Origin of the sequence: Acidovorax sp. FJL06 (assembly GCF_003852545.1) — a bacterium.
In the GTDB taxonomy this organism is placed as follows: domain Bacteria; phylum Pseudomonadota; class Gammaproteobacteria; order Burkholderiales; family Burkholderiaceae_C; genus Acidovorax.
In genome coordinates this window covers 113,041-167,495 of the sequence record NZ_QAJR01000005.1, presented here as the reverse complement: position 1 = coordinate 167,495, position 54,455 = coordinate 113,041, and the positions used below count along the sequence as shown (strand labels likewise).

General features: G+C 65.9%; 60 protein-coding genes (2 of these 60 only partly in view). 39 read left to right on the top strand and 21 right to left on the bottom strand.

The window, feature by feature from the left end:
* The 35 genes from DBV10_RS04060 to ybaL all read left to right on the top strand — a co-directional run.
* On the top strand, positions 1 to 98 hold the final stretch of the coding sequence (locus DBV10_RS04060; protein WP_124510879.1) for a DUF968 domain-containing protein. 358 nt of this gene lie to the left of the window's left edge; 98 of the gene's 456 nt are visible here — the last part of the coding sequence; its start codon lies beyond the left edge, outside the window; its stop codon occupies positions 96 to 98.
* The gene (locus DBV10_RS04055) at positions 95 to 349 is read left to right on the top strand and encodes a hypothetical protein (RefSeq protein WP_124510877.1); all 255 of its coding nucleotides are present in this window, start codon (positions 95 to 97) and stop codon (positions 347 to 349) included. Before DBV10_RS04060 ends, DBV10_RS04055 begins: the two co-directional genes overlap by 4 nt.
* 10 nt (positions 350 to 359) lie before the next feature.
* Positions 360 to 758, top strand: a complete 399-nt coding sequence (locus tag DBV10_RS04050) for a hypothetical protein (RefSeq protein WP_124510875.1) — start codon at positions 360 to 362, stop codon at positions 756 to 758.
* 595 nt (positions 759 to 1,353) lie between these two features.
* Positions 1,354 to 1,608: a hypothetical protein gene (locus DBV10_RS04045; RefSeq protein ID WP_124510873.1), complete on the top strand. Its 255-nt coding sequence runs from the start codon at positions 1,354 to 1,356 to the stop codon at positions 1,606 to 1,608.
* 2 nt (positions 1,609 to 1,610) lie between these two features.
* Positions 1,611 to 1,952: a hypothetical protein gene (locus DBV10_RS04040; protein WP_124510871.1), complete on the top strand. Its 342-nt coding sequence runs from the start codon at positions 1,611 to 1,613 to the stop codon at positions 1,950 to 1,952.
* A 30-nt stretch (positions 1,953 to 1,982) separates the two neighbouring features.
* Positions 1,983 to 2,531: a helix-turn-helix domain-containing protein gene (locus DBV10_RS04035; RefSeq protein WP_124510869.1), complete on the top strand. Its 549-nt coding sequence runs from the start codon at positions 1,983 to 1,985 to the stop codon at positions 2,529 to 2,531.
* Positions 2,524 to 3,798, top strand: a complete 1,275-nt coding sequence (locus DBV10_RS04030) for a terminase large subunit domain-containing protein (RefSeq protein WP_124510867.1) — start codon at positions 2,524 to 2,526, stop codon at positions 3,796 to 3,798. The genes DBV10_RS04035 and DBV10_RS04030 overlap by 8 nt, the downstream gene beginning before the upstream one ends.
* 8 nt (positions 3,799 to 3,806) lie before the next feature.
* The gene (locus DBV10_RS04025; RefSeq protein ID WP_124510865.1) at positions 3,807 to 5,201 is read left to right on the top strand and encodes a DUF4055 domain-containing protein; all 1,395 of its coding nucleotides are present in this window, start codon (positions 3,807 to 3,809) and stop codon (positions 5,199 to 5,201) included.
* A complete protein-coding gene (locus tag DBV10_RS04020; RefSeq protein WP_124510863.1) occupies positions 5,201 to 6,307 on the top strand; it encodes a phage minor head protein in 1,107 nt (368 codons plus the stop codon). Before DBV10_RS04025 ends, DBV10_RS04020 begins: the two co-directional genes overlap by 1 nt.
* Positions 6,308 to 6,314: 7 nt before the next feature.
* Entirely contained in the window at positions 6,315 to 6,623 is a 309-nt protein-coding gene (locus DBV10_RS04015) for a hypothetical protein (RefSeq protein ID WP_124510861.1), read from the top strand.
* A gap of 292 nt (positions 6,624 to 6,915) precedes the next feature.
* A complete protein-coding gene (locus DBV10_RS04010; protein ID WP_124510859.1) occupies positions 6,916 to 7,698 on the top strand; it encodes a DUF6651 domain-containing protein in 783 nt (260 codons plus the stop codon).
* Between the two features lie 130 nt (positions 7,699 to 7,828).
* On the top strand, positions 7,829 to 9,148 hold the full coding sequence (locus DBV10_RS04005) for a P22 phage major capsid protein family protein (protein ID WP_124510857.1): 1,320 nt from the start codon (positions 7,829 to 7,831) through the stop codon (positions 9,146 to 9,148).
* 54 nt (positions 9,149 to 9,202) lie between these two features.
* Positions 9,203 to 9,523 carry a HeH/LEM domain-containing protein gene (locus DBV10_RS04000; RefSeq protein ID WP_124510855.1) on the top strand — a complete coding sequence of 107 codons (321 nt, stop codon included), beginning with the start codon at positions 9,203 to 9,205 and terminating at the stop codon, positions 9,521 to 9,523.
* Between the two features lie 3 nt (positions 9,524 to 9,526).
* Positions 9,527 to 10,012 carry a DnaT-like ssDNA-binding protein gene (locus DBV10_RS03995; RefSeq protein WP_124510853.1) on the top strand — a complete coding sequence of 162 codons (486 nt, stop codon included), beginning with the start codon at positions 9,527 to 9,529 and terminating at the stop codon, positions 10,010 to 10,012.
* Complete coding sequence (locus tag DBV10_RS03990; RefSeq protein ID WP_124510851.1) at positions 10,009 to 10,251, top strand: hypothetical protein; 243 nt, start codon at positions 10,009 to 10,011, stop codon at positions 10,249 to 10,251. Before DBV10_RS03995 ends, DBV10_RS03990 begins: the two co-directional genes overlap by 4 nt.
* The gene (locus DBV10_RS03985) at positions 10,248 to 10,628 is read left to right on the top strand and encodes a hypothetical protein (protein WP_124510849.1); all 381 of its coding nucleotides are present in this window, start codon (positions 10,248 to 10,250) and stop codon (positions 10,626 to 10,628) included. Before DBV10_RS03990 ends, DBV10_RS03985 begins: the two co-directional genes overlap by 4 nt.
* The gene (locus DBV10_RS03980) at positions 10,625 to 10,984 is read left to right on the top strand and encodes a hypothetical protein (protein ID WP_124510847.1); all 360 of its coding nucleotides are present in this window, start codon (positions 10,625 to 10,627) and stop codon (positions 10,982 to 10,984) included. Before DBV10_RS03985 ends, DBV10_RS03980 begins: the two co-directional genes overlap by 4 nt.
* A gap of 2 nt (positions 10,985 to 10,986) precedes the next feature.
* Complete coding sequence (locus DBV10_RS03975) at positions 10,987 to 11,196, top strand: hypothetical protein (protein ID WP_124510845.1); 210 nt, start codon at positions 10,987 to 10,989, stop codon at positions 11,194 to 11,196.
* Positions 11,197 to 11,592, top strand: a complete 396-nt coding sequence (locus DBV10_RS03970) for an HK97 gp10 family phage protein (protein ID WP_124510843.1) — start codon at positions 11,197 to 11,199, stop codon at positions 11,590 to 11,592.
* Entirely contained in the window at positions 11,589 to 11,990 is a 402-nt protein-coding gene (locus DBV10_RS03965; protein WP_124510841.1) for a phage tail terminator-like protein, read from the top strand. Before DBV10_RS03970 ends, DBV10_RS03965 begins: the two co-directional genes overlap by 4 nt.
* A gap of 135 nt (positions 11,991 to 12,125) precedes the next feature.
* Complete coding sequence (locus DBV10_RS03960) at positions 12,126 to 12,767, top strand: phage tail protein (protein WP_124510839.1); 642 nt, start codon at positions 12,126 to 12,128, stop codon at positions 12,765 to 12,767.
* 119 nt (positions 12,768 to 12,886) lie between these two features.
* Entirely contained in the window at positions 12,887 to 13,381 is a 495-nt protein-coding gene (locus DBV10_RS03955) for a phage tail assembly chaperone (RefSeq protein WP_124510837.1), read from the top strand.
* Positions 13,300 to 13,701, top strand: coding sequence for a DUF1799 domain-containing protein (locus DBV10_RS03950; RefSeq protein ID WP_124510835.1), 402 nt, complete (start codon positions 13,300 to 13,302; stop codon positions 13,699 to 13,701). Before DBV10_RS03955 ends, DBV10_RS03950 begins: the two co-directional genes overlap by 82 nt.
* Positions 13,702 to 14,137: 436 nt before the next feature.
* Complete coding sequence (locus DBV10_RS03945; protein ID WP_124510833.1) at positions 14,138 to 20,143, top strand: tape measure protein; 6,006 nt, start codon at positions 14,138 to 14,140, stop codon at positions 20,141 to 20,143.
* A complete protein-coding gene (locus DBV10_RS03940; RefSeq protein WP_124510831.1) occupies positions 20,140 to 21,093 on the top strand; it encodes a hypothetical protein in 954 nt (317 codons plus the stop codon). The genes DBV10_RS03945 and DBV10_RS03940 overlap by 4 nt, the downstream gene beginning before the upstream one ends.
* Positions 21,090 to 21,764 carry a hypothetical protein gene (locus DBV10_RS03935; protein ID WP_124510829.1) on the top strand — a complete coding sequence of 225 codons (675 nt, stop codon included), beginning with the start codon at positions 21,090 to 21,092 and terminating at the stop codon, positions 21,762 to 21,764. Before DBV10_RS03940 ends, DBV10_RS03935 begins: the two co-directional genes overlap by 4 nt.
* Complete coding sequence (locus tag DBV10_RS03930; protein WP_124510827.1) at positions 21,761 to 22,900, top strand: hypothetical protein; 1,140 nt, start codon at positions 21,761 to 21,763, stop codon at positions 22,898 to 22,900. The genes DBV10_RS03935 and DBV10_RS03930 overlap by 4 nt, the downstream gene beginning before the upstream one ends.
* Positions 22,901 to 22,902: 2 nt before the next feature.
* A complete protein-coding gene (locus tag DBV10_RS03925; protein WP_124510825.1) occupies positions 22,903 to 23,391 on the top strand; it encodes a hypothetical protein in 489 nt (162 codons plus the stop codon).
* 2 nt (positions 23,392 to 23,393) lie between these two features.
* Positions 23,394 to 24,011 (top strand): hypothetical protein, encoded by a 618-nt coding sequence (locus DBV10_RS03920; RefSeq protein ID WP_124510824.1) that lies wholly within the window; start codon positions 23,394 to 23,396, stop codon positions 24,009 to 24,011.
* Positions 24,012 to 24,186: 175 nt separating this feature from the next.
* Positions 24,187 to 24,420 carry a hypothetical protein gene (locus DBV10_RS03915; RefSeq protein ID WP_233589797.1) on the top strand — a complete coding sequence of 78 codons (234 nt, stop codon included), beginning with the start codon at positions 24,187 to 24,189 and terminating at the stop codon, positions 24,418 to 24,420.
* Positions 24,417 to 24,701: a hypothetical protein gene (locus tag DBV10_RS03910; protein ID WP_124510822.1), complete on the top strand. Its 285-nt coding sequence runs from the start codon at positions 24,417 to 24,419 to the stop codon at positions 24,699 to 24,701. The genes DBV10_RS03915 and DBV10_RS03910 overlap by 4 nt, the downstream gene beginning before the upstream one ends.
* The gene (locus DBV10_RS03905; RefSeq protein ID WP_124510820.1) at positions 24,695 to 25,243 is read left to right on the top strand and encodes a glycoside hydrolase family 19 protein; all 549 of its coding nucleotides are present in this window, start codon (positions 24,695 to 24,697) and stop codon (positions 25,241 to 25,243) included. The genes DBV10_RS03910 and DBV10_RS03905 overlap by 7 nt, the downstream gene beginning before the upstream one ends.
* Positions 25,240 to 25,623 (top strand): hypothetical protein, encoded by a 384-nt coding sequence (locus DBV10_RS03900; RefSeq protein ID WP_124510818.1) that lies wholly within the window; start codon positions 25,240 to 25,242, stop codon positions 25,621 to 25,623. The genes DBV10_RS03905 and DBV10_RS03900 overlap by 4 nt, the downstream gene beginning before the upstream one ends.
* Positions 25,620 to 25,904 (top strand): hypothetical protein, encoded by a 285-nt coding sequence (locus DBV10_RS03895; RefSeq protein WP_124510816.1) that lies wholly within the window; start codon positions 25,620 to 25,622, stop codon positions 25,902 to 25,904. The genes DBV10_RS03900 and DBV10_RS03895 overlap by 4 nt, the downstream gene beginning before the upstream one ends.
* A gap of 363 nt (positions 25,905 to 26,267) precedes the next feature.
* Positions 26,268 to 28,007, top strand: coding sequence for a YbaL family putative K(+) efflux transporter (ybaL, locus tag DBV10_RS03890; protein WP_124510815.1), 1,740 nt, complete (start codon positions 26,268 to 26,270; stop codon positions 28,005 to 28,007).
* Positions 28,008 to 28,291: 284 nt separating this feature from the next.
* Here ybaL and DBV10_RS03885 read toward each other — a convergent pair whose 3' ends face one another.
* The 5 genes from DBV10_RS03885 to DBV10_RS03865 form a co-directional block, all read right to left on the bottom strand.
* Entirely contained in the window at positions 28,292 to 28,669 is a 378-nt protein-coding gene (locus DBV10_RS03885; RefSeq protein ID WP_124510813.1) for a hypothetical protein, read from the bottom strand.
* Between the two features lie 198 nt (positions 28,670 to 28,867).
* A complete protein-coding gene (locus tag DBV10_RS03880) occupies positions 28,868 to 30,742 on the bottom strand; it encodes a M14 family metallopeptidase (protein ID WP_370451095.1) in 1,875 nt (624 codons plus the stop codon).
* A gap of 231 nt (positions 30,743 to 30,973) precedes the next feature.
* Positions 30,974 to 32,035 carry an endonuclease/exonuclease/phosphatase family protein gene (locus DBV10_RS03875; protein WP_124510811.1) on the bottom strand — a complete coding sequence of 354 codons (1,062 nt, stop codon included), beginning with the start codon at positions 32,033 to 32,035 and terminating at the stop codon, positions 30,974 to 30,976.
* 29 nt (positions 32,036 to 32,064) lie between these two features.
* Complete coding sequence (locus tag DBV10_RS03870) at positions 32,065 to 32,571, bottom strand: nucleoside-diphosphate sugar epimerase (protein ID WP_233589796.1); 507 nt, start codon at positions 32,569 to 32,571, stop codon at positions 32,065 to 32,067.
* A 115-nt stretch (positions 32,572 to 32,686) separates the two neighbouring features.
* Positions 32,687 to 34,513, bottom strand: coding sequence for a DEAD/DEAH box helicase (locus DBV10_RS03865; RefSeq protein WP_124510807.1), 1,827 nt, complete (start codon positions 34,511 to 34,513; stop codon positions 32,687 to 32,689).
* 243 nt (positions 34,514 to 34,756) lie between these two features.
* Here DBV10_RS03865 and ettA point away from each other — a divergent pair, with 243 nt between their 5' ends.
* Together ettA and DBV10_RS03855 are read left to right on the top strand one after the other, a co-directional pair.
* Entirely contained in the window at positions 34,757 to 36,418 is a 1,662-nt protein-coding gene (gene ettA, locus DBV10_RS03860) for an energy-dependent translational throttle protein EttA (RefSeq protein WP_124510805.1), read from the top strand.
* 89 nt (positions 36,419 to 36,507) lie between these two features.
* Positions 36,508 to 39,012 (top strand): DUF1631 family protein, encoded by a 2,505-nt coding sequence (locus DBV10_RS03855; protein ID WP_124510803.1) that lies wholly within the window; start codon positions 36,508 to 36,510, stop codon positions 39,010 to 39,012.
* A gap of 75 nt (positions 39,013 to 39,087) precedes the next feature.
* Here DBV10_RS03855 and DBV10_RS03850 read toward each other — a convergent pair whose 3' ends face one another.
* The 5 genes from DBV10_RS03850 to DBV10_RS03830 all read right to left on the bottom strand — a co-directional run bounded on the left by DBV10_RS03850 (position 39,088) and on the right by DBV10_RS03830 (position 44,842).
* Positions 39,088 to 40,464 carry a TAXI family TRAP transporter solute-binding subunit gene (locus DBV10_RS03850; protein ID WP_124510801.1) on the bottom strand — a complete coding sequence of 459 codons (1,377 nt, stop codon included), beginning with the start codon at positions 40,462 to 40,464 and terminating at the stop codon, positions 39,088 to 39,090.
* A 193-nt stretch (positions 40,465 to 40,657) separates the two neighbouring features.
* Complete coding sequence (locus tag DBV10_RS03845) at positions 40,658 to 41,104, bottom strand: hypothetical protein (protein ID WP_233589795.1); 447 nt, start codon at positions 41,102 to 41,104, stop codon at positions 40,658 to 40,660.
* 75 nt (positions 41,105 to 41,179) lie between these two features.
* Positions 41,180 to 41,977 (bottom strand): lectin, encoded by a 798-nt coding sequence (locus tag DBV10_RS03840; protein WP_124510797.1) that lies wholly within the window; start codon positions 41,975 to 41,977, stop codon positions 41,180 to 41,182.
* A 188-nt stretch (positions 41,978 to 42,165) separates the two neighbouring features.
* On the bottom strand, positions 42,166 to 43,755 hold the full coding sequence (locus tag DBV10_RS03835) for a methyl-accepting chemotaxis protein (RefSeq protein WP_199740031.1): 1,590 nt from the start codon (positions 43,753 to 43,755) through the stop codon (positions 42,166 to 42,168).
* 193 nt (positions 43,756 to 43,948) lie between these two features.
* Positions 43,949 to 44,842 (bottom strand): LysR family transcriptional regulator, encoded by an 894-nt coding sequence (locus tag DBV10_RS03830; RefSeq protein ID WP_124510795.1) that lies wholly within the window; start codon positions 44,840 to 44,842, stop codon positions 43,949 to 43,951.
* A gap of 84 nt (positions 44,843 to 44,926) precedes the next feature.
* On the opposite strand from DBV10_RS03830, the gene DBV10_RS03825 reads away from it, so the two are divergent.
* Positions 44,927 to 45,307: a tautomerase family protein gene (locus DBV10_RS03825; RefSeq protein ID WP_124510793.1), complete on the top strand. Its 381-nt coding sequence runs from the start codon at positions 44,927 to 44,929 to the stop codon at positions 45,305 to 45,307.
* A gap of 32 nt (positions 45,308 to 45,339) precedes the next feature.
* On the opposite strand, the gene DBV10_RS03820 is transcribed toward DBV10_RS03825, so the two are convergent.
* The 11 genes from DBV10_RS03820 to DBV10_RS03770 form a co-directional block, all read right to left on the bottom strand.
* The gene (locus DBV10_RS03820) at positions 45,340 to 46,344 is read right to left on the bottom strand and encodes a P1 family peptidase (protein ID WP_124510791.1); all 1,005 of its coding nucleotides are present in this window, start codon (positions 46,342 to 46,344) and stop codon (positions 45,340 to 45,342) included.
* 67 nt (positions 46,345 to 46,411) lie between these two features.
* Positions 46,412 to 46,777, bottom strand: a complete 366-nt coding sequence (locus DBV10_RS03815) for a copper-binding protein (protein WP_124510789.1) — start codon at positions 46,775 to 46,777, stop codon at positions 46,412 to 46,414.
* Complete coding sequence (locus DBV10_RS03810; protein ID WP_124510787.1) at positions 46,774 to 47,295, bottom strand: DUF411 domain-containing protein; 522 nt, start codon at positions 47,293 to 47,295, stop codon at positions 46,774 to 46,776. Before DBV10_RS03810 ends, DBV10_RS03815 begins: the two co-directional genes overlap by 4 nt.
* 29 nt (positions 47,296 to 47,324) lie before the next feature.
* Positions 47,325 to 47,822, bottom strand: coding sequence for a plastocyanin/azurin family copper-binding protein (locus tag DBV10_RS03805; RefSeq protein ID WP_124510785.1), 498 nt, complete (start codon positions 47,820 to 47,822; stop codon positions 47,325 to 47,327).
* 14 nt (positions 47,823 to 47,836) lie between these two features.
* Entirely contained in the window at positions 47,837 to 49,219 is a 1,383-nt protein-coding gene (locus DBV10_RS03800; protein WP_124510783.1) for a multicopper oxidase family protein, read from the bottom strand.
* Between the two features lie 3 nt (positions 49,220 to 49,222).
* A complete protein-coding gene (locus DBV10_RS03795; protein WP_124510782.1) occupies positions 49,223 to 50,647 on the bottom strand; it encodes a TolC family protein in 1,425 nt (474 codons plus the stop codon).
* Positions 50,644 to 51,090: a hypothetical protein gene (locus DBV10_RS03790; protein WP_124510780.1), complete on the bottom strand. Its 447-nt coding sequence runs from the start codon at positions 51,088 to 51,090 to the stop codon at positions 50,644 to 50,646. Before DBV10_RS03790 ends, DBV10_RS03795 begins: the two co-directional genes overlap by 4 nt.
* A 99-nt stretch (positions 51,091 to 51,189) precedes the next feature.
* Complete coding sequence (locus DBV10_RS03785) at positions 51,190 to 51,663, bottom strand: hypothetical protein (RefSeq protein ID WP_124510778.1); 474 nt, start codon at positions 51,661 to 51,663, stop codon at positions 51,190 to 51,192.
* Positions 51,664 to 51,713: 50 nt separating this feature from the next.
* Positions 51,714 to 52,352, bottom strand: a complete 639-nt coding sequence (locus tag DBV10_RS03780) for a YitT family protein (protein ID WP_124510776.1) — start codon at positions 52,350 to 52,352, stop codon at positions 51,714 to 51,716.
* 134 nt (positions 52,353 to 52,486) lie between these two features.
* On the bottom strand, positions 52,487 to 53,398 hold the full coding sequence (locus DBV10_RS23015; protein ID WP_233589794.1) for a DUF3703 domain-containing protein: 912 nt from the start codon (positions 53,396 to 53,398) through the stop codon (positions 52,487 to 52,489).
* Positions 53,399 to 53,401: 3 nt separating this feature from the next.
* Complete coding sequence (locus DBV10_RS03770; RefSeq protein WP_199740030.1) at positions 53,402 to 54,073, bottom strand: cation transporter; 672 nt, start codon at positions 54,071 to 54,073, stop codon at positions 53,402 to 53,404.
* A gap of 74 nt (positions 54,074 to 54,147) precedes the next feature.
* Here DBV10_RS03770 and DBV10_RS03765 point away from each other — a divergent pair, with 74 nt between their 5' ends.
* Positions 54,148 to 54,455, top strand: partial view of a Cd(II)/Pb(II)-responsive transcriptional regulator gene (locus DBV10_RS03765; RefSeq protein WP_124510774.1) — the 5' portion only. 157 nt of this gene lie beyond the right edge of the window; only the first 308 of its 465 coding nucleotides appear in the window; its start codon is at positions 54,148 to 54,150; its stop codon lies beyond the right edge, outside the window.

Below are 54,455 nucleotides of genomic sequence, written 5' to 3'. Positions count from 1 at the left end.
AGGCCCGCCGCCTGATCGAGCCCGCATGGGTTGCCGACACCCAGCGCCGGATTCAGGCCATGGGCGTCTGGCCCAAGGCGGCAGGAGCGGCCGAATGACCTACCAGCCGCCACCCTGCGAAATCTGCGGCGCCTGGACCGAAGTCCTGGAAACCCGCCGCCGCCATACGGGTGCCGTAGCCCGCCGCATCGAGTGCGCGAACCTTCACAGATTCACGGTCTATGAAGGGCTGCCAGTCAAGGACGAGCAGCAGCCCATGGTCACGCCCGTTGAGGCGGCGCCCATTGAAACAACCGTGGCCCGGGCGATCCGCCTGCGGCCAGCGCTGCACACGATTTGGATGAACTGAAAGGGAGAACATGCTGATGCGCGTACAAGAGATAGTCGATTACAACCACGTCCCGGACCACCACAAAGCAATCCACGAGCGTATGGAGAACTGGCGCCGCTGGGTGATCGTGCGGCCGCATGGCTGGCAGACCGCCCCAATGTTCCGCATGTACCAGAGCAAGGCCCGTCAATGGGAGGCCCCGGCGATCCAGAACCCGGTGGACACCCTCGACGCCGTGCTGGTAGAGAAGGCCGTGGCCGCGCTGCCAGAGAAGCAGCGAGACGCCATCCGCTGGAACTATGTGCACGCCGGCAACCCCGTGGCAATGGCCCGCAATCTGGGGGTGAGCAAGCAAGGGCTGGCTGATCTTGTGGATGCGGGCAGGACGATGCTGAAAAATAAACTGCACACCAGTTGCACAACCTGAAAATATATGGCATAGTCGCCGCCATTAGTCAGCATTGGCGTTAGGACTACCCTGCTTGCGCAGGGTGCGGTGCCAGCGCAGATGACACCAAGGATCACATGCTTGAGATAGAAACGGCGGGTGGATGGGAGCGAATCTCATTGCAGGCAGAGGCTGACGACTACTTCAGTGGATCGCCGGTTCATGTCGCTGAAGAACCCACACTGATTGGATTCCAAGCGCTCCGCAGGGTTGGTAGCGCACCAGTTGCATTCAGGTCTGGTGGTTCTGTAGTGCGGTGCACTGCAACGTTTGACGACACGCCGATCTTCGAGCCGGAAAAGATTCCGTACTGCGTATTGCGATTGCAGCGATCCGCATAGATTGACCACCCTTACTAAGCCCGCATAGGTTCACGCCATGCGGGCTTTTTCGTTCGTGGGCCGCAGCGTCACCATCTATGGCTTTTGTCCACTGGCTGCGCGCCCACAACCTACAACTCCCCCGGAAGCTGAACGGGTCTCCTGCGGCTGCCCAGCCGTTATCAGCAGAGTGGCGACGGCAGCAGCCAGCCCGCAAGGGTAGTCCGATGGCGGGCAGAACATGAGGATGGACCATGGAACTGGAATACACCCGCGCCGAGTCTTTCGAAGTGAAGGGCATCCGTTTCACCTGCGTTTCCAAGTGGAACGGCATGGAGGAATGGAAGGACGACCAGGGCCGCAAGATGATCGTTGCACGGCGGTCGGAAGGCGGGCCATTCGCTGAGGCGTTTGCGCACATGTTTGGCGAATCGACTGCGAACAACCTGCCTGGGAAGTTGATCGTGATCTCCGCCGCGCCCGATTTGGTGGCGCTGCTGAAGGCCTGACCGTGGAAATCCTCTCCGTTCGATTCATTGGAAGCGACCGCACCACGCACATCATCACCGAGTGCAAAGAATCGGACACCTGCCCGGGGTGTGGTGCTGGCTATCGCGCCGGATTTGTTGAGTGTGAGTATTGCCGCCGTCCGGTGGCGCTGGAAGGTCGGGGGTTGCCGTGGGGCGTCGAGCACGGAAGTGAATTTGTTATGCCCGCATCTGTGGCGGCATCCCTCGGTGATTACTACCCACGGCTGTACGAAGAGGAATTCGAATCCTCCCTGCAGCGCCTGGCCAAGACGGCCCGCATGGTGCCCCGCGATGACGGCACGACAGGCTTTGAGTTCGGGTAGCCGCGCAACAGATAGTTGAAAGGGTCTTCCATGGGCCGAAAGTCAAAGCTCACGGAACGACAGTGGGAGCAGATCGGAAAACGGCTGCTGGCTGGGGAATCAGGAAGGGCCCTTGCAAAGGAATTCGGGGTGTCCGAGGCCACCATTCGTGGCCGCTTTTCTGCGCAAGTTGCAGAAATAAAAACCGTTGCAAATCAAATAGTTGCGACGGAGCAGGCTTTGAAGGCCCTGCCTATTTCCGCGCAGATTGCTGCGCATAACCTCGCAGACGAACTGATCGCCATCAGCACGCATCTGGCAGGGGCGGGGAAGTTCGGCGCTGCCACGGCGCACAGGCTTTCAGGTATCGCCCACGCCAAGGTGCAGGAGATCGATGACGCTGCGCCGCTGGACGAGGAAAGCATGGAGGCGCTGAAAGGCGTTGCAGTGCTCACCCGCATGGCGAACGAATCCAGCCAGATCGGCATGAACTTGCTGCAGGCCAACAAGGACAGCATCAAGGAGATGAATCAAAAGATGAAGCCGCCGCCGAAGCGTGTGGTGGTGGAAGTCGTGGACGCGAGCGCGCCGGATGCCTAGGCTCAATCAGCCGCAGGCGCAGTTCCTGGGGCTGGACAAGAAGTTCAAAGCCCTGGTCGCCGGGTTCGGCTCTGGAAAGACATGGACCGGATGCGCCGACCTGTGCAAGTTCGCTTGGGAGTGGCCTGGCGTGAACGCAGGCTACTTCGCGCCGACCTACCCGATGATCCGGGACATCTTCTATCCGACCATGGAAGAGGTGGCCGACGACTGGGGCCTCGAAGTGGACATCCACGAGAGCAACAAGGAAGTCCACGTTTACAGCGGCGGCGAGTACCGCAGCACCATCATCTGCCGCTCCATGGAGAAGCCCGGCAGCATCGTGGGTTTCAAGATCGGCAAGGCGCTGATTGACGAGCTGGACGTGATGCCGATCCTCAAGGCCGAGCAGGCATGGCGCAAGATCATTGCCCGCATGCGCTACAACGTGGACGGGCTGCGCAACGATGTGAGTGTGACGACGACGCCCGAGGGTTTCAAGTTCGTCTATCAGCAGTTTGTGAAGCAGCTGCGTGACAAGCCCGCACTGCAGGAGATGTACGGCCTGGTGCAGGCCAGCACCTACCAGAACGCGAAGAACCTGCCAGCCGACTACATCCCGTCACTGCTGGCGAGCTACCCCCCGCAGCTGATCAGTGCCTACATTCGCGGCCAGTTCGTGAACTTGGCCAGCGGGAACGTGTACCCCAACTTCGACCGGAAGCTGAACCACACGCCGGAGAAGATCAAGGACAAAGAGGCGCTGCACATCGGCCTGGACTTCAACGTGCTCAACATGACGGCGGTGGTCAGCGTGATCCGCGCCGACCTGCCGCTGACGCTGGAAGAACTGACCAAGGTGCGGGACACGCCGACCATGGCCCGCATGCTCAAAGAGCGGTATGTGGACAAGGGCCACCCTGTGGTGGTCTACCCGGACGCCAGCGGCGGCAACACCAGCAGCAAGAACGCCAGCGAGTCGGATCTGACCATCCTCAAGCAGGCAGGTCTGCAGATCAGCGTGAACGCGACGAACCCAGCCGTGAAGGACCGCGTGAACGCCGTTGACGCCATGACCCTGAACGCCGACGGCGTGCGGCGCTGGAAGATCAACACGGACGCCTGCCCGGCGCTCACTGAGGCGCTGGAGCAGCAGGCATGGGGCACGAACGGCGAGCCCGACAAGACAACGGGGCATGACCACCCGAACGACGCGGTTGGCTACTTCCTGGTGAAGCGCTGGCCGATTGTGAAGCGGACGGTTTCGGTGGCGCCCCTGCGCGTGTGAAAGAAGACATGGCCCAAAAAGTACAGAACCAATCCAGCGAAGTGCAGGCACTGGCCCAAAACTGGCCCATTGCCGAAGCCCTGCTGGGCGGAACTGCGGCCATGCGCAAGGCGGGAACCACATTCCTGCCCAAGTGGCCCGGTGAGGAAAAGGAGAGCTACGAAGCCCGCCTGGCCACGGCGACCCTGTTCCCCGCCTTTGGCCGCACTCTGGGCGTGATGTCCGGTAAGCCATTCAGCAAGCAGATCACGCTGGGTGAAGACACCCAGGACAAGATCAAGGCCTGGTGCGAAGACGTTGACCTGCAGGGCAACAGCCTGCACACCTTCGCCGCGATGATGATGGACGAGGCCCTGGGCTTCGGCCTGGCTGGCATCCTGGTGGACTACCCTCGCGTGTCGGGTGCCCGCACGCTGGCCGATGAGCGCGCAATTGGCGCCCGCCCTTACATGGTGGCGATCCGTCACAGCCAGATCCTGGGCTGGAAGGCTCAGCGCAGCAACGGTGCCACGGTGCTGACCCAGCTGCGGCTGGCCGAGACCAAGGAAGAAGACGACGGCGAATTCGGCATCAAGCATGAGCCGCGTGTGCGCGTGCTCACGCCGGGCGCCTGGGCGGTGTACATGCCCGGGGCGAAGGCTGAGGATGACTGGGTGCTGGAAGAGCAGGGCGCCACAACGCTGCAGGCCATCCCGTTCGCTCCGGTTTACGGCCGCAAGCGCGGGTTCATGGATGGCGTGTCTCCGCTGCTGGATCTGGCCTACCTGAACGTCAAGCACTGGCAGAGCCAGAGCGACCAGGACACCATTCTGCACGTCGCCAGGGTGCCCATTCTGGCGCTGATCGGTGGCGAAGACCCTGGTATGGACGGCACTGGAGGAACCCAACTCACGGTCGGAGCATCCGCTGCGGTGCGGCTGCCGAAGGATGGTGACCTCAAGTTCGTGGAGCACACGGGCGCAGCCATTGAGGCCGGCGCCAAGTCGCTGGAAGCGCTGGAAGACCAGATGATCCAGACCGGCGCCGAGTTGCTGGTGCAGAAGCCCGGCCAGCGTAGCGCCACGGAGGCGAGCAACGACGCCGAGGCCAACAAGTCGGAGCTGCAGCGCATCACCGAGGGGTTCGAGGACTCGCTCGACCAGGCCCTGCAGTTCATGGCGGCCTGGGTGAATGAGAAGCAAGGCGGTCATGCCAGCCTGTTCAAGGACTTCGGCGCGGCCACGCTGACCGAGGCCGGCGCTCAGTTGGTGATCTCCATGCAGCAGGCTGGGTACATCACGAAGGCCACGGCCATCAAGGAACTGCAGCGGCGCGGCATGCTGGCTGCTGACATCGAAGCCGTGATGGAGCTTGAAGCCGTGCAGGAGGAAGGCCCGGCCCTGGGCACTGTCGGGGCGGTCTGATGGATTCGGTCAACGACCTGCTGCAGTCCGAAGCGATCCGCCACCAAGTGGCGCTGCAGGGGCTGAGCAACAACGTGGTGGCGCGGATCATTGCCGTGCTCAACAGCAGCGACAAGCGCATCTTTGCGGAACTGGCAGACCGGCTGGAGCGCATGGACGCCACCAGCTTTTCCATTGAGCGGTTGGAATCCATGCTCACCAGCGTGCGCAGCATGAACACCCAGGCATTCGCCGAAGTGGAGCGCGAGCTGACGCAGACGTTGCGGGAATTCGTTGCCTATGAGGCGGCGTACCAGAATCAGGTGCTGGTGGCCCATGTGCCCGTCGTGGTGCAGGTGGCCAGCGTGGCGCCCGAGGCTGTGTACGCGGCGGCTATGGCCCGTCCGTTCCAGGGCGTGATGCTGCGCGAGGTGTGGAAGGAGCTGGACGCCAAGAAGATGCGCCAGGTGCGCCAGGCCATCGCCAGCGGGTTTGTTGAAGGCAAGACCACCGACCAGATCATCCGGGAGCTGCGCGGCACCAGGGCCAAGGGGTTTGCAGACGGCCTGATCGAGGTGACGCGCAGGGATGCCGAAGCGGTGACCCGCACGGCGCTGGGACACATGGCGCGGTTCGCCCAGGACATGACGGTAGAGGCGAACACCGACCTGATCAAGGCGCTGGTGTGGTCATCGACCATCGACCTGCGGACCTCGCCACCGTGCCGGGCCCGTGACGGCAAGCAGTACACGACGGCGCACAAGCCCATTGGGCACGCGCTGCCATGGCTGGGCGGCCCAGGTGCGTTGCATTGGCGATGCCGCAGCCATGCGACCTACGTGCTGAAAAGCCACCGCGAGCTGGGCATTGATGTGCCGGAGGTTGTGGTGGTGGGCAAGACCCGGGCGAGCATGGATGGGCAGGTGCCGGCGGAGACGACTTACGCCGAGTGGCTGAAAAAGCAATCTTCGGCGCGGCAGATTGAGGTGCTTGGGCCAACACGGGCGCGGCTGATGAGCGAAGGCAACTTGCCGCTGGAGCGGATGTATTCTCAGAACGGGCGGTATCTGACGCTGGACCAGCTCAGGGAGAAGGACGCGGAGGCGTTCAAGCGGGCAGGAATATGATGCGCGGGTGCCAGAACTCCGCATAGTCCCACCCACTGAACCCGACGCCAAGCAGGCCGCCATCGAGCGCGTCAAGGCCATGAGGCGGGCGCCGGGCATGCTGCAGTGCTCGAAGTGCGGAGGCCGCGACACGATGACGGTGGTCACTGGCTCCTACATCGGCCAGGACGGCAAGATCAAGCGCGGGACGGTGACGGCGGATAAGGTTTGCTACCACTGCGACAAAAAGGGAATCCTCAGCTTCATGGTGCAAGACCCGCCGAAGCTGGTGCAGGAGCCGAAGCCCAGGCGGACGAAGCCAAGGAGTGTGAAGTGAAGTTCCGAGAAATGAAGCCTCTTCTGCGGAGAGGTCGAAACGGGTGGTCCTGTTTTGGCCTCGGCATCGAAGGCAACGGCGCAACTCCTCGCGGCGCTTACATGGACTGGTTGAGCGAAGCTTGCTTGCCGCCATACATTTGAATTCAGGTCGCAAGACCACCCCAACAACCCGCCCAGGCGCAAGTCTCGGCGGGTTTTTCATTGCCCGAAACGCGGATGCGAAGTAGGGCGCACCGGGCCGGATGGCTCATTCGCACGTAGGTGGAAGCCTGCGAGAAAGCAACCAAACCATGCCATTCAAGTACGACGCCGAGGGCAACCTCGTCACCCAGGAAGTAAACGGCAAGAAGCTCCCCGTGTTCATCAATGCGGAATCGCGCGAATCGCCGTTCGACGCAGACGGCACCGTGGCCACGATCAGCCGTCTGAACGGTGAGGCAAAGAGCCACCGTGAGCGCGCAGAGGCCGCTGAGACCGCTTTGAAGCCATTCAAGGACGCCGGGATCGAAGACCCAGCAGCGGCCGTCAAGGCTTTGAACACGGTCAAGAACCTGAACGACAAGAACCTGATCGACGCTGGTGAAGTTGACAAGATCAAGCAGGCAGCCATTGATTCGGTGAAGAAGGAATACGAGCCGTTCGTTGCCAAGTCCAAAGACCTGGAGACGCAGCTCTACAGCGAAAAGATCGGCGGCGCATTTGCACGCTCGAAGTTCATCACCGACAAGGTGGCCATTCCCGCAGACATGGTGCAGGCCGCTTTCGGCAGCCGGTTCAAGATTGTGGACGGCAAGACCGTGGCCCTCGATGCCAACGGCCAACAGATTTTCAGCCGCGTGAAGCATGGCGAGCCCGCTGATTTTGAGGAAGCCCTCGAAATCATGATCGACCAATACCCCAACCGGGATTCCATCCTGAAGGGCACTGGCGCATCGGGCAGCGGTGCGCAAGGCGGTGGTGGCAGTGGCGGTAAACGCACTGTCACTCGCACCCAGTTCGACGCGATGCCGCCAGATCAGCAGCGCGCCGTTTCACTCGAAGCAGGCAAGGGCACGGCAGTCATTGTTGACTGACCACCACTGCAGCTTTGAGTTTTCAGCCGATACCCGGATGGGGATCGGAGTACGGGCCGGATAGCCCATTCGTTCGTTTCCTCCCCAACCGGGCCGCCTTGAGCGGCCTTTTTCATTTGAAAGACCAACCATGAAAACCATCCTCTCCAAGGCCCGCTTCGGCGTCCTCGCTCTGGTGGCGTTGATCGCTGCCATTCTCCCCATGGCGACTGTTGCCGCTGCTGCGGCGCGTGTGTTCGAGTTCACGCATGGCTGGGTCACCCAGGCGCGCCAGAACTTTGCCCTGGGTGCGAACACGCTCACCAGCCTGATCCCGACCATCTACGAGGCGCTCGACGTGGTGTCTCGCGAAATGGTCGGCTTCATTCCAGCCGTAACGCGCAACTCCAGCGCCGAACGCGCTGCCCAGAACCAGTCCATCCTGGTGCCAATCACTCCGACCACGACCCTGGCCGACAACACGCCCGCTGTCACGGCGCCCAACACCGGCGACCAGACCATCGGCAATGTGTCCATGACGATCAGCAAGTCGAAGCACGCTCCCATTCGCTGGAATGGTGAAGAGCAGCGCGGCCTGCTCAACGCTGGGTCGTATGCCGGCATTCTGCGCGGTCAGTTCGAGCAGGCGTTCCGAGCCATCACCAACGAAATCGAGTCCGACCTGTGGCTGGCCGCGTACAAGAACGCGTCCCGCGCCTACGGCACCGCTGGCACCGCCCCATTCGGCACTGCTGGCGACCTGAGCGACTTCGCTGGTGTGCTGCGCATCCTGGAAGACAACGGCGCGCCCAAGAGCGACCTGCAACTGGTGCTCGGCTCGGCCGCCATGTCCAACCTGCGCGGCAAGCAGAGCGTGCTGTTCAAGGTCAACGAGGCTGGATCGAGCGACATGCTGCGCAACGGCATGACCGACCGCGTGCAGAGCTTCGCGCTGCGCAATTCGTCCGCTATCGGCGTGCACACCAAGGGCACGGGCGCCAGCTACGTGACTTCGGGCAGCACCGCTGTCGGCGCGAAGGACATCGCGCTGATCACCGGCTCCGGCACCGTCCTGGCTGGTGATGTGGTGACCTTCGCCGCTGACTCTGCCAACAAGTACGTGGTCGGCACGGGTGTGGCTGCTCCCGGCACGATCAGCCTGAACGATAACGGCGCCCGCGTGGTGATCCCAACGTCCAACGCGCTTACCGTGGGCAATAACTACACCCCGAACGTGGCGTTCGCCCGCTCGGCAATGCAGCTGATTACTCGCGCGCCTGCGCTGCCTGTCGGCCCCGATGGCCGCGCCATGGACATGGCCGACGACGTGATGATGGTGACCGACCCGGTTTCCGGCATCACCTTCGAGATCGCCGTCTACCGCCAGTTCATGCAACTGACGTACCACGTTCGCCTGGCCTGGGGCACTGCCGCAGTCAAGGACGAACACATCGCCACGCTGATCGGCTAAGGCGCCGCTGGGGGCTTCGGCCCCCGGCTCCTTTCCTGCGAACCGGAGAAACACATGTCCGATATCGAACTGATCCCTGTCGCCAAGGGCGGCGAGTACCTCGAAGTCCACCCTTCCACGCTGGCCGACCACCAGCGCCTGGGCTGGGCGCCGTGCGCGCGCCAAGAGCCTGCCGACGAGCCCGACGGCGCCAAGAAGGCCCCCACGGTGCCCGAGATCAAGGCCACCCTTGACGCCGCTGGCGTCACGGTGCCCGACGGCGCCAAGAAGGCCGACTTGGTTGCCTTGCTGGCCGCCTTTGAGCGTTCCGGCCTGTCCGGCACCGAGTGGAACAACCTGGCGGAAGAAGACCGCGCAAACCGCGTCTCCTACTGATCCATGTCCCTGATCGTCGCCCCCACCGCTGGCGCGGAGTCCTATATCTCCGTCGCCAACGCCGACGCCTACCACGCAGCCCGTGGCAATTCCGCCTGGGCGCTCCTGACACCCGATGCCAAGGAGCAAGCCCTGCGCAAGGCCACCGACTACATGGGCCGGTACTCTGGCCGCTGGAAGGGTGAGCGCTTGAACGCTGGGCAGGTGCTTGACTGGCCCCGCGCTGGCGTGGTGGTGGACGGCTACGAGATCAACTGGGAGACGGTCCCGGCGGCCATCGCCAACGCCTGCGCACTGCTGGCGCTGAAGGCATCGGCTGGCGATATTGCCCCCGACCTGGGGCCGCAGAAGCAGAGCGTGAAGGTTGGGCCCATTGAAACCACCTACGCGGCCGGCACGCGGCAGGCTACGCGGTATCAGTCTGCCGAAACCCTGCTGGCGCCGTATCTGCTGGGCAGTGCCGGGCAGGTGAGGGTGGTGCGGGCATGAACAAAACACAGCACCCTTCGAACAACGCAGTCCTGGGCGCGCCCAAGGGCTGGGACCAGAACGAGTTGCCCTGCGGTGCCTTGCCCATCACGCGCACTGTGTGCGACGGCGTGGCGGCTGTAGTGAGCTACTGGACGCCAACGGCCGAGGAACTGGCCGCCCTGAACGCTGGCCGACCCGTCGCCCTGTGGGTGGTGGGCAGCACGATGCCGCCTGTGGCGCTGACGGTGGACGCATGAAGACCAAATGGCTTAATCGCCGTGTAGCCGCCCCCGGGCCGTTCCTCTGCCTGGTGCTGAGCCAGGAAGAGTGCGACGCCGCCATGAAGGCCTGCAAGCTGCCAGCGACACCTTACCTTGCATCACCGCGCGCAGACGCCACGACGCACCTGCTGACCAACAGCAAGGGCGAGTCGGTCGCCATCGTGGCTCTGGGCGAAACACTGGGCCGCTCCAGCATCGAAATCGCGGGCCTTCTGGTTCATGAGGCTGTGCACGTCTGGCAAGAGCACTGCGCGAACATCGGCGAGCGACGCTGCGGCTCGGAGCAGGAGGCCTACGGCATTCAGGGCATCGCCCAGACGTTGCTGGAAGAGTACGCCCGGAGGATCGCATGACCTTCTACGCCGAAATGGCCCAGTTGGCCGACGAGATCCTGCGCGAGTTCGGCGCCGCTGGCACGGTCAGCTACAAGACCCGCAGCGGTGAGTACGACCCGGACCTGGGCGATTACCCAGAAGTCGAGGTGACGCAGGCTTGCACCGCCGCCGTGTTCCCAGTTGACCAGAAGCTGGTGGATGGCACAACGGTGCTGGTCACCGACGAGCAGGCGTACCTGTCCGCCGTCGGCCTGAGCATCCCGGAGCCCACCCACGTCCTGACGCTGGGCGGCGTGGCGTTCACCGTCATCCGCGCGAAGAACCTGGCCCCGGCCGGCACGTCTGTGCTGGTGGAACTGATCGTTCGGAGGTAGTCGTGAGCCTCGAAAAAGCCATTCAACGCGGCAAGGAGCACCGCAAGGGCTACGCCGAGCGCGGCAAGCCCGGGCGCTTCGATGCCACCTGCCGGCCGCATGGCGGCGGAAGGCCAGCGATGGCCTGCACCTACTGCGAGCGCAACCGCCTGTTTCGCCATCTGCGCCGTGTGGATGCGCTGGCTGCAACTCAGGAAGGCTGGGACGACTGAATGGGATTCGCTGCCAACCTGAACAAGCTCTGCGAGCGCGCTGGCGACAAGGCCGCCCTGGTGGTGCGCCGCGCCGCGCTGGAGCTGCAGAGCGGAATGATCGAGCGCAGCCCAGTGGACACAGGCCGGTTCAAGGGGAACTGGCAGTGCGGTATCGGCAGCCTGAACGCCGCCACCAACAGCGCCGCAGATTCGAGCGGGCAGGGCGCCCTGGGCCGCACAGCAACCACGCTGCAGGGCTGGACGCCGGGCCAGACCATCGTGCTGAGCAATTCGCTGCCCTACGCCAAGCGCCTGGAAAACGGCTGGTCGCAGCAAGCTCCGAGCGGAATGGTGCGTCTTACCGTGCAGGCCTACAGCGACGCCGTTAAGAAGGCCGTGGAGAGCATCAAGTGACCCTCGCCGAAATCGAAGCCGCGCTGGAAGAGCGCCTGCTGGCAATCACGCCAGGAATCGCCACTGCGTTCGAGAACAAGACTTTTACGCCCGTGGCCGGCACGGAGTACCAGCGCATCAACCACCTGACGAACGCCCCAGTCGATCACGCCGTCACGCTGGACGTGACCGAGGACCGGGGAATCCTGCAGGTGTCGCTGTTCTACCCACTGGACAAGGGTCGGGTTCCTGCGAAGTCGCGGGCCCAGTTGATCCGCGACCAGTTCAAACCTCCCCTGACGCTCACCAAGGGAACAGGGAAGGTCGAGATCCTGAAGACGCCAAGCATCGGCAGCGGGTTCCCCGACGGGGACCGCTACATGGTGCCGGTGTCCATCTACTGGCGCGCCTTCAGTTAGGCCGCCAGCCCAGCAACAGAGCCCGCCGCGTGCGGGCTTTTTTGTGCCCGCAAGGGCTTCACAGCACCCCGCACGGCGAAGGCCCTGCGGGTTTTTTTATGCCCCTTGCGGGCGTTGAAACACGAAAGGCCCACCATGTCGGCATTCCTCCCTGACGGCGCAACCGTCGCCCTCGCAACCGCTTACGGCTCTGCCAAGACGGTTTCTGCCATCACCAACGCTAACCCCGGTGTGATCACTGCCGCCGCCCATGGCATGGCCAACGGCGCGTTCTACGAACTGACCTCTGGCTGGCAGAAGGTCAATGGCCGCGTGTTCAAGGCTGCCAACGTGGCCACGAACGCTGTGGACCTGACCGGCATTGACACGACCGACACAACCCGGTTCCCCGCTGGCTCCGGCACCGGCAGCCTGCGTGAGATCACGGCGTTCACCCAGATCGCGCAGATCCTGGAATTCACCACCAACGGCGGCGACCAGCAGTTCTCTAACTTCTCCTTCCTGGAAGAAGACTTCGAGCGTCAGCTGCCCACCGTGACCAGCGCTCAGTCGATCCAGATTGGCATTGCGGACGACCCGACGCTGGCTGGGTACATCGCCCTGAAGTCTGCCGGGGAAGCCCGCGCCATCCGTGCGCTGAAGGTCACTCTGCCGAATGGCTCCGTGCTGCTCTACAACGGCTACGTGTCGTTCAACGAGACGCCAACCCTGACCAAGGGCAGCGTGATGCAAGTCCGCGCAACGATCTCGCTCCAAGGTCGCCCCACCCGCTACTAAGCGGCATCCATCCACGGCCATACGGCCAACCCAGCACCGACGCATCCCGGTTCGTTCCTTCGCAGGGACGGCCGGGGTGCGCACGGGCTCATACCACCCTGCGAAGAAAGTAATTCACCATGGCTACCAAACTCGTCATCGGCAAGTCTGCCCCCAAGTCGTTCCCCATGAATGTCGAAGTGCCGACGCCTCACGGTCCCCGTGAGATCAACTTCGAAGCCAAGTACATGCTCTCTACGGAATGGGCGAAGCTGCGCGAGGACCATGCTGAAGGCATCAGCAAGGTCACCAAGGAAATGTTCGATGCTGCCAAGGTCGAAGCAACGCGCGCCTACACCATCGCCTCGCAGAATGCCCCCAAGGTAGCCACCACTGAGGCAGAGCGCGAAAAGGAAATCCTGGCGCTGATGAAGCCCATCAAAGACAGCGAATTTGAGTCGATGAGGGCGAAGTTCGCTGGTGAACTGATCTTCAAGATCATGACAGGCTGGGACCTTGACGCCCCCCTCTCAGTGGCCAGCCTCACCGAGATGTGCGATCAGTACCCCGGTTCTGCCGAATCGGTGTTCAAGGCGTACAACGAGGCACGCGAGGGCACCCGCGCAAAAAACTGAGTGACATCGGGCGGGCCATCTACGAAAAACCGCCCGATGCCAAGAAGCTGGCGGTCTGGGGGCTGAAGCCCTCGGACTACCCAGACAAGATCGTAGAAATCTGGCCTGAGCACGTTGATGCCTACCGGTCTTTCGTGGCCGTGTCCACGCAATGGCGGGTAGGTGGCATGGGTGGTGCGCCAGGATTGGACTACCAGGCCGTCTTCTCCACGCTGGCCAGCATGCATCGCGGCAAGTCGGATGCAGAGCGTGACGCCATCTTTGCAGACTTGCAGCTGATCGAGCGCGCAGCGCTGGATGAGATGAACCGGAAGGACTGATTCGCTACCATGTGGGCTTCTACATGGAGGGGATATGGTCAGGTACTGGGTTGTGGCCGCTGCGTTTGTCGCATTGGTGGCAGGGTTTTTGTTGCTGGCCAACGGACGGATTCAGGAGCGAGACGCAGCGCGCGCAGATGTTGCTCGCGATGAGCCTGTTCGACTCACGCAGGATCAGCAAGACCAGTTCATCGAGATCATCCGATCCCGAGGACTCTTTTGCGCCAAGGTGATTGAGGCTAGGAAGCGACAAGCTCAGACTTACTACGTTGAATGCGAGACGCATCCAGACAAACTTGAGCGCAAGGCATACACCTTAGACCTTGCCACCAACCGAGCCAGATAGGGCTCGCACCCACATCAAGCCACCTTCGGGTGGCTTCTTCATTTCAAGGCTCACGCTTCGCAGCGTGGGCCTTTTTCTTTGGGCGCATGCATGAGCAATGAGATCGAAAGCATCGGCCTTGGGATGGACACATCCGGGGTTGAGAGGGGAATTAAGGCCCTCGATGTGCTCGCCGGGAAGGGTGCGCCTGTTGAAAAAGCGATGGCCGGCATCGAAGGCGCCGCTGATCGCACTGGAAAAAGCCTCAAATCTCTTGGTGATGGGGCCGCCAAGGGAATCGATGATTTGGCGAAGCGCGCGCCGTCGGCGGCGTCAGGCCTGAAGAAAGTTGATGAGAGCGCGGACTCTGCAGCCAAGAGTGTGAAGAGCCTCGGTGGCGCAGGCTCCTCCGGTTTGGATGCGTTGAGCAAAGCCGCATCTGTGGCCGCTACAGGAATGCGCAGCATCAGCACTGCTTCAATGGCTGCCGACAAGGGCATTCGCAGTCTCTCTGCCGCCGCCAATGAGGTGACTGCTGCCATCCGGGCAGAAGCTGCGGCACTCACAGGCTTGCAGTCTGGGGTAGCGGCGTTGAGCGCCGCCAATGCAGCGGCCGCGAAAAGCGCCCAAGAGTTGGCAATCTCGCTTCAGGCTGCTTCGGAGCAAGGCGCAAAGGTCAAGAAGGCGACAGGGGCTAGCGCGGAAGCATTTGTTGGTCTGGGTGGGGCCGCGAAGTACGCAGGTGCAGCACTTGCGGCCATTGGCATCGGCACGACGGTAGGCGACCTGGTCAAGATGGCCGACGCGAGTACAAACGTCGCCTCCAGGCTGTCTCTGGTCACCACGTCAGCAGCAGAGCTCGCGCAGGTGCAGCGCCGATTGTTCGACATCGCGCAATCCTCCCGCGTGTCGTTTGTTGACCTGGCTGGGACTTACGCACAGATTGCACGGTCAACCAAGGAGTTGGGTGTCTCCCAGTCCTCTCTATTGGGCATCATCAAGACAGTCAGCCAGGCTGTAACCATCAGTGGAGGATCCGCGCAGTCTGCACAGGCGGCGCTGGTGCAGTTGTCTCAAGGCTTCGCAGCAGGGGCTTTGCGTGGCGAAGAGCTGAACTCTGTCATGGAGCAAACGCCAAGGCTGGCTCAGGCTATCGCAGATGGCCTCGGAGTAGGCATTGGGAAGCTCCGCGAAATGGGGCAAGCGGGCGAACTGACGGCAGAAAAGGTACTCGGCGCTCTGGAGAAATCAGCCGCCAAGGTGGAAGCTGAATTCGGCAAGATGGCTGTCACCGTTGAGCAGGCCTCTACTCAAGCCGCGAACAGCGTGTTGCGTTTGGTAGGCGCGTTCGACAAGCTGTCGGGAGCGACCTCGTTCATTTCTGGGTTCATCACCAAGCTGTCCCAGGGCATCGACTTCCTGTCGAAAGACGTCGAAAAGCTCGGCAGCCAAGGGCCGCTGCGCGATGCCGCCCGCGAGGTGATCAACTTGGATGCCGCTGCGCACCGGCTGCGCACTGGTATGCAAAGCGGGGTGCTTGGCCCAAATGCTCAGGCTGAGCTCGACAGGATCAATGTCAGGCTGGAGGAAGCGAAGCGGCGATTCAACGAGTTGAACGCGGCTACGGGTGGCACCAATCCCCGTGACCAGACTGGATTCCCAACGCGCACACAGTCCTATGCCGCTGAAGCAAATCGGCTTGCTGCCGTCCAGGCGGCAATGGGCAAGGTCGTAAACGGCCTCTCTGGCGTCAAGGACGATTTCTACAAGGACTTGAACTCCCTGTACGCCGGGTACAAAAACGGCCTGATCGGGCTGACCGACTACCAGAAACAGGTCGCCAAGCTGATCAAAGACAGCGGCACCGCCAAGCCAGACGCGGGAGCAAACGCGGCCCTGAACGACTCTCTGGCCGCCCAGCTCCAGGCCTACAAGAACACCGACAAAGCCATCCTGGACAGCCGCAAGGCCTTCTTCGACGCGCAGGCCCTGCTGGTGAAGCTGGGCGGCAAGTCGGAGTTGGACGCCATCGACGAGAGCCTAGCCAAGGAGGAAGAGGTATGGGCCAAGCGCAAGGCCAACTTCGAAGCCGAACTGGCCCAGGCTGCCAAAAAGAAGACTTCGCAAGCTGAAGTTGCGCGCATCACCGGCCAGCTGCAGGACGCCGAGCGCGACTACGAGCAGAACGTGGCGAAGCTGCGCGCCGAATCTGCGCTCGCTGACGCCAAGGCGCTGGATGCGCTGGAAGCCAAGGTGGCTGGCCAGGAGAAGGCCGCCCGCGCTGCCGTGGAGCAGGTGCGCCTGGCTGGTGTTGAGGGGCAGGCCATCGGCCTCACGGGAGACGCCCTGCGGGCGTTCAACAAGGAACAGCTGGAAAACAGCATCCCCCTGGCGCTGAAGATGCAAGCCGCATGGGCAGACCAGGCCGGAGCGCTGGGTGACTTGGGGCGCGCCGCGCGCGATCAGATCCAGGCCATGCGCGACCTTGCTAAGGCGCAGGGTGAAAACCGTGCTGCCCAGATGGTGTACGAATACACCAAGGGAATCGACGAAGCCAATCGCCTGCTGCAGGCAGAAATTGGTTTCATGGGCATGTCTGAGCAGGCGCGCACGACCGCGCTGGAGCAACTGCGCATTCAGTTGGATCTGGAAGAGCGCATTCGGCAGGTCAAGGCCAACGTGTCTGATGTTGACAAGCAGGCGGCTGACATCGCAAAGCTGCAGGCTGGAGCGTCCATCGCAAAGGCCAACGCCGCGAACAAAGCTTTCCTGGACGAGTGGAAGTCCTCTGTCGGCAAATACGACGACATCTTCCGCCAGGGCTTCGCCGACATGCTCAACAACGGCAAAGACGGCTGGAAGTCCTTCACCAAGAGCCTCGCCACCACGTTCAAGACCACGGTCGCGGACCAGATTTACAAGATGTTCGCCCAGCCATTCGTGGTGAACATTGTTGGCAACATGCTCGGCCTGTTGGGTGGTGGCGCTACCGCAGCCGTCGGCGGCGCTGCTGCGGCCGCCTCCGGTGGCTCTGCCTTGAGCACGGTGGGCGGCATCGGATCTGCCATCTCCGCAGGCACCAGCGCCTTCGGCATCGGTGCCAGCTACGGCTTTCAGAGTCTGTTTGCCAATGGCCTCACGGGCACGCTTGCGGCTGGCGGCCAGATGATCGGCGCGGGCTCCATCGCAAGCGGGCTGGGCACCATTGCGGGCGCACTCGGCCCCATCGCCCTGGGTGTGGGCGCACTGATGGCGATTGCCAAAGCTACCAAGGGCGAAACCCGCACTGGCGGCCAGTTCGGTGTGGCCTTCGACGGCTCGGTGACCAACCAGCGCCGAGGCCAGACCTACACCATCGAGGGCCAGCAGTTCGACCGCGACTTCACGAACGGGCTGCAGACTGCGCTGAAGGATGGCATTGCCTACCGCCTGGAAGGCGACCCCGTAGCGCAAGAGTCGGCCATCCGCGAGGCGGTGGCGGGCACGGCCAGCGGCATCAATGGGTTCCTCAAGGCCCTGGGCAGCACCGCAACGCTCACCGGCTTCTCTGCTGGCCTGGAAACCTCGGGCAAGGGCCGTGGCGGCGTGTTCGCTGGCGGCCTGCTGTCCACCGGCCAAGGGTTCGGCGAATCCGGCAAGGGCGACAACTACGCCGGGACTCTCTACGAGGCCTTCAGCACCAACTCGCCAGACTTTAAGACCGCGCTGGAGAATTTCACGTTGGACCTGAAGCAGGCCACCATTCAGGCGCTGCAGACGGTTTCCGACATCCCGCAAGCTGTGCAAAAGCTGCTCAAGGGCGTGGACGCCGAAGGCCTGACCGAGGACGCCGCCAACAAGCTGCTGGAGACCATCAACGCCCAGATCGTGGGTGTGAACCAGTTCAAAGACGCTCTGAAGGGTATGGGCCTGGACACGCTGGCGGCCCTGAGCTTCGACGCGGCTGCAGGGCTGGCCGAAGTGTCGGGCGGGTTCGACAAGCTGCTGGGTAACCTGCAGACCTACTACACCAACTTCTTCACGGGCGAAGAGCAGCGGGCCAACCTGCAGCGCTCGCTGGCGCAGCAGCTTTCCACCTTGGGCCTGCAGCTGCCCGACATCAACGCCAGCAATGCCCGCGACCAGTTCCGGGCCCTGGTGTCGGCCGCCGAGAAGGACATGAGCGAGGCGGGCCGCAAGACCTACGCCACCCTGCTGTCGCTGTCCGGCGCCTTCGCGTCAATCACCGAAGCTGCGGCAACCACCACGCAGACCCTGGAGCAGCAGCGCCAGGCGTACTACGGCGCCCTGCAGGACGCGGTGTCGGCCCGCAACAAGTCCTTGCAGAACCAGCTGAGCGCTGCGCAGGAGGTAGCCAGCGCTCTGGGCGATGTTTTCGACACCCTGCGCAGCAATGTGCGGGAGCTGTACGGAGAGGTTGACGGCACGCGCGGCATGCTGGCCGCCCAAGGTAACTCTTTCATCGACCAGGCGCTGGCCACGGCCAAGGCCTCGGGCTACCTGCCCGACCCGGAGAAGCTGGCCGAGGCCATCTCGGCAGCCCGTGGCGGCCTGGACGGTGGCACGTACACCACCCAGTTCGCGGCCGACCGCGATCGCCTGGTGTTGGCTGGCAAGCTGTCCGGGCTGCAGGAGATCGCGGACAAGCAGCTCACCGACGCCCAGAAGACCGTGCGCGCGCTCGAAACGCAGATCGACCAGAACGAGCAGACGCTGGACTACTGGAAGCAGCAGATCGACATTGCCAGCGGCACCTACCATGGCATCCTGAGCGTGGAGTCCGCAATCCAGCAGCTCAGCGGCTTCTTGGGCGGCACCGGCAGCACTCGCCCCACCGCCGCCACTGGCAGCCTGGGCGGCGATATTTCCGGCCCCGCCTACCGCGACCGGGGCACTGTGGCGCGCGCTGAGTACGGCGCAGATGTGGCCCTGTCAAGTTTCGACAAGTTCAAGGCCTGGTATCAAGGCCTGGCCACCAACGCCAACGTGGGCGCGCTGCAAAGCGCAGGCTACCAGGTGCCCGACTGGATGCGCGTGGGCGGCATGGCCGGTGACAGCACCGACAAGGAGCTGTTCGGGTCGTACCTGTACTTCAAGAACAACCCGCAGTTCGCCAAGGACTTCGAGCAGGTCATGACCACCGGCCGCTCCAGCCTGCCCACCGATGGCAGCACCCTGGTGCGCAGCGACCTGTCGAAGATGCCTGCTGACGTTGCCGCCTACTTCCAGAGCGACCGCAACAGCCTGCTGAGCTATGAGAGCTTCGGCCTTGACCCAGTACTGGCCTACAAGCTCTACAAGGACGGCCCCGAGCAGTTCGGCCTGAACCTCTCGCGCGAGAACTTCACCGAGTGGCTGCGCACCCACAAGTGGACCGAAGGCGGCGTGGTTTCGTCCAACAACACACTGGACACGGCCAAGGGCTACGCGGGCTACAACCTCGCGCGCTACGACACCGGCACCGGCAACATCGTCAACCTGGACGGCTCCATCTACTCGCCAGACGGCAAGTACCTGGGCATGGCCGGGCGCGACCTGATGGCCAGCGTGTATGGCTCGGCCTTCCTGGGAACCTCGGGCGGCAGCTATGGCGACGCAACGCGCTCGGCGCTCTACAACAGCCAAGTGCAGGGCGGGGCGACCGAGGCGGACTACTACGGCGCCATCAAGAGCAATCTTGACGCGGCCATTGCGGGCGGTATGTCGGCGCAGGGCATTGCCGACGCCATCACGCAGACCGGCGCCTCCCTGTCCGACGTGGCTGCAGCCTACGGTATCAGCGTGGCGCAGCTGGAGGAAAACCTCCGCGCAGGCGGCGCCACCAACATCCCCAAGTTCGACATCGGCACCAACTACGTCCCCCGCGACATGCTGGCCTACATCCATGAGGGTGAGGCCGTGGTGCCCAAGGCCTACAACCCGGCGGCGGGCGGTGGCGGGGCAGGCGGGAATGCCGAGCTGGTGGCCGAGGTGCGCGCGCTGCGTGAGCAGAACGCAACCATGGCCGCGCGCCTGGAAGGCATCGAGAAGAACACCCAACTGATGCCTCAGATGGGGCGCCAGTTCGACCAGTACAGCAATAGCGGCCAATTCAGCCGCCAGAAGGTCGTCGCATGAACATCCTTCTTCCAAAAACCATCACCACCGCCATGTTCGGCGCCGGGACCAACATCCCGGCCGTGGACACGGTCATCGTCCCGAATGAAGTGGAGTGGGCCTCTGGCGGATCGTTTGCAGATGGAACACGCCGCACATGGAAGGGCTACTGGTACGAGGCCGTGCAGGCCATGACCACCGGACCAACCAACGCCATCGAGCCGGGCACGGCCGCCGCCGAGGGCTACTGGCTGAAGGACGAAGGCGCCCCCACCAACCGCATGGCGCCCTTCGACAAGTACCTGTTCACCAAAGCCCGGCGCGCTGGCTCCATCGTCTACGAGCTGACGCCTGGGTTCGTCAACGGCGCGGCGATCTACGAGATTGAGGGGGACAACCTCGAAATCACCGTCAAGGACGGCGCCACCGATCTGATCACCCCGATTGACATCGAGCTGTGGGAGCAGGCGCCAGGCCTCTGGGAGTATCTGTTTGGCGAACTTGAGCGCGGCACGTACTACGCACTCAAGGACATCCCGATCAACCCCAACGCCAAGATCACGATCACCATCAGCCGCAACAACCCGGCGATTGAAGCCGCTGTCGGCTTCATCAGCGTGGGCAACTGGAAAACGCTGCTCGCGCCACTCACGCAGGCCAGCGGCGTGCAGTACGGGGTCGAAGCCACCACGCGGGACTACTCGTACAGCCAGGAATACAAGGACGGCACGTACATCGACGTTGAGGGGCGCAAGGCCACCGACATCAACCTGTCCTGCGTCATCGACGCTGCAGAAGCGCCCTCCGCGAAGTTGCTGCTGGAACAGATCCTGGGCAAGGCCGTCGCCATCGAGGTGAGCGAGCTTCCCAAGTATTCCCACCTCGCCACGGTGGGCAAAGTCACCGGCTCCGTCCGGTCCGTCAACTGGCCCACCGCTCAGGTGGACCTGCAAATCAAAGGCAACGTATGACCAGTCCTGTCGCGCCAGATGCGGCGCCGTCCGTGCCGGAGTTCCCGGCGCTTGGCGATTCTTCGTTCAACAGCAAGGCCTACACCTGGGGCACCTGGCTGCCAACTTTGGTGACTTGGATAACCAACGTGGTGGCCGATGCATACCAGAACGCGCTGAGCGCCTTCGAGAGCGCCACCGCATCGGCCGCCAGCGCAGCCGCATCAGAGGCCTCGGCAGTCACATCCATGGCGGGCTCCAACTTCAAGGGGGATTGGGCCGGACTGACAGGAGTGCTGAACAAGCCGGCATCTGTCGCTTACGCAGGGCGCGTCTGGCTGCTGCTCGACAACCTGGCCGACGTCACGGCTGCAGTTCCCGGCGTATCCGCCAGCTGGCTGGCGTTCGACATCCTGCTGCCCGTCATCCCCGTCACCACCGCCTATGCCGAGCTGGTCTCTGGCAAGGAGTACTCCGTGCTCTACACCGGCGGCCAGGTCACGCTCAAGATGCCGCCGCCTGGCATCGGCGCTGCGGTGGTCATCGGCGTGGCCAACAAGCGCAGCGACCTCGTGCTGCTGCACAACGGCGGCCTCTTTATGGATGAGCTGGCGCTGGACGACTACACGCTGGTGGACCCCGGCCGCTACGCGGCGAGGCACGACGGCGTTTCTTGGAGGGGATTGGCATGATTTACAGCACCAAATATTCGGGCGGCGTGGCCCTTGGCACCATCGTGCATGGCTACGGCCTGGCCGAGCCTAACTACGTGGCCTGCGACGGCCGCCCCCTGGCCCGCGCCACCTACCCGCGCCTGTCCACCCTGTTCCCCATCGGCAGGCTCACGGGCACCGTGCGCACGCTGGCGGTAAGCCCACCTCTGTTCCAGCTGGCAGCCAGCCCCAATTACTTTGTGGCAAGCACCACCAGCGGCCTGTCCACCACGGCCATCCAGTATTCGGCCGATGGCGCGGCCTGGTCGCAAGCTTCCGTCGTCACGCCATCCATGACAGTCAACAGCCTGATCTTTGCAGGCTCGCGCTGGGTGGCGTCTGGTGCATCGGGTGGTGCGCTGGCGGTGACCACGGGCGACAACCCCAACTCCACCTGGGCTGCTACCACGGGCGGCGTGACTGGGGGTGTCAGTCGCTACGGCCTGGCCTACAGTGCCGCGCTCGGCCGCGTGATTTCTCTCACCACGGGCAGCACCACGGCCCTGCAGGCACTGGACAACGGCTCCACCACGCTGGTGGCCAAGACTGCGCCCACTGCCAAGACCCGTGTTGGCATCTGCGAAACGGGGGAGAAGTTCATCATCTTGAACACCGACGGCACGATCACTACATCGTCAGACGCTGCTTCCTCGGTCTGGGTGGATGCGCCTCTGCCCGAGGTGGCAGCGGGCACAGGTGGTATTGCAAGCAACAAGTTGGGCGCTGTCGTGATTTCTGGCGTGCCCTCTGGTCTGCTGGCGAGCACGGACCATGGCGTGACGTTCGTGAGAGTTGCCATTCCCGGTGTTCCGGCCTCCAGCTCTTGGCAGGTGCAGCATTCTGGCGACCGGTTCTTTGTGCCCACCGCACTGGGCGTGGCCATGTCCCTCGATGGCAAAGCCTGGTTCCTTGAGCCGCAGCTGCTGCAGGCGCGCATCGAGGCATCGGTGTTCGCCAAGAAGGGCACGACGTTTATGCAGATCCAGGCGTCTGCCACGGCGTATTCGTTCACCGAGTCTGCCACCCACTTCAATGCGCCGTTGATCCAGGCCTACGCGCCCGTGGCCTCTGGCAACCCCATCCCGCTGGGCTACAGCTTCATCAAGGCATCGTGATCATGACAACGACCATCCTGCACTACTACGACCTGTACGGCTGGTACTCGCCCGCCGAGATCCCCGACCGCAGCACTGACGTTGACCCAGGCAACGTGCCCGCCGAGCGTGTGGCGGGCCAGCCGTGGCCCAACTGGATCGGCCACGAGTGGGTCATGCACGACTACGTGGAGCCGCCCGCCATCGAGCCGCTCGCCCCGCCAGCGGTGCCCCGCAAGATCACGCTGGGTGCTCTGCAAAAGCGCCTGGGCCCAATGCGCGTGTTTGCCATCGACACCAGTACGCATCCTGTGTGCGTGGCCCTGCGCAGCTATCTGAGCCGCCTGACTCATATTGATCTGGATGACCCCGATCTGCCCCCCATGCTGGGCATGCTGGTGGCGGCAGAGCAGCCTGCAGCCAACCCCGTGTTTTCAGGTTCTGGCCCGCTGACTGCAGAAGATGCGGCCGAGATCATCGCCGCCCCGGTGCAGCCGCAGGAGGTGCCTTGACCATGATCGGACAACTGAGCCTCCAGCCCAACGACCTGGACTTTCGCTACCTGCCCGCCAAGCTGCAGGCCAGCTCACCCGGCTACGCCGAGCTGCGCGCCGTGGTGGACGTGTCGCGGTACTACGCCAAGGGCGGGCACCACATCGTCTTCGCGCTGGACTGCGAGGGCGGGCAGGGCGCCTACAACCCACACTGCGGCCCCATCTACCGCCACGGCGACAACCTGTTTGCCACGGCGCGCGGCGTAATCGTGCTGGGTGACGGCACCGTGATGTATGAGCGCTGGAACGGCACCTTCGCCCCCGAGCTGGTGCCCATCAGCAACAACGTACCAGGCGCGTTTGACCCCGCCGCGCACCGCTGTCTCACGGTGCGCGTGCGCTGCCACTACGCGGGCGGCGTGTCCGTGCGCATCCGCAGCGGCATCGGCGGCCCAGTGGTGTTTGACGGCGTGCTGTCCACCCCCGCCTGGGCCTGGCCGGGCCACATGCACGCCTGCGTGGCGGCCATCGCCCTGGGCTTCGTGGCCCCCAAAGACACCGGCTGCACCGAGCAGATCCTGCCGCGCAGCGCGCCCGACGCCGAGCTGGGCTTTGCGGCGTTTTCGCGGGTGGTGTGAGGCGCCTGACGAACAAGAACAACCGAGGGAGAACATGCCGGAACCAACTTCAACATCAGGCATCAGTCTGGCCGCCGTTTCCATCGCGCTGCTCGGGCCAATGGCCGGGCCGTATGCCCTGATCGTGTTCGCAGCCCTTGCCGGTGCGCTGTGGCCACTGAGCGCAGCCGACACCATGACCCGCAGCGCTGGCTTCTGGCTGATGCTGCGCTGCACGCTGACCGCCGTTGCGCTCACCTCTGCGTTGTCGCTGTTGCTGCAAAGCCAGTGGCAGATCCCCGCCAATGAGGCGCTGGCCCCTGTGGCTTTCGCCATCGGTGCCCTGGGCAACGGCTGGCGCCCAGTCTTTGAGGCTGTCGGCGCTGCACTGCAGGCCGTGCTTTCCCGTGCTGGAGGGCCCAAGCCATGAACACCTTGCTGATCGCTCATGAGGTGGCGTGCCTGCTGCTGTTCTTCACGGTGTTTTGCCGAATGCAGAAGACCAACCGGCGCACGCGCGCTGCCATCCGCCTTTCGTTCTGGGCCCTGGGCACTGTGGCCGCCCTGGGCATGGCGTGGCCAATCATGGGTTGGCCGCTGCCGTGGTTCGCGGTGCTTCTCGCCCTGGCCATCGTGCAGGTGCAGTGGGTCACATCTCATTATTGGTCTGGCGGTGCGCCTGGGCAGTTCAACAGGGGGAATTCATGCTGACTGCAAACCAACTCCGCGTGGCCGCCGGCTGCACTGCGGCCCGTGCTGATGAATGGCTGCCGCACATCACCAAGGCTTGCGAAACCTTCGCCATCAACACGCCCGCGCGTCTGGCCGCCTTCCTGGCACAGATCGGACACGAATCCGGCCGCTTGGTGTATGTGCGTGAAATCTGGGGCCCGACGCCCGCCCAGCAGCGATACGAGGGCAGGGCGGACCTGGGCAACACCCAGCCCGGGGATGGCAAGCGCTACATGGGGCGCGGCCTGATCCAGACCACCGGCCGCGCCAACTACCGCGCCACCCGCGACGGCCTGGCCGCTTACATGCCCAACGTGCCCGACCTGGAGGCCATGCCCGCGCTGCTGGAGCGCCCCGACCTGGCGGCCATGAGCGCCGCATGGTTCTGGCATAGCCGCGAGCTGAACACCTTTGCCGATCTGGGCGACTTCATCCGCATCACCAAGCGCATCAACGGCGGCACCAACGGGTTGGCCGACCGCCAGGCGCTTTACGAGGCCGCGCGCGCGGTGCTGCAATGATCCCGCTGCCAACCTTCAGCCCCATCTTGATCGTCCTGACCATCAGCGTGGCCGCGAATGCCGCACTGGGCTGGGCCTGGCTGGGCCAGCGCGACGAAACCGCTACGGCCAAGGCCGACCTGCGCGCCATGGAGGGTCAGCGTGACGGCGCCCGCCAGGCGGCCAGCGCCTGCAGCGACAGTGTGGACGACCTACGTGAGTTGGCCGACAAGCGCGCTCGCGATGCAGCGCCAGCCCGGGCCGTAGCTGCCAGCGCTGCCCAGGGGCGCAACCAAAGGGCCGATGTGATCTTGTCCACGCCAGCACCGGTGCCGGGCGACGCATGCGCCAGCGCCCAGGCCCGTGTGGACGACTGGCTCAAGGGGAGGGCGAAGCCATGAAATACGCTATTGCTTTGATAGCTGCTAGCGCCCTGACTGCATGCGCTGGCCGTGGAAATCATGTGGAAATCCAGCGCGTGAACGTCGCCGTGCCGGTGGCCTGCCAGGAGAAAGAGCCCGAGCGCCCAGTGATGCCCACCGAAGCCCTGCGGCCGGGCGCCACGGTGGACCAGTTCACCCAGGCCGCCCAGGCAGAGATTTATCGCCGCGAGGGCTACGAGGGTCTGCTGCGCACGGCGCTGGCTGCGTGCATTGCGCCTGTTGATGCGGCTCCAAAGTAGACCAAAAACTGATACGCAACTGCTCCCGTCAAACGAAAGAATGCGGCCTAGATAGCTGATTGAACATACAGCTTTGCGTATCAATAAACGGCCTGCAGGCCGCATGAATACGGGCTTTGCAGAACAACTTAGAAGGCTATTGCTCTATCCAGTTGAGCTACGGGCAGAAAAGGCTTTCGGCGTGAATGCCTACTGGCTGTGCGGAGTGTTCCGCCACTGCGTTGGCGCAGAGGCTGGATCATACCCGCCACGGCCTGCACCTTCCTGGAAGAACCCCTCTGATTTTGCGGTGCGGGCATGGATGCGGTTATAACGAGGCCATGTGCAGGCGCGCACGGCGCCTCTTCACCAGCCACTTTGCCCATGCCGCACAGCGTCACCCTGATCCACACCATCGCCGCAGCCCTGGGGCTGGCGTTGGCATTGGGCTTTCTGGCGACGCGCCTGCGCTTGCCGGCGCTGGTGGGCTATCTTTTGGCGGGGGTGGTGATTGGGCCGTTCACGCCGGGTTTTGTGGCTGATGCGGGCATGGCCAGCCAACTGGCCGAAATTGGCGTGATGCTGTTGATGTTTGGTGTGGGGCTGCATTTTTCCCTGGGTGATTTGCTTGCTGTGCGCAAGATTGCCGTCCCGGGGGCGGTGGTGCAGATGATGGTGGCCACGGCGTTGGGCATGGCACTGGCCACCTGGTGGGGGTGGAGCCTGGGCGGTGCACTGGTGTTTGGTCTTTCGCTGTCGGTGGCGAGCACGGTGGTGCTGCTGCGGGCCTTGGAGACGCTGGGCATTCTGGACAGCTACACCGGCCGCATTGCGGTGGGCTGGCTGGTGGTGGAGGACCTGGCCATGGTGCTGGTGCTCGTGCTTTTGCCACCGCTGGCTGGATGGTTGGGGGATGGCGCTGGCAAGGCGCTGGATGCCGCGCAGCTTGCGCGCACGCTGGGATGGACGCTGTTTCAGGTCGGATGCTTTGTGGCCCTGATGCTGTTGGTGGGGCGCCGGTTGTTCCCGTGGGTGCTGTGGCAGGTGGCGCGCACCGGTTCGCGCGAGCTGTTTACCCTGTGTGTGGTGGCGGCGGCGGTGGGGATCGCGTTCGGATCGGCGGCGTTGTTTGGCGTGTCGTTTGCACTGGGCGCCTTTTTTGCCGGCATGGTGATGCGCGAGTCGGAGTTTAGCCACCGCGCCGCGCACGAGTCCTTGCCATTGCGCGACGCCTTTGCCGTGCTGTTCTTTGTATCGGTGGGCATGCTGTTCAACCCTGCCGTGCTGTGGGAGCGGCCCTGGCAGGTGCTGGCGGTGGTGGCGGTCATCATGGTGGGCAAAACGCTGGCCGCCGCCGCGCTGGTGCTGGCGTTCCGCTATCCGCTCAACACTGCGCTCACGGTGTCGGCAAGCCTGGCGCAGATTGGCGAGTTCTCTTTCATCCTGGTGGCCCTGGGGGCGTCGCTGGGGCTGTTGCCACCCGAGGGGCCCAGCCTGGTGCTGGCAGGTGCGCTGATCTCCATGGCATTCAATCCCTTGCTCTTTCATGCGATTGCCCCGCTGCAGGGCTGGCTGCGTGCCCGTTCGGCCTGGGCGCGGCGGCTGGAGCAGCGCGACGATCCGCTGGCGGAATTGCCGATGAGCACGGATTCGCGCTATCTGGCTCGCCAGGTGGTGCTGGTGGGCTATGGCCGGGTGGGGCGCCGCGTGGCCAGCGCCCTTGCCGCCAATGACATTCCCTTTGTGGTGGCCGAGCAGAACCGCGAACTGGTGGAGTCTTTGCGGGCCGATGGCATTGCTGCCGTGTTTGGCGATGCAGTGGACCCTGCCGTGCTGATCCAGGCGCACATCGCCCGAGCGGCGATGCTGGTGATTGCCACGCCGGACTCCCTCAATGGGCGGCAAATCATCGGCACGGCGCGGGCGCTGAATCCCGCCATCGAGACCGTGGCGCGCAGCCACAGCGAGGACGAGGCCCGCAGGCTGGTGCAGGAGTGCGACGGCACCGTGGTGTTCCTGGCCGAGGACGCCCTGGCCCAGCTGATGTCGCGCTATGTGCTGGAACGAACCCAGGCGCGCCATGCGCGATCCACAGGCCCGGCACCGCTGCACGGCCAGGTGTGATGTGGTTGATGCGGGCTACAGCGCAAGGCTGTAAAGCCGATGGCGCTATATTTTTTTATAGCTATTTGACTTGCCAGGCCTGCGGTAGATGGCGGTTCCGCATGTTCGCTGCGCGCTGGCTCGCTCGCTGTATGCGGTCTGTGGCCGAACAGCATCTTGTGCTGCCCATCCGTCATCGGTTTGCGCAGTTCCTTGGCCAGGTCCAGGTCGCGTTGCACGGCGGTGCGCTTCTCCGGAGTGTCGTGCCAGCGTCGCAGGTTGGTGCTGGCACCTCCTGGAGGCTGCTAGGCTGGCATGAGCCGCCGGGTAAGGAACCTCAGCCCGAAGGGCAGCAGGATGCCCAGCGTGATCATGATGAAGCGCAGCAGCGGCGGTTGGTTGCCAAAGGCCCAGTGACCGAACCATGCGACGATGAACACGGCATAGGCGTAGGTGCGCAGGACCTGCAGGATGTCAAGCGGCACGTCCTCGATGAATTCGTAGTGGGTGGTGCGTTTGAAAAACGGCACCCCTTCGCTGCCCAGGTCACGCAGGCGCACACTGCCCAGGGGAAGCAGGGGAAAGCCGATCATGAACCACTTGGTCGTGACGAAGGACTCGTCCTGCTCAAATTTGCACTTGCCGAGATAGGAGGTGCCGATGCCGTTGTAGGTATCAGCCATGCAGGTTGTTCCGCTTCAAAGGCATGTGCATGTTGCAGTCAGGCAGTGCCTTGATTCCTGCGTCTTCTCTGGAGCCTGGGGGTCGCATGGTGGTTTCCCTGTTGGATTGGTTTTTGGGGCTCGCTGGCTGCGCGGTCGATGTGACCGTGCGCAACGCTGGCGTGGCCGTGCCATGGGCTGGAGGACTGGGGTTGTTCTTTATTCTGTTTCTTCAAACACCAGCGCGGGTATGGCCATGACGCGGGCCAGCTGGCCCAGGTCGTCGATCATCCGGTTGGCGAAGTAGCTGTTTTGTGTGTCGGGCTCCAGCGCGGCCACCGCCAGGTTGGCGCGGGGCTGGTTCAGGGGGATGTAGAAGCTGCCAGCGGGCGCATCGACGGCGCTGCGCACCGTGGAAACCTGGACGCGCACGATGTCCGTGCCGCCGGCGATGGTGCCAATCACATCCTGCCGGTCGCCGGTTTCGCGCGCGGTCTCCCGGTAGGTTTCGGCCAGCATGGCGCCGGGCTCGGCCACCCGCATCACCTGCAGGCCCAGCAGCCGCAGGCGTTCCACAGCGGCCGTGGAGCCTGCTGCCAACCAGTACCCGCAGGGGCGGGCGCGGGACTTGGTGGGGCGCAGGGTCAGCGACGAGTTCCAGTCCACGCGGATGGCGCGGTCTGCGCCGGTATCGGGGTCGAGGAAGTCCAGGTCCCGCTGGGTGGGGGTGGCTGCCGCCTCGACCACGACCTGATCGCGGCAGGCCTGGGCGCTCACGTCCCGGGCCACGAAGGACCGCACCTGTTCCAGGTTGGTGGCCCGCTCGGCCGTGGTGCGCAGGGCGCTGGTGATGGCCGTGACCTGCGAATGCACGCGGCGCTGGATGTGCATGCGGCCAATGCCCACGCCGCGTGTTTCGATGAGCAGGCTGACGGTGTTCTTCAGGCCATTGACGTTGCGCCCTGTGTCGGGCTGCGTGCCGCCCATGGAGATGCGCTTGTCCTGTGGGTTGGTCGAGGTGGTGTAGTACCAGTCGCTCGCAAGGCCCTGGGCCTTGAGTGCCGCTGCCATGGGCTGGTGGTACCACTCCTGCGAGGCCTTGGTCAGGAACTCGGGGTAGTTGGCCGTGGTGGTGTACTGCAGCAGGGCGTCGTAGCGCTGGATGGCGTTGAACTTCTGCAGATAACGGCCCACCACGGTGTATTCGTGGGCGTCCACCACCAGGATGGGGCGGTAGTCGTTGATGACCTGGGCCAGCGCGCGGGCCTCGGGGGTGTTGAGCAGCAGGTGGTCGCGGTTCATGTCCGTGCCATTGGCCGTGACGCGGGTGCCCACCTCGGCGCCATCGGGGTTGGCGCGGGGCACCACGACCACGTTGATGCGGTCCAGCAGGGGCTCCAGCAGCCCCTGGGCCAGTTCGCTGCTGATGACCAGCAAGGCTTCACTGCCGGCGGGCTCATCGCCATGCTGCTGGCCGATCAGCACCACGGTGGGCCGGCCGCTGGTGTCCAGGCTGGCGGGGTCTGTGCCCGCAGCGCGGGTGAGCAGCAGCCCCTGGATGGGCTCGCCACGCTGCGATGCGCCAATGTTCAGCAGCTTGGTGCGGGTGGCCCCGCGGGGGGCGGCATCGGCCAGGGACCGCAGCCACAGGCCCAGCTCGGCATTGGTGGTGAAGGCCCTGCGATCCAGCCCCAGCCCGGGGGTGCTGTAGGAAATCGGCGGGTTCGGGAACCGTGCGGCCACGGCGGCGCCATAGGGGGGCGCCATCGGGCCTTCGTTTTGCACCACGAGCGGCGCGGGCGGGGGCAGGGGGCTGGACACCACGGCCACGCGCGGTGGCTGTTGTGGTTGTTGCTGGCCCAGTGGAGCCGGTACCACCTTGCCCTGCTGTGCGCGTGGCAGGGGGGCGGGGGCATTGGGCCTCTGGGCGGCGGGCGTGCTGGGCCAGGGGGGCAGCGGGGTGCTGCCGCAGGCCGTCAGTAGCAGGGCCGCAAGGGTGGCTGAGGCGGTCCAGCGCATGGCTCGGAAAGGGGCGGCTGCGGGGCCGGCTGCATCGGCGTGGGGCGGGCGGCGGAGGAAGGAGTGCATGGTCATGGTGGGGGCTGCCAATGGGGGCCTCGCAGGCCGGCTTCTGTGGCGTGGATGTTACCTGGGCAGACCTGCGGCGCAGTGTCAGCCTACATCCCGTTGCAAAGCGGTTGCGGCGTGCGCAAAACAGGGCTCAGGCAACCAGCCCGCCCCAGGGCGCAGACCGTTGCTGCATCCTTCTTGGCGCATGTCCGGGAGGCGATGGACACGGGATTGGCGCGGCGTGGGGCCGGTGATTCATGCCGCCAAAGGCGCCAAGGGGGCCGCCGATGGCGGGGTTGCGGGCATCTGGAGGCGCAGCAAGGCACGCACAAACCCGTGGTCGGAGCGGGTGCGGTCGCGGCCTTCGTGCAGGTGGTCGTTGAAATAGTCCACCCTGCGCACGTCGCCCACGCTGTTGCGTCCGGTCGCCATGAACTCTTCGCTCACCAGGATCTGGTCCAGCACGGAGGGGCTGCCCTGGTGGATGTGCGAGTACGCCACGTCTTTTTTCAGGGCGGCTTCGCCCTGGAGGTCGTAGGCGTTGAACAGCGCCACATCCCGTGCCGACCGGTCGTAGGCGATCTCCGTGGTGGCGCAGATGAGCTGCGTGGTCACGCTGTCGGGGGTGTCGTTGAAGTCGCCCAGCACGACCAGGGGGATGCTGGTGCGGTGCAGCAGGTCGATGACCAGGCAACGCAAGGCCATGGCCTCGGCGCCCCGCATGATCAGCGAGCGCAGCGCAGCCCGCGCCATCACTTTGTGGTCGTCGCGGTCCTCGGTGGGGTGGCCCTGCAGATCCTGCAGGAACTTGGGGCGTTTGGATTTGAGGTGTGTGGTCAGCACATTGAGGGGCTGTCCATGCTTCATGCGCAGCGTGGCCACCAGCGGGGGGCGTTCGAAGCGGGTGTGCGGGCCGATGCCGGGCACGTCCACCTGGAAGCCCGCAGGAAAGTCCGCAAACGACTGCAAGGCCTCCACCTTGAGCCGCGTGGCGATGCCCACGCGGGGCGTGCCCTGCGCGCCATGGCGCGCCGCATCGTTCTCTGCGCCGGGAACGGCCACGAAGTCGTAGCGCAGGCCGCTGCGGCCCAGGGCCCCTTTGAAGGCGGCTTCGTCCCAGACCTCTTGCACGGCCAGCACGTCGGCATTGAGCATGCGAAAGCGCTCCCCCAGCCAGGTGAGCTTGCGCTCGAATTCTGCGGCGCTGTAAGGGTCCTGGTTTTCGTAGAACATGCGCCCGGGATTGGCCAGGTTCAACACATTGCAGGTGGCCACCATCAGGGTGGCCAGGGGCTGGGGTAAATCGGTGGGGCGCATGGGGGCGGGCAAGAATCGGCCGGTTCTGCTCAGCGGGGCTGCAGTGCGCGGCCCGACAGCACCTGCAGCCCGGCAGGGCCCGACTGCACGGCATGGACCAGCGCACGTCCCACGTCGGCGCCGGGGCGGGCGCGGTAGTTGGCGGGGATCAGCGGGTCCAGCCACTTGAAGAGCTGGATGGACAGGGATTCGGCCGGACGCGCAGCTTGCTGCAAGGCCTGGCGCTCGCCCATCATCAGCGAAGGGCGCGCAATGACCAGGGTGGCAAAGCCCAGGCCCTGCAGGTCGCGTTCGACCTCGCCCTTGACGCGGTTGTAGAAGATGCGGGATTGCGCGTTGGCGCCCATGGCCGTGACCACGCCGCAGCGGGTGGCGCCAGCCGCGCGTGCGGCGCGGGCCGTGGCCAGCACGGCGTCGTGGTCTACGGCCCGAAAGGCACTCTGGCTGCCTGCCGCAGCGATGGTGGTGCCCAAGGTGATGTAGACATCGTCTACCGGCGGCAGGGCCGGCAAGTTGGCAAAGTCAACCGCGTGCAATTGCAGGCGGGAATGGCTCGGCGCGGGCGCCCGCCGGTCCCGCGCGTACAGCACGTGCACATTGGCTGGGGCAGCGGTGCCCCCCGTGGCACCACGGCCCCCGGGGGCTTGGGGCTCAGCGGTTAAAAGAGCCGCGAGAACCGCCCGACCCACGAGGCCCGTTGCCCCGGCCACCACCGCCACCCGCACCTGATCCACCGCCATAGCCGCCACCTCCTCCGTTGCCGCCACGATAACCACCACCGCCGCCACGGCGGCCACCGCCGCCCATGCTGTCCACGCTGGTGCGCATGGGGTCGGGCTGGCCACCAGCCGAATGGCCGGAATGGCGGTTGCCCGGGTTGCTGTGGCCCGAATGCGTGCCCAGGTGGGCGTTGGCGCGTGGGGGTTGCGAGTCATCGTAGCGATTGCCGCCTTCGTAGCCACCACCGCCACCGGAGCGGCCGCGTGCAGGGGCCTGGCCGCCAGCGCGTGCGCCGCCGCCCTGGCCGCCACCACCACCACCGGCACGGCCGCCACGGGGGCCGTTGCCATTGCCACCGCCCGCCGAAGCCCCACCACCGGTGCGGCCACCACGGCCACCGCCGCCACCTCCATTGCCGCCGCCGGCAGCGCGGGGGCCCCGGTCACCGCCGCCGCCGCCAGCACCCTGGCCGGCCTTGTTGGTGCGGATGCGCTCCATCATTTCGCTGCGGGCGGCCTTGGCGGCGGCCTGCATCACATCACGGCTCGGGGGCTTGCCTGCGCCGCCCCAGATGGTCTGGCGGCCCATGGCGATGGGCTCGGCCTTTTCGCCTGCGTCGGGGCCGAAGCCTTCGATGACCTGCACGGGGATCTGCTGCTTGGTGAAGCGCTCGATCTCCATCATGAAGCCTTCTTCGTCCATGCAGACCAGGCTCACGGCTTCGCCGGTTGCGCCAGCGCGGCCTGTGCGGCCGATGCGGTGCACATAGTCTTCCGAGACGTTGGGGATTTCATAGTTGACGACATGCGGCAGGTCATCAATGTCGATGCCACGCGCGGCAATGTCGGTCGCCACCAGCGCGCGGATGTCGCCGCTCTTGAAGCCCGCCAGGGCCTGCGTGCGGGCGCTCTGGCTCTTGTTGCCGTGCAAGGCCATGGCCTGAACGCCGTTCTTGGTCAGGAACTCGGCCACGTTGTTGGCGCCGAACTTGGTGCGGGTGAACACCAGCACCTGGCTCCAGTTGTGCTGCTGGATGATGTGCAGCAGCACCTGCTTCTTCTTGCCGCGGCCCACGGGGTGGATCACCTGGGTGATGCGCTGCACGGTGGTGTTGCGCGGCGTGACCTGGATGCTCTGAGGATTCTTGAGCAGGGTGTTTGCCAGCTCGCGGATCTCGTCGCTGAAGGTGGCCGAGAACAGCAGGCTCTGCTTGTCCTTGGGCACCAGGGCCAGCACCTTCTTCACGTCGTGGATGAAGCCCATGTCCAGCATGCGGTCGGCTTCGTCGAGCACCAGCACCTGCACGGTGGAGAGGTCCAGGAAGCCCTGCTGCTGCAGATCAAGCAGGCGGCCGGGGGTGGCCACCAGGATGTCCACGCCGCGCTTGATGCGGTCGATCTGCGGGTTCATGCCCACGCCGCCGAAGACCACGGTGGAGTTGATGTCGAGGTACTTGCCGTATTCGCGCACGGACTCTTCCACCTGAGCGGCCAGCTCACGGGTGGGGGTCAGCACCAGGGCGCGGATGCCCTTGCCGCCGAACTTGTTCTTGGGTGCCGTGCCTTGCGAGAGGCGGTGCAGCATGGGCAGGGTGAACGCGGCGGTCTTGCCGGTGCCGGTCTGTGCGCCGGCCAGAAGGTCGTGGCCTTCCAGGACGGCGGGAATGGCCTGGGCCTGAATGGGCGTGGGGGTCTCGTAGCCCGTTTCGTGCACGGCCTTCAGGATGGCAGGAGCCAGGTTCAGTTCGTCAAATGTCATGTCTTTGGATGCGCCCGTCCGGGGCGCTGGGTATCGGCCTGTCGTGCAACCGGGGGTTGCCGAGCCAGTCTCAAGCCGATGAGGTTCAGGATTGGGAGCCCGGAAGCAGGGTGCTTCTTTCGTCCCCAGCAGTGTGCTGATGCAGCGTGCAACTGGAGCTCGCTACGGTGGGTATTGTCGCATGGCCCGATAATCTCGGTTTACACGCAGAAATTCTGCTCACTTTTGCAGGTTTGACACTCAATGGCCCAATACGTTTTTTCCATGAACCGCGTCGGCAAGATCGTGCCGCCCAAGCGGCAGATCCTGAAGGACATCTCCCTGAGCTTTTTCCCGGGCGCCAAGATCGGCGTGCTGGGGACCAACGGCTCCGGCAAGTCCACCCTCCTGAAGATCATGGCGGGCATTGACAAGGAAATCGAAGGCGAAGCCATCCCCATGGCGGGTTTGAACATCGGCTACCTGCCGCAGGAACCCCAGCTGGATCCCACGCAAACCGTGCGCGAGAGTGTGGAAGCGGCCATGGGCAAGGTGTTTGCTGCCAAGGCGCGCCTGGAAGAGGTGTACACCGCCTACGGTGCTGAAGACGCCGACTTTGACGCGCTTGCCGCCGAGCAGGCCGAGCTGGAAGCCATCATCGCCACCGCTGGCACCGACTCCGAGCACCAATTGGAGATCGCTGCCGACGCGCTGCGCCTGCCCCCATGGGATGCCAACATCGGCGTGCTCTCCGGCGGTGAAAAGCGCCGCGTGGCGCTGTGCCGCCTGCTGCTGTCCAAGCCCGACATGCTGCTGCTCGACGAGCCCACCAACCACTTGGACGCCGAATCGGTGGACTGGCTGGAGCAGTTCCTGCAACGCTATTCCGGCACCGTGGTGGCCATCACCCACGATCGCTACTTCCTGGACAACGCGGCCGAGTGGATTTTGGAGCTGGACCGAGGCTCCGGTATTCCCTACAAGGGCAATTATTCCGACTGGCTGACGCAAAAGGGCGCCCGCCTGGAAGCCGAGCAAAAGGGCGAAGAAGCCCGCGCCAAGGCCCTGAAGAAGGAACTGGAATGGTCGCGCCAGAACCCCAAGGCGCGCCAGGCCAAGAGCAAGGCCCGTCTGGCCCGCTTCGAGGAACTGAGCGACTTCGAATACCAAAAGCGCAACGAGACCAACGAAATCTTCATCCCCGTGGCCGACCGCCTGGGCAGCCAGGTGATCGAGTTCAAGGGCGTGACCAAGTCCTTTGGCGACCGCGTGTTGATCGACAACCTGAGCTTCAACATCCCGGCCGGCGCCATCGTCGGCATCATCGGCCCCAACGGTGCCGGTAAATCGACGCTGTTCAAGCTCATCGCGGGCCGCGAGAAGCCCGATTCGGGCGAAGTCGTGATCGGCTCCACGGTGAAAATGGCCTTTGTGGACCAGCACCGCGACGACCTGTCCAATGACAAGACGGTGTGGGAAGACGTGTCCGGCGGGCTCGACATCCTCAACGTGGGCAAGTTCCAGATGGCCAGCCGCGCCTACTGCGGCCGCTTCAACTTCAACGGCGGCGACCAGCAAAAGAAGGTCGGCATGCTTTCTGGGGGGGAGCGCGGTCGCCTGCACCTGGCCAAGACCCTGATCGCCGGGGGCAACGTGCTGATGCTGGACGAGCCGTCCAACGACCTGGACGTGGAAACCTTGCGTGCCTTGGAAGATGCGCTGCTGGAGTTTGCCGGCACGATGTTGGTTATCAGCCACGATCGCTGGTTCCTCGACCGCATTGCCACCCACATCCTGGCCGCCGAAGGTGACAGCCAGTGGACCTTCTTTGACGGCAATTACCAGGAGTACGAGGCCGACAAGAAGAAGCGGCTGGGCGAAGAGGGTGCCAAACCCAAGCGCATGCGCTACAAAGCCCTGAAATAAGCCGTCTGGAGGCGGTTCAAAGACCTGAAATAAGCCCCCAGGTCAAGTAGGATCGCCACTGGAAACCTGCCCGCCGACTCCTCCCCACCATGTCCCAGCCAGCGTCTCGTACGAGAAACGTGTTTCGTGCCTGTGTCGTCAACGCCGTGCGCGGGGGCGAGGCGTTGATGCAGCAATTGGTCAAGGTCACCCAGGGGACCTTGGCGGGTGAAGAGTCGGGCAGCGTCGGCATCCAGCAGCGCAATCTGATCAGCGACAGCCTGCGCTACCTCAACCAGCACGAGGCGGCCATGGTCAAGGGGTATCCCATGGCCTTGCTGGAGATCTTTGCGGAAGGGCCTGCTGTGGCCAAGGGCCGCAGCCCGGCCGACGATACCGGCATGGATTTCGGTGAGCTGTCGCTCATGGACGAAAACGAGATGCTGGCGCAGGTGGAACTTTCCAAGGCCCAGCAATCGGCCCTGCATGCCACCGATGCCGTGCTGGCCGAACTCAACACCCTGGTCAGCGCGGCCCAGGGCCTGCGCAGCGTGCAGCCCGAGCGCAATCCGCTGCGCCCCGAAAGTTACATCCGGGCCTTGCAGCAGGTGGTGAGCGATACGGGCGTGTCGCCCGAAGTCCGGCAGCTCTGGATGCAGCACATGCGGGACTTGTTGGGCAAGCTGCTGGTAGAGGAATACAAAAATACCGCCAAGAGCCTGCGCGAGCATGGCGTTCAGCCCGTGGGCTACGCCGTGCTGGGCACCCCCTCGGGCGGAGGGGGCCGCAACAGCGGCCCGGGTACGGGGTATGGGCAGGGCTATGGCGGCCCGGGCCCCGGCACGGGCTATGGCACCGGGTATTCGGGCTACGGCCCTTCGATGAACACCCCCATGGGTGATTACGGCAACACTGGCTATGGCCGGGGCGCAGGGCCTGCCACGGGCTGGAGCGGAGAGTCTCAGCAAGCACCCATCGCCGCCGCCGATGCAGCGGAAGAAGCGCTGCTGACGGTCGGCATCCTGCGCCAGATGCTGGCCGGGGGCGATCCGTTTGCCCCTCCGGGCTACGGCGCCATGGCGGCGCAGCCCGTGGTCCTGCAGCCGGCAGCGGGGCAGCCCGGGTGGGTGGACCCCCGCGCAGGCACGGCCAGCGCGCAGTCCTCCCTGTCGGGGGCGTACTACCCCTCGGGAGCGGTGGCCGAGGCCATTGAAGACATGGCCCAGCTGGAGCGGCTGGTGGGGCGCCTGGCCGGTGGTGCCGGCGCCAGCCAGGGAGGCTCGTTGCCCGTGCCCCTGTCGGGATGGCGTGGCCCCGGGGTGGCGCCGGTGGTGTATGCCACCATGCCGATGGAGGCTGCGACGCAGTCCACCGCGATGGCGGTGGAGGTGGTGGGCCGCATGATGGCGAACATCGCGCAGGATGCGCGGTTGCTGCCTCCGGTGCAATTGGCGGTGAAGAGCCTGGAGCCCGCGCTCAAGCAGCTGGTGCACCACGATGGGCGCTTTTTTACCGATGGCACCCATCCCGCACGCCGCCTGCTCGACGAGCTGACCCAGCGCAGCCTGGCCTTTACCGCCGAGACAGACCAGGGGTTCAGCCGCTTCATGCGCCTGGTGACCGAAGCGGTGGAGCACCTCTCCGCCAACGAAATCAAGGACGCAGGCCCTTTCGATACGGTGCTCAAGGCGTTGCAGTCGGCCTGGGACAAGCAGGAGCAAAAAATCAAGGCCGAGCAGGAGGCCGAGGAAAAAGCCCGCCTGCAAGCCGAGCAACGGGAGCTTCTGGCCGAAAAGGTGGCTGCGGACATCCGCAGGCTGCCCGACCTGGAGCAGGTGCCTGCCGACATTCTGGATTTCGCTGCGGGCCCCTGGGCCGACGTGATCGCGCTGGCCCAGGTGATGAACAGCGATGGTGGCAAGGACGACCCGGGGGGTTATCTGGCGCTGGTGCCCGTGCTGCTCTGGAGTGCCCAGCCAGGCCTGACCCGTCTCGAACCGGATCGGCTCAACGAGGCCATTCCGGGGCTGCTGGCCAAGCTGCGCAAGGGCCTCAAGACCATCCAGTACCCGGCCGTCCAGACCAGTGCCCTGCTGCAACGCCTGGTGGGTTTGCACCAGGAGGCCTTTGAAAAACCCGCGCCGGTGGCGGTGCCCGAGCCCGAGCCTGTGGCAGAGGCCGCACCCGATGCCAGTGCCGCCGAAGCGCAGCCTGCTGCGCCCGAGGCCGCAGACATCAGCACACCGCCGGTGGAGGTGCCCGACCCTTATGCCGACTTCGTGATCGGTGCGTGGGTGGAGCTCGTGACCAATGGGCGCGTGGTGCGCACGCAGCTTACCTGGGCCAGCCCCCATGGCACGCTGTTCCTGTTCACGGCTGCGGATGCCAGCACCCAGTCCATGACCCGGCGCATGCGTGACAAGCTGGCCCGGGAGGGATCCTTGCGCGTGGTGCCGGCGCTTCCGCCCAAGGGGGCCAGCCGCGTAGCGGACGCCGCCAGTGCGGGGGCTGCTGGCGCGGAGCGCCGGGCCTCGTCCAGTTCCAAGATGGCGCCGTTGTCCAAGTCGGCACCCCTGTCGCCCTCATCGGGCTCCAAGTCGTCCAAAAGCCGCTGAGTGATCGGTGGGTGAAGCCGCCGAGGCAGCTCTGCGGGCTCGGTGGCTGTCTTTCGGCATTTGCGTTGCCGTCCCTCAGGGGGATGTCGCCTCTGGCGTGGGCTGGGATTCCCCTCCCTCCGACGCCTCCGAGGCCCGAAGGAGCTTTTTGCGCACCAGGTGAATGTGGTTGCGCAGGGCATACAGCTCATCGGCATAGGACAGGGGCACGCTCACTTTTTCGACCTGCGCCTCCAGCGCACTCAGGGCCTTGAGCAGCGCGGCTGTGTCGGTTTTTCCGGCTTCCAGGTCATTTTCGACCTCGCGCAGGCGGCCGTACCAGCGGAACACGCGCGAGCGCACGCGGAATTGGTACAGCGGAGGCACGATGCGCGACAGCGGCAGCATGATCGCCAGCAAAATGCCCAGCACCAGCCACATGCGCTCGATCAGGTTGGCAATCCAGAACGGCAGGTAGCGCTGCAGCATGGGCACGGCCTCATTCATGGCGCGGTCGGCTTCCTTGGCAATGGGCAGCTCGCTGTTGCGCGCGTTGGGGAACTCGCGTGCACGGTTGAACCAGCCTGCGCCACCGTGCAGCTTTTGTGCGTTCTGTGCAAACAGCGTGAGCAAGGCCGGGTGGGTGCCCTCGCGCGCCAGCAGTGAGGTGGTGGACGCCACCAGCCGCACGTCCCGCGCGGGCACGTTGGTGGCCAGGTCCACCACGCCACGGGGCAGGGTGACCGGCGTCAGGAACGGAAAGCGCCGTGCATAGGCCTCGTGCTGGGCGAAGTCCAGCAGCTGGACGCCCGGGGTCTGCAGCAGCATCTGCACCATCAGGGATTCGGGGGCCGATGCGAACACCAGCGCGTCGAGCTTGCCCGCCAGGAAGTCCACGGTGGCCGGGGTCTGGTCCAGGCGCGAGAGCTTGACCACCCCCCGCTCGACCCTGTTGGCCTCCAGCAGGCGTTCCATCAGCGTGGGCACGCCACTGCCTTGCGAGCCCACATTCACATGCAGGCCACGCAGTTGCCGCAGCCCATCCAGCCGGGGCGTGTTGTACATGCGCTGCGCCGTTTCGGTGCGGTAGAACAGCCAGACGGGTTCCACAAACAGGTTGCCCAGCGACACCAGTTCGTCGGGGTCGTCGGGCAGGAGTTCAGCGGTTCCGCCCTGTACGAAAGCCACATCCGCCTTGCCTTCGCGCAGCAGTTGCAGGTTGTGCGATGAGCCCTCGCTGGGCAGCAGCACCACCTCGATGCCGTCCACGGCCAGGGCTTTCTGGTAGCGCTTGCCAAACTCTTCGTAGGCGCTCTGTGCGGGCCCGGTGGCCAGGGTCACGGTCTTGGGCGGATTGGGGTTGAGCCACCAGTAAGCCAGCGCCAGCAGCCCCACCGCCAGAAAAGCGAGCGGGCCGGCGGACACGATCAGATCGCGCAGGGAAAGCAGGGTGTTGCGAAGGGCCTGGGACATGGAGTGGGAGTCGGGATGGAAGGAGCGGTGCAGATACAGAGGGCGGTGCGGCGCGCGGGCTGGGGCGGGTTGGCGTCTTCCGATCCCCGCCCATGGAGGGCATCCAGCGGCCCGTGGATTATCCGGGGAGGCGGCCCCTGGCGTGCGCATTGCCCCCCACATCCTGATTGGCCGCGCCCGAAGCCCGGGCCGTCTACTTTGGCAGGCGGCGCTGCTGGCGTTCGTAGGCCATGCACTCCTGCAGGGACAGCGCATCGTTCTGGTCCACGTCCGCAGCCTCGAAGTAGGCCATGCGTGCCTGCACCACTTCCTTGAACGACAGCTTGCCGTCCCCGTCCTTGTCGGCCGCCGCCAGCCGTTTCAGCTGGTTTTTGCCAATGCGGGGCAATTGGCCCAGGTGTGCGAGGTGCACGTAGCCATCGGCATCGGGCCCCAGGCTGTGCCAGCCCTGCACGATGTCCTGGTGGAACTCTTCCAGTGACACGCTGCCGTCGTGGTTGAGGTCGGCCGACGCGCAAATGGCCTCTAGCCGGTGGGTGAGGGCCTTGGCCGCTGGTTGGTGGCCCTGTGCGGCGGGGCGGGGCGGGGTGGCGGGGGAGGACACCGGGGTGTCGGCCGCATGGGCGGTGCGGGCTGCCATGGCCATTGTCATGGCCAGCGCCAAGGCACAAGCACTTGCGCAGATCCGGTGAGGGGTTCGTTGCATGGGCGCTCCTTACCACCACCAGCGCTGGCTGGGGCTGCGGTTGCAGGGCCAGACCATGGTGGGTGCGCCCTGGCGGACCCGGCCATCTTCCACGTCCAGGCATTTGCCGTTGAGCTGGCTCACGATCTGCCCGCCACGGGTGGACCAGCTCTGGCTGGGGGCGCCCGAGCAGGGCCACAGCACCACGCGCGCACCATCGCGTGGATCGCCTCGGTCCACGTCCACGCACAGGTCGCGCACCCGGATCTCGCCGCCACGCCCCACGCTGAAGCGCTGGGAGGCCGTGCCGTTGCACTCATACACCTGCAGCAGGGTGCCGGGCTGGAACCGGCCGCCTTGCACATCCAGGCACAGGCGCCCGTCCACGCGGATTTCGCCGCCACGGCCACCACCGTAGTCGGGGTAGTCCGGGTACTCGGGCCGCCGGTCGTCGTCGTGCCGGTTGTGGTTGGCCAGCAGCGCAACGCCGGCGATGGCGGCCACCGCCGCCACGGCCGCACCGGTGTTGGAGCCGCTGTTGCTGCCGGAGGCGTAGGTGCGCGTGATCCTGAAGCGGCCACCGCAGCCGCCGTTGGTCCACAGCTCGCGGTGGGTCAGGTCGTAGCCCCAGGTGCGGTTGAAGCGGCAGGCCCCCTGCGTTTGCTCGCTCAGGTCCACCTGGGTGGTGTCGTCGGGCAGGCGGTACGAGGCATAGCCCCCGTTCGACTGCAGTTCCACCCACTGGTCCTGGGCCTGGACGGCCTGGGCGCTGAGCAGCAGAGGCAGGCACAACAGCCACGCGTGCCGCAGGCGGTTCGGGTTTTTCATGGGGCTTCTCTCCTTGTCGCGATGAGGGCATGGCACCGCGCGGATGAAGCCGGCAGGGCCGTCGCCTGATGCCGTGCATCATAGGACGGTCTGCCGGCCCTGCGTGTGCCCGCACGCCATGCCCGGCGGTGCGCCATGGCCGGACGCCCATGGCGGGGACGAGGGTGAGAAGAGGGGACTGGCCGAAGCTACTTGAGCAGCAGCGCCGGCCCGCTGCCATTGATGCGGAACACCGCCACCGCGCTCACCAGGTCGTCGGCCTGCCCGCGCAGGCTGGAGGCCGCGGCCGCCATCTCCTCCACCAGCGCCGCGTTCTGCTGCGTGGCCTGGTCCATCAGCGTGACGGCCTCGCCCACCTGGGTGACTCCCGAACTCTGCTCGGAGCTGGCCGCGCTGATCTCGCCCATGATGTGCGTCACATTGCGGATGCTGGTGACCACCTCCGTCATGGTGTGGCCTGCCTTGTCCACCAGGGCGGTGCCATGCTCCACGCGGCCCACGCTTTCCGTGATCAGATGCTTGATCTCCTTGGCCGCCGCTGCGCTGCGCTGGGCCAGGTTGCGCACCTCGCTGGCCACCACGGCAAAGCCCCGGCCTTGGTCGCCTGCGCGGGCGGCCTCCACGGCGGCATTGAGCGCGAGGATGTTGGTCTGGAACGCAATGCCATCGATCACGCTGATGATGTCGTTGATCTTGCGGCTGGACTCGTTGATGTCCTTCATCGTGGCCACCACCAGGGCCACCACGTCGCCGCCCTGCTGCGCGATGGTCGAGGCCGAGTGCGCCAGCCGGTTGGCATTGACCGCGTTGTCCGCGTTCTGCTTCACGGTGGAGCCCAGTTGCTCCATCGACGCCGCTGTTTGCTGCAGCGCGCTGGCCTGCTGCTCGGTGCGCATGGACAGGTTGTGGTTGCCCTGCGCGATCTCGGCGCTGGCGGTGGACACGCTCTCCGACCCCTGGCGCACCCCTGCGACCAGGCTGGACAGGCTCAGGCGCATGGCCTCCATCGACGCGACCACGGCGGCAATCTCGTCCTTGCCGCGGGCCACCAGCGGGGTGGTCAGGTTGCCCTGGGCAAATTCCCGGGTGGCGTGGTTGGCCTCGCCCAGCGGCCTGACGATGGAGCGCGTGGTCGCCATGCCCAGCACGCAGGCAAACACCACCATCGCCACGCTGAGCAGGACCAGTTGCAGGCGCAGCGATTCAAACTGGCGCATCGATTGCTCACTGGCCCGCTTGCTGATGGCGTCGCTCTCTGCCAGGAAGGCTTCGATGTTCCCCACCAGCTTGGTGAGCAGGGGGCGGCATTCTGCGTTGATTTTCTGGATCGCCACGTCCTTTTCGCCCTGGCTGCCCAGGCGCGTGATCTCCAGCGCGATGGGCCCGTAGGCGGCCTCGGTGTCCTTGGTCTGGGCCAGCAGTGGGCGCAGGGGGGCTGTCTCTGGCGGGGCGGCCTGGAGGGCCTCCTCCACGCCCTTGAGCGCGCGGCCCATGTTGTCATGCGCTACACCAATGCGCCGGGTTTCGGCGTCGGCGTCTTCCTTGGAGCCTGCAATCACCAGGTTGCGGGCCGCCACGGCCCGCGCGTTGGCCGCATCGAGGACCCGGTTGCCCAGGCTCTTGACGACATTGAGGTGATTGACCTGGTTGTCCAGGCTCTCCTGTGTCAGGGACTCTCCGCGGATGCCCATGATGGCCACCAGGACCAGGGCGCAGGTCAGAACAACGTAACCAATGCCAAGACGCGTCTTGATACTCAGGTTCTGCAGGACATTCATGCGATGGACCCTCCAAGTTGTTACAAAAGATGATGCACTTTTCCGGGGTGAAAAACTCTTTTGGAAACATATTGTTAACAATTAACAACATGATCGAGGGTGTTGTCTGGGGTGCCACGCTGTGCGCCCCAGGAGCTGGGTGGCTGGTTGGTGCCCGTCTGAGGCCCTGATGTTGGGGGGCTGGCCGGTTCCGTCAAGCAAATTTTGACCGCGCGGGGCTGGCTGCGGCGCGGCTGTGCACCGCGCTTCTGAACGCGGCCGAAAGCGCTGCCAGCGCATGGCGCTGCCTGCCGTCGCGGACCCGGGTGTGCAGCAGCACGGGCAGGCGCGGCAAGTCTGGCAGGCCGAGCCTGGTGCCCACATCCATGGCCCCCAGAGGCAGCATGCGCGGTGCCAGGGCGGCCACGCCCAGTCCGGCCATCACGGCGGCCACCACGGTGGCCACGCCGCCGCCCACGAAGATCTCGGTCCAGGGGATGCCCGCTGCATCCAGGGCCTGTCCGGCCATCGCGCGCACGCCGCAGGGCTCGGCCAGCGTGGCCAGCGGCAGGGGCTCGCCTGCACGGGGTTGCCAGCTGGGGGCCGCAAACCAGCCGAATTGCTCTTCGGCCAGCAGTTCGCCGTCGTCGCGCCCCCCATGCATGCGCACGATCACGGTATCGAGTTCGCGGCGGTCAAAGCTTTGCAGCAGGTCGCCGGACGATGCGATGCGGATCTCGATCAGCAACTGGGGGTCCTGCGCATTCATGCGCGCGATCAAGGCGGCAAGCTCCGGCCCTGCCACATGGTCACTGATGCCAATGGCCAGGCGCTGGCGGGCCTGCGCGAACGTGGCCAGCGCGCGGTCATGCACGGCCAGCAGCTCGCGCGCATGCTCCAGAAAGGCCGCACCCCGTGCCGACAGGTGCACATGGCGGGGCGTGCGCTCGATGAGCCGGCAGCCCAGCCGGTCTTCCAGCCGCTTGAGCTTCAGGCTCACGGCGGCCTGTGCCGTGCCCATGGCTTCGGCCGCGCGCGTGAAGCTGCCCAGCTCGGCAATGCGGACAAAGGCCTCCACGGCGTCCAGATCGAGGGAGCGCTCAATCATTTGAATTTGATATTTCTGAAATTGGTATCCATAGCATATTCGTATGGATAGCATCCCGCCACCCTCCCATGAAAGGACCCACCGATGCCGCTCATCCACATTGCCATGCGCGCCGGCAAGCCTGCTGCCTACCGGCAGGCGATCTTCGACACCCTGTACCGCGCCATGCGCGAAACCTTCAACGTGCCCGAGGACGACCAGTTCATGACCATCACCGAGCACGAGGCCGCGAACTTCCGCTACAGCCCGTCCTACCTGGGCGTGGCCCGCAGCGACGATGTGGTGTTCATCCAGATCACGGCCAACAACACACGCACGCTGGAGCAGAAGAAGGCGCTGTTCCAGCGCATCGCCCAGTTGCTGGGCGAAAGCCCGGGCCTGCGGCCCGAGGATGTGTTTGTGAACATTGTGGAAGTGGCCAAGGAGAACTGGTCCTTTGGCCACGGCCTGGCGCAATACGCCTGAATGCCTGAACGCCCGCAGAGGGGCGCTGCGCTTCAGCCCAGCTCGGCGGCCGAGGGCAGGTACAGCCCCTCTGCCGTCGTGATGGCGCGCGCGGCCCGCGCTGCACGGGCCGTGGCGATGGCCGTGGCCTCGGCCGCCATGGTGGCCAGCACCATCATGCCCAGGCTTTTGCCTGCGCGGCCTGTGCCCAGGCTGAAGAGGGTGTCGCCGTCGGACATGGTGTGCACCGGGTTGATGCTGCGGGCCAGACCGTCGTGCGCGGCCACGGCCAGGCGGTGGGCCTGCACCTTGGTGATCACCGCGTCGGTGGCGACCACGCCGATGGTGGTGTTGGTGCCCGCCAGCAGCGGCTGGGGCGGGTCGCCACGCAGCAGCGCGCGGCGCGTGTCGCGCAGGGCGAGGCCGTCGTCGGTGCGGGCCCCGGCGATGACTTGCGCGGTGTCGGGGTCGATCACATCGCCCAGCGCGTTGCAGGCAATGAGGGCGCCCACCGTGACGCCGTCCACGGTGACGGAAGCGGTGCCGATGCCGCCCTTCATGGCGCGCTGGATGCCGAAGATCTTGCCCAGGGCCGCGCCCGTGCCCGCGCCCACGTTGCCTTCGGCCGGATCGGCGGTGGATGCGGCCTCGCACGCCGCATAGCCTGCGGCCGCATCGGGGCGGATGCGCATGTCGCCCACCAGCAGGTCGAACAGCACGGCGGCGGGCACGATGGGCAGGCGGCCCACAGCCACGTCAAAACCGATGCCGCGCTCTTCGAGCCAGCGCACCGCGCCCGTGGCGGCATCCAGCCCCCAGGCGCTGCCGCCCGCCAGCACGATGGCGTGCACCTGGTCCACCAGGTTGGAGGGGTGCAGCAGGTCCGTCTCGCGCGTGCCGGGGGCGGCGCCGCGCACGTCCACGCCGGCCACGGCGCCCTCGCGGGTCATGATGACGGTGCAGCCCGTGGGGCGGCGGGTTTCGGTGAAGTGGCCGACCTCGATGCCGGCCACGCGGGTGATGCTGCCAGCGTCGCTGGCCAGTGCGTGAAGACTCATGGCCGTCGATTATGGAGCCCTGGCACCAGGCCGCTCTTGCCTGGCACCAGGTGGCGGCCGGCGATGGTCAAGAGGCTTTTTCGATGTGCGTCACGTGGTACGCACCGTTGACCTGTTCAGCACGAAAGCGCACCTTGTCGCCCGGTTGCAAGCTGCCCAGCACGCCAGCGTCTGCCACGCGGAACACCATGGTCATGGGGGGCATGCCCAGGTTCTTGATCTCGCCGTGCTTCAGCGTGACGCGCAGGGTGCGTGCGTCCCAGCGGGTGATTTCGCCTTCGCTCAGCTCCGCGCTTTGCGGCGTGGGTGGCGCGGCGTGGTGGCTGCTGTGGCTGTCCGAGGCGGCTGCGGCCGGGGCTTGGGCCAGCGCGGGCCCCGCGCCCAGGAGCAGCAGGCTGGCGGCCAGCGGGATGGTGAAAAGGATTTGTTTCATGTCGATGCCTTCTTGTTGTAGCTGCTGAACACCCGCGTGCCGCCGTCGTGTGCCACCAGCAGCACGTCGTAGGGATCGCGCTGGTTGCCATATACGGCGCCGTCCATGCCCGGCGAGCCCACGGGCATGCCGGGCACGGCCAGGCCCAGTGCCTTGGGCTTTTGCTGCAGCAGCTTGCGCACGTCGCTGGCGGGCACATGGCCTTCGACCAGGTAGCCGCCCACCAGGGTGGTGTGGCACGAGCCCAGCTTTTGCGGCAGGCCCAGGCGGGCGCGCACGGCGTTGTTGCCGGTGGCGTGCACCTTCACGGCAAAGCCGTGGGCCTGCATGTGGTCCACCCAGTCCTGGCAGCAGCCGCAGTTCGGGTCTTTCCAGACCTCCATGGGTGTGGAGGTTGCGGCGCGTGTGGTGGCGGGCAGCAGGGCGATGGCAAGGCCCGCGCCTGCCACGGGCAGTGCGGCGGCAAGCCATTGGCGGCGGGTGGGCAGGGCAGGCGTGGTGCGTGGTGTGGGTGTCATGGGGTTGCTCCGGCGTGGATGGGTGCGGGTCATGGCTTGCGCGGGCGAACGGTGATGGTGCCCGTCATGCCCGCCTGGTAGTGGCCCGCGATCAGGCAGGCAAAGTCGAATTGGCCTGGGCGGTTGAACTGCCACACGATGTCGCCCTTCTTGCCTGCAGCCACGTGGGCCATGTAGGGCTCGTCGTGCTCCATGCCGGGGTGCTTGGCCATCATCTCGGCGTGCGCGTCCAGCTCGGGCTTGGTGCCGATCACGATCTCGTGCAGCACCTGGCCCTTGTTCTCGGCACGCAGCCGAATGGTCTCGCCCTCGCGCACCTCGATGTGGCGGGGCGTGAAGCGCATGTCGTCCGTCATGCGGAGGGTGATGGTGCGTGCCACGGCCTTGTCGTCGCCCGCAATGCCCCAGGCTTTTTGCTCTTTCACCACCGGGGTGTTGCGGGCGGCGTGGGGCATGTTTTCATGGCCAAAAGAGGGCGCTGCGCCCGCCAGTAATGCGCAAGTAGCTATGAATTTGATAGTTTTCATAAGGGATTCCGATGTCAGTGTTGGTGGCCGCTGGCGGCGGGTTTGCGGGCGCTGGCCGCGCCGGGGGCGGTGCCCGGCGCCGTGGTGCGCGCGGGGCGGGGTGTGCTGGCGGGTGTGCCCTGCCATTCATAGGCCTGCGTGCCGGGTGGCTGCGGGTAGTCGCCCGGGTCGCGGTAGTCGCCTGCGGCCTGGCTGGCGCGCACCTTGAAGGTGGTGAACATGCCGCCCATCTCCAGCGGGCCGTAGGGGCCGGTGCCGGTCATCATGGGGAAGGTGTTGTCGGGCAGGGGCATCTCCATGGCTCCCATGTCGGCCATGCCGCGCTCGCCCATCACCATGTAGTCGGGCACGATCTTCTGAATCTTGCCGACCAGGCCCGCATGCTGAACGCCGATCATGGTGGGCACGCCGTGCCCCATGGCACCCATGGTGTGGTGGCTCTTGTGGCAGTGCAGGGCCCAGTCGCCCGGCTCGTCGGCAATCAGCTCGATCTGCCGCATCTGGCCCACGGCCACGTCGGTGGTCACCTCGGGCCAGCGCGCGCTTTTGGGCACGGGGCCACCGTCGGTGCCGGTCACCTCGAACTCGTGCCCGTGGATGTGGATGGGGTGGTTGGTCATGGTGAGGTTGCCCACGCGGATGCGCACCCGCTCGCCCTGGCGCGCCACCAGCGGGCTGATGGCGGGGAACACGCGGCTGTTCCAGCACCAGATGTTGTGGTCCAGCATGGTGTTGACCTTGGGGGTCATGCTGCCGGGCTCCACATCGAAGGCATTGAGCAAAAACGCGTAGTCGCGCTGCACCGGCGCGATGTTTGGGTGCGCGGCCTTCGGGTGGGTGATCCACAGGCCCATCATGCCCATGGCCATCTGCACCATTTCATCCGCATGCGGGTGGTACATGAAGGTGCCGGGGCGGCGCGCCACGAACTCATAGACAAAGGTCTTGCCGGGTGCGATGCCCGGCTGGTTGAGCCCGCCCACGCCGTCCATGCCGTTGGGCAGGCGCTGGCCGTGCCAGTGGATGGTGGTGTGTTCGGGCAGGCGGTTGGTGACGAAGATGCGCACGCGGTCGCCCTCGACCACCTCGATGGTGGGGCCGGGGCTCTGGCCGTTGTAACCCCACATATTGACCATGAAGCCGGGCGCCACCTCGCGCACCACGGGCTCGGCCACCAGGTGGAACTCCTTGACGCCGGCGTTCATGCGCCAGGGCGCCGTCCAGCCGTTCAGGGTGACCACGGGCTGGTAGGGGCGGCCGCTCTGCGGGTGCAGCGGCGGCGCGGTGTCGGCGCTGGTCTGCATGGCGGGCTCGGGCAGTGCGGCCAGGGCCACGCGGCTGACGGAGGCGGCGGCCACGGCCGTGGCGGCGCCGGAGAAGAAATTGCGGCGGTTCATGGTTCAGTGGCCTTGTGGGGTGGTGGAGGCTGTGGCGCCGGAAGTCAGGCCCTGCAGCGCACCGGGCGATGTGCCAGTCAAAGCGAGTTGCAGATCGGTCTCGGCCAGCCAGAAGTCGCGCTGCGCCTCGATCGCGTTGGCCACGGCCTGGGTGCTGGTGCGGGCCTCGGCCAGCAGCTCCCACACGCTGGCCAGCATGCCGTTGTAGCGCAGCGTGGTTTCGTCGGTGATGAACTGGCGCAGGGGCACGACCTCGCCCTGCTGCTGGCGCGCCAGGTCGAGCGCGGTGCGGTAGGTGAGCCAGGCGGCGCGCACCTCGCTGCGGGCGCGCACGGCGGTGTCCTGCAGCTGGGCGGCGCTTTGCTCTACCTCGGCCTGGGCGCGGGTGCGTGCGGCGCCGCCCCAGTCGAACAGAGGCAGGGGCAGTTCCAGCTCCCAGCCGCGTTTCACATCGGTGTGCCCCGTGTCGCGTTCGGTGCTGGTGTTGCGGCTGTAGGCCAGGCCGATGTCGCCGAACACCGCGCCCGCGCGGCTCCAGCCCTGGCGGGTGGCCTGGGTGTCGAGCTGGCGGCGGGCCGCCTGCACGTCCAGCCGTTCGCGCAAGGCCGTGGCTTCGATGCCGTCTGCGGGCAGGGCGCTGGCGGGCAGCGGTGGCAGCTGGGCAGCCAACTGGTACTGCGTCTGCGCGCCCCACAGGCCCAGGCGGCGGTGGAGGTCTTCGCGCGCGGTGGCGGCGGCCAGTCGGGCGCGGGCGTGTTGGCGGGTGGCGTCGTGCAGCGTGGCCTGCTCGCGGGCCTGCCGCAGGCGGCTCCAGTTGCCCACCTGCACCATGCGGCGGGCCAGTTCGGCGCCGGCCTCGGCGGCTTCCACCATGCGCTCGTGTGCGGCGGCCACTTGCTCGGCCGCCACGGCGCGCAGCCAGGCGCGGCGGGTGTCGGCGGCCAGCAGCACCACGTCCTGCGCGGTTTGCAGCGTGGCGATCTGCAGGCGCTCGGCCTGGCGCTCGGTGCGCCAGGGCAGGGTGATGAGGTCCAGCAGGCCGAAGGCCAGGGTGCGCTCGATCTCGCGCTCGTGGCTGTTGGCAAAACGCCCCAGGCTCAGGTGCGGATTGGGCAGCGTGATGGCCTGCACCCGCTCGGCATCGGCCACGCCCAGCGCGGCCAGGCGGGCCTGCAGGCCGGGGTTGTTCAGCAGGGCAATGCGCACGGCCGCATCTTGCGTGAGGGGCTGGGCCAGCCAGCCTTCCATGGATTGCTGTGCCGTGGCGCGGGCTGCGGGGTCGGTGGCGGGCAGGGCTGCCTGCACGCCACCGGTGCGGCCCTGGGTGAGCGCGGCCACGTCGCTGCGCAGTCCGTCGGGCGACACGCTGGCGCAGCCCGCGAGGACGAGGGCGGCGGCAAGGGCAGTTAGGCGGGGCAGGCGAGTCATGGCTGGCTCCCGTGCATGGGCTTGTCGCCGTGGTGGCTGCGGTGGTGCGGGGGCATGGGCTTGGGGGCTGCGCCGGAAGCGCCGTCACCGCCACTGTGCTGGTGTGAGGACGATGAGGGCGGGGTGGGCGCGGTGCCTTGCTGCTTCTCCCACGCCACGATGTCGGCGTGGCCGCGCGGGAACTGGCCGACCGCATGGTGGGCGCCTTGCCAGGTTTGCCCTGTGGGCAATTCGGCCAAGGCGATGGGGGCTGGGGGGGCGGGATGCGCCAGTGGCGCCGTGGCCGCACCGGGTTCGGCCGCCGGGGCGCCAGGGTGGGTGTGGGGGCTCTGGGCGAGGGCGGGGGGCACCGCGATCAGCGGTATGAGCAGTGCAAGACTGGCCAGCCGGGTGCGGGGCTGCCGCAGGCGTGGAGTCGGGGGGTAAACAACAAGGGCGCGCATGGCGATCTCCAGACAGCGAGAAAAACAGGCAATGCGCTGCAACCGGCGCGCCCTGACTGGGGCGAACCGGCGGTGCAGACGCACTTCGGGCGTCGGAGATCAGGCGATGGGGGGTTTGATGGCCAGTGCCGCAGGGGCACTGTCAAACTGCGCGGAAGCCCAGGGGCGCAGGGCCCCGGGGGGCAGGTGGGCTGGGGTCAGCGCGGCAGGCGCATCCAGCATGGCCGAGTGGCAGATTTCGCAGGCCGAGCAGGCGGCATGGTGGTCGTGGGCGGTGCAGCCAGCGGTGGTGCCGTCGCACAGGGCGGCATCGGTGGGCCCTGCGGGTGCCGATGCATGGTCGTGGTCATGGCCCGCCTCGGGCTCCGTGGCCTCGGGGCTGCCAGCCTGTGCCCCCTGGGCGCCCGAGGGGGACTGGTGGCCTGCCGCCGCAGCGGGGGCATCGGCCTGCACGTGGCTGTGCGGTGCCTCCAGGGGCTGCAGCGGGGGCAGCACCCCGGCGGCCATGGCGGTGCCGGTGAGGCCCCGAAGGACCAGCACCACCATCAGCAAGAGGGAAAGGCCGCGACGCATCCGTCAATGATACGGGGCTTGACGCAAAGTTCCCCACAGTCTGTCTGGGGCTACACCGCCATGTAGCGCCCTGGCCGGTGGTTCATGGCCAGCACCAGGTTCAGCGCCACGGCGCCCGCGATGGACCAGGCCACGCGCAGGGGCTCCACCGTCCACAGCGCCAGCAGCACGATGCAGCAATCCACGGCCATCTGCACCTTGCCTGCGCGCCAGCCATAGCGGTCCTGCAGGTACAGCGCGGCAATGCCCACGCCGCCCAGGCTGCAGCGGTGGCGGAACAGCACGAGGAAGCCAGTTCCCGTGATCAGCCCGCCCGCAATGGCCGCATACAGCGGCTGCAGCTGTGCAAACTGCAGGAACTGCGACTGCAGCTCGGTCAGCAGCGACAGCAGCAGCACGGCGATGAAGGTCTTGACGGTGAACGCCCGCCCCAGCTTGCGCAGCGCCAGCCAGTAGAACGGCAGGTTGAGCACAAAGAAGATCTTGCCGAAGCCAATGCCCGTGGCGTAGTGCAACAAGAACGCCAGCCCCGCCGTGCCCCCCGTGAGCAGGCCCGCACTGGTGAAAAACGCCACCCCCACCGAGATCAGCAGCACCCCTGTGAAGATCGCCACGGCGTCTTCCGTGAGGCTGTGGGGCACGGCAACGGGGGCGACGGAGGGTGCAGGGGAGGCTGGGGGGCTGGACATGGATGGAAAAAAGCAGGCGAGGAGAGGGGGAGGGCGTGCGCCGAATTGGAGCACGCAAGCCCCATGCCGGGCTTGTCGCGCGTCAAGCTTCGGCGCCATGGCGGGCGCTGTAGGGGCGTTGTTGTGGTATGGGGTTACTCCTTATTTGATAGCTGCTTTGGCAAGCTGGTAGCGCCCAAAGGCCATTTTTTATCCAAACTCTCACCCAGGGCCGTCGCGGCCAGTGCCTTGTCGATCAACTGGGTGACCTCCGGCCGGGGGGCCATGGGCGCGAACGCACTCACCCGTGCGCGGCCGATGTTGCCCATGGGAAGGCGTGCCAGCGCGTGGCCCAGCGGCACCAGCGCCAGCCGCAGCAGCTGGCCTGCCGCCTCACGCGGGTCGCGCCGCTGCAGGGCGTAGCGCAGCATGGCGGTGTGCGAGCGCCAGTGCAGCGCCAGCGTGGTCTGCCCCAGCACATGGGCGGCCTCCAGCCAGCGCCAGCGCGTGGCGGGCGGCGCCCCGGCGTCGCGGGCGAAGGCGGCGAGCAGGTGGTCAAACGCGGCTTGTTGCTGCCAGGGCGGGGTGGCTGCGCCTGCACCGTGCTGTGCGGCCAGCTGGCGCCAGCGCCGCTGGCGGTGCCGGTAGAACAGCCGGGCAAAGGCCGCGCTCAGCGGCGTCATCAGCCAGGGCAGGTGGCGGGCCACGACCTCGATGTCGTCGGTGTACAGCGTGCGGCCATCGGGCAGCGCCTGCAGGGTGATGCGGTGGTCCCAGCGCCGCATCAGCGTGCCCTCGCCGTTGTCGCGCAGCGTGGGCCAGCCACCGGCCTGGGCGGGCGCCTCGATGGAGATGCGCACGGTTTGCGGGCCCATGGGCAGCAGGCCCAACAGCCACATCTGCACGCGCAGGTCGCCGGGCGACCAGTGGGCGGGCCAGGGCGCGCCGCCCGGGCGCCTGAACCGCACCAGCGGCGCGGTGATGTGGCGGAACACGGCGGTGCTTTGCAGCTGCGCCGCCACCCAGCCGGGCGGCGCGTTCAAGGGGGTGGACAGGTGCACGCGCATGGCTCAATGCCCCTGCAGCTGCGCACCCGCGGTGGTGCCGGCCAGCTCCTGCCGGGCATGGCGGACCACGCTCCAGCCCCCGCTGATGGCCAGGCCCGCCATGATGGCGGCGACCACCAGGTCGGGCCACACGGTGCCCGTGCCCAGCACGCCCAGGGTCGCGCCCATCACGGCCAGGTTGCCCAGCGCGTCGTTGCGGGTGCACAGCCACACGCCACGCATGTTGGCGTCGCCCTCTCGGTACGCATACAGCAGCACGGCCACGCCCAGGTTGGCGGCCAGCGCCAGCAGGCCCACGCCGCCCATGGTGAAGGGCTCGGGTGGAATGCCCTGCCATGCGCCCCAGGCCACGCGGCCAATCACAAACACGCCAAAGGCCAGCATGCTGGCGCCCTTGACCAACGCAGCACGGGCGCGCCAACTGAGGGCCATGGCCAGCACCCACAGCGACAGGCCGTAGTTGGCCGCGTCGCCCAGAAAGTCGATGGCATCGGCCAGCAGCGAGGCCGAGCCCGAGCGCACGCCTGCGCCCAGCTCCAGCACAAACATCGCGGCGTTGACGAGGAGCGCGATCCACAGGATGCGGCGGTAGCGCGGGTCGGCGCCGGCAGGCGCGCCGTGGCTGTGGCCGGGGGCGCCGTGGTCATGGTGGTCGTGATTGCAATGGGCAGACATGGATTTCTTCTCCTGGCGGCTTTTGAAAGCGATGGCATCATTGGAAACCTTGAAGTCACTTGAAGGTCAAGCCCATGCATCAACATGCCGCGCAGTTCCGTATTGGCGAGGCCGCCCAGCAGTCCGGGGTGTCGGCCGCCAACATCCGCTATTACGAGAAGGAGGGCCTGCTGCCCCCCGGTGCGCGCGAGGGCAACAGCTACCGCCTGTACAGCGGCGCCGATGTGCACCAGCTGCGCTTTATCCGCCTGTGCCGGGCCATGGACATGTCGCTGGACGAGGTGCGCACCCTGCTGGCGCTGGACTGGGGCCGCAAGGCCGACTGCGACGCCGCGCGCGACACGCTGGATGCCCACCTGCAGCATGTGCGTATGCGCCTGGC

Excerpts from the sequence above, each read along its gene's own strand:
- DBV10_RS03910 (WP_124510822.1), top strand. The coding sequence starts at position 24,417 with ATGAACACCTTGCTGATCGCTCATGAGGTGGCGTGCCTGCTGCTGTTC.
- DBV10_RS03985 (WP_124510849.1), top strand. The coding sequence starts at position 10,248 with ATGAAGACCAAATGGCTTAATCGCCGTGTAGCCGCCCCCGGGCCGTTC.
- DBV10_RS03790 (WP_124510780.1), bottom strand. The coding sequence starts at position 51,090 with ATGCGCGCCCTTGTTGTTTACCCCCCGACTCCACGCCTGCGGCAGCCC.
- DBV10_RS03970 (WP_124510843.1), top strand. The coding sequence starts at position 11,197 with ATGGGATTCGCTGCCAACCTGAACAAGCTCTGCGAGCGCGCTGGCGAC.
- DBV10_RS03920 (WP_124510824.1), top strand. The coding sequence starts at position 23,394 with ATGATCGGACAACTGAGCCTCCAGCCCAACGACCTGGACTTTCGCTAC.
- DBV10_RS03810 (WP_124510787.1), bottom strand. The coding sequence starts at position 47,295 with ATGACACCCACACCACGCACCACGCCTGCCCTGCCCACCCGCCGCCAA.
- DBV10_RS03855 (WP_124510803.1), top strand. The coding sequence starts at position 36,508 with ATGTCCCAGCCAGCGTCTCGTACGAGAAACGTGTTTCGTGCCTGTGTC.
- DBV10_RS04000 (WP_124510855.1), top strand. The coding sequence starts at position 9,203 with ATGTCCGATATCGAACTGATCCCTGTCGCCAAGGGCGGCGAGTACCTC.
- DBV10_RS03805 (WP_124510785.1), bottom strand. The coding sequence starts at position 47,822 with ATGAAAACTATCAAATTCATAGCTACTTGCGCATTACTGGCGGGCGCA.
- DBV10_RS03925 (WP_124510825.1), top strand. The coding sequence starts at position 22,903 with ATGACAACGACCATCCTGCACTACTACGACCTGTACGGCTGGTACTCG.
- DBV10_RS03825 (WP_124510793.1), top strand. The coding sequence starts at position 44,927 with ATGCCGCTCATCCACATTGCCATGCGCGCCGGCAAGCCTGCTGCCTAC.
- DBV10_RS23015 (WP_233589794.1), bottom strand. The coding sequence starts at position 53,398 with ATGCGCGTGCACCTGTCCACCCCCTTGAACGCGCCGCCCGGCTGGGTG.
- DBV10_RS03865 (WP_124510807.1), bottom strand. The coding sequence starts at position 34,513 with ATGACATTTGACGAACTGAACCTGGCTCCTGCCATCCTGAAGGCCGTG.
- DBV10_RS04035 (WP_124510869.1), top strand. The coding sequence starts at position 1,983 with ATGGGCCGAAAGTCAAAGCTCACGGAACGACAGTGGGAGCAGATCGGA.
- DBV10_RS03945 (WP_124510833.1), top strand. The coding sequence starts at position 14,138 with ATGAGCAATGAGATCGAAAGCATCGGCCTTGGGATGGACACATCCGGG.
- DBV10_RS03795 (WP_124510782.1), bottom strand. The coding sequence starts at position 50,647 with ATGACTCGCCTGCCCCGCCTAACTGCCCTTGCCGCCGCCCTCGTCCTC.
- DBV10_RS04050 (WP_124510875.1), top strand. The coding sequence starts at position 360 with ATGCTGATGCGCGTACAAGAGATAGTCGATTACAACCACGTCCCGGAC.
- DBV10_RS03995 (WP_124510853.1), top strand. The coding sequence starts at position 9,527 with ATGTCCCTGATCGTCGCCCCCACCGCTGGCGCGGAGTCCTATATCTCC.
- DBV10_RS03815 (WP_124510789.1), bottom strand. The coding sequence starts at position 46,777 with ATGAAACAAATCCTTTTCACCATCCCGCTGGCCGCCAGCCTGCTGCTC.
- DBV10_RS04055 (WP_124510877.1), top strand. The coding sequence starts at position 95 with ATGACCTACCAGCCGCCACCCTGCGAAATCTGCGGCGCCTGGACCGAA.
- DBV10_RS04030 (WP_124510867.1), top strand. The coding sequence starts at position 2,524 with ATGCCTAGGCTCAATCAGCCGCAGGCGCAGTTCCTGGGGCTGGACAAG.
- DBV10_RS03940 (WP_124510831.1), top strand. The coding sequence starts at position 20,140 with ATGAACATCCTTCTTCCAAAAACCATCACCACCGCCATGTTCGGCGCC.
- DBV10_RS03885 (WP_124510813.1), bottom strand. The coding sequence starts at position 28,669 with ATGGCTGATACCTACAACGGCATCGGCACCTCCTATCTCGGCAAGTGC.
- DBV10_RS03820 (WP_124510791.1), bottom strand. The coding sequence starts at position 46,344 with ATGAGTCTTCACGCACTGGCCAGCGACGCTGGCAGCATCACCCGCGTG.
- DBV10_RS03875 (WP_124510811.1), bottom strand. The coding sequence starts at position 32,035 with ATGCGCCCCACCGATTTACCCCAGCCCCTGGCCACCCTGATGGTGGCC.
- DBV10_RS03780 (WP_124510776.1), bottom strand. The coding sequence starts at position 52,352 with ATGTCCAGCCCCCCAGCCTCCCCTGCACCCTCCGTCGCCCCCGTTGCC.
- DBV10_RS03990 (WP_124510851.1), top strand. The coding sequence starts at position 10,009 with ATGAACAAAACACAGCACCCTTCGAACAACGCAGTCCTGGGCGCGCCC.
- DBV10_RS03840 (WP_124510797.1), bottom strand. The coding sequence starts at position 41,977 with ATGAAAAACCCGAACCGCCTGCGGCACGCGTGGCTGTTGTGCCTGCCT.
- DBV10_RS03770 (WP_199740030.1), bottom strand. The coding sequence starts at position 54,073 with ATGTCTGCCCATTGCAATCACGACCACCATGACCACGGCGCCCCCGGC.
- DBV10_RS03900 (WP_124510818.1), top strand. The coding sequence starts at position 25,240 with ATGATCCCGCTGCCAACCTTCAGCCCCATCTTGATCGTCCTGACCATC.
- DBV10_RS03850 (WP_124510801.1), bottom strand. The coding sequence starts at position 40,464 with ATGTCCCAGGCCCTTCGCAACACCCTGCTTTCCCTGCGCGATCTGATC.
- DBV10_RS03955 (WP_124510837.1), top strand. The coding sequence starts at position 12,887 with ATGGCTACCAAACTCGTCATCGGCAAGTCTGCCCCCAAGTCGTTCCCC.
- DBV10_RS03880 (WP_370451095.1), bottom strand. The coding sequence starts at position 30,742 with ATGACCATGCACTCCTTCCTCCGCCGCCCGCCCCACGCCGATGCAGCC.
- DBV10_RS04010 (WP_124510859.1), top strand. The coding sequence starts at position 6,916 with ATGCCATTCAAGTACGACGCCGAGGGCAACCTCGTCACCCAGGAAGTA.
- DBV10_RS03785 (WP_124510778.1), bottom strand. The coding sequence starts at position 51,663 with ATGCGTCGCGGCCTTTCCCTCTTGCTGATGGTGGTGCTGGTCCTTCGG.
- DBV10_RS03905 (WP_124510820.1), top strand. The coding sequence starts at position 24,695 with ATGCTGACTGCAAACCAACTCCGCGTGGCCGCCGGCTGCACTGCGGCC.
- DBV10_RS03845 (WP_233589795.1), bottom strand. The coding sequence starts at position 41,104 with ATGGCAGCCCGCACCGCCCATGCGGCCGACACCCCGGTGTCCTCCCCC.
- DBV10_RS03830 (WP_124510795.1), bottom strand. The coding sequence starts at position 44,842 with ATGATTGAGCGCTCCCTCGATCTGGACGCCGTGGAGGCCTTTGTCCGC.
- DBV10_RS03980 (WP_124510847.1), top strand. The coding sequence starts at position 10,625 with ATGACCTTCTACGCCGAAATGGCCCAGTTGGCCGACGAGATCCTGCGC.
- DBV10_RS03915 (WP_233589797.1), top strand. The coding sequence starts at position 24,187 with ATGACCCGCAGCGCTGGCTTCTGGCTGATGCTGCGCTGCACGCTGACC.
- DBV10_RS03935 (WP_124510829.1), top strand. The coding sequence starts at position 21,090 with ATGACCAGTCCTGTCGCGCCAGATGCGGCGCCGTCCGTGCCGGAGTTC.
- DBV10_RS03800 (WP_124510783.1), bottom strand. The coding sequence starts at position 49,219 with ATGAACCGCCGCAATTTCTTCTCCGGCGCCGCCACGGCCGTGGCCGCC.
- DBV10_RS04020 (WP_124510863.1), top strand. The coding sequence starts at position 5,201 with ATGGATTCGGTCAACGACCTGCTGCAGTCCGAAGCGATCCGCCACCAA.
- DBV10_RS03960 (WP_124510839.1), top strand. The coding sequence starts at position 12,126 with ATGTCGGCATTCCTCCCTGACGGCGCAACCGTCGCCCTCGCAACCGCT.
- DBV10_RS04005 (WP_124510857.1), top strand. The coding sequence starts at position 7,829 with ATGAAAACCATCCTCTCCAAGGCCCGCTTCGGCGTCCTCGCTCTGGTG.
- ettA (WP_124510805.1), top strand. The coding sequence starts at position 34,757 with ATGGCCCAATACGTTTTTTCCATGAACCGCGTCGGCAAGATCGTGCCG.
- DBV10_RS04045 (WP_124510873.1), top strand. The coding sequence starts at position 1,354 with ATGGAACTGGAATACACCCGCGCCGAGTCTTTCGAAGTGAAGGGCATC.
- DBV10_RS04025 (WP_124510865.1), top strand. The coding sequence starts at position 3,807 with ATGGCCCAAAAAGTACAGAACCAATCCAGCGAAGTGCAGGCACTGGCC.
- DBV10_RS03895 (WP_124510816.1), top strand. The coding sequence starts at position 25,620 with ATGAAATACGCTATTGCTTTGATAGCTGCTAGCGCCCTGACTGCATGC.
- DBV10_RS03930 (WP_124510827.1), top strand. The coding sequence starts at position 21,761 with ATGATTTACAGCACCAAATATTCGGGCGGCGTGGCCCTTGGCACCATC.
- ybaL (WP_124510815.1), top strand. The coding sequence starts at position 26,268 with ATGCCGCACAGCGTCACCCTGATCCACACCATCGCCGCAGCCCTGGGG.
- DBV10_RS03835 (WP_199740031.1), bottom strand. The coding sequence starts at position 43,755 with ATGAATGTCCTGCAGAACCTGAGTATCAAGACGCGTCTTGGCATTGGT.